Genomic DNA, 57,671 nt, shown 5'->3' on the forward strand with positions numbered 1-57,671 from the left:
CATTAGTGACCTCGACTGGATTCAAACCAGTAACCTCTTGAGCCGTAATCAAGTGCGCTATTCAGTTGCGCCACGAGGCCTTTTTTGTGGGTGCAAATATACTATTTTTATTAAATTAGAGCCAAACAATTTATTTCAAATTTATAAAATCATTACTTTTGAATATGACAAATAAATTATTGCAACAAAAATTTAACCAAATCCTAGATGATGATCTCTTAAAAGAAATCTTTGAGTCAGGTATTTATAAGGAATTTAAAAAAGATGATATTATTATAGACATCAACCAACCTTTAAATTATATTCCGCTGTTATTAAGCGGAACCATTAAAATTTTAAGAGAAGATAATCATGGAAATGATTTGTTACTTTATTTTTTAGAAGCCGGAGACACGTGCGCTATGTCCCTAACTTGCTGCCTAAAAACATCAAAAAGTAATATTAGAGCGGTGGCTGAAAGCGATTCAAGCTTAGTCCTGATTCCTGTAAGTAAAATTCATTATTGGTTTCAAAATAATGATAGTTGGAGGAATTTTATTTTAGATGCTTATCAAATACGTTTTAATGAAATGCTTGAAACTATAGATACGTTAGCGTTTATGAAAATGGATCAGCGTGTTTATAAATATTTAATTGATAAAGTAAAACTATCTGCATCTACCAATTTAGATATTAAACATAATGATGTAGCTGAAGATTTAAACACTTCAAGAGTTGTGATTTCTAGAATTTTGAAACAACTTGAGAACGAAAAGAAAATCAAATTAAGCAGAAACAAGATTGAGGTCATAGATTTTTAAACATCACTATTTTCTAAAAACAAATCATTAACATGGAATACATTTTAAATCCTTGGCCATGGTATATCTCAGGCCCTTTAATCACATTAGTGATGGCTTTGTTGCTATATTTTGGAAAAACGTTCGGCATGTCATCAAACCTTCAAACCATGTGTTCTATAGTTGGAGCTGGAAAATTTATTGATTTTTTCAAATTCAACTGGAAAGAAAGTATTTGGAATTTAGTTGTTGTTTTAGGTGCTATTATTGGCGGTTTTATAGCAAAATATGTTCTTTCAAACAATACACCTACAAATCTAAACCCAAAAACTATTAAAGAACTAAACCAATTAGGTTTTAATAACGCTGGAAAAAGTCTTGTACCCAATGAAATTTTTAGTTTTGAAGCGATGACTAGTACTCACGGACTCATTATTTTAATTGTTGGTGGTTTACTTGTAGGATTTGGAACCCGTTATGCTGGCGGTTGCACCTCTGGTCATGCTATTTTAGGTCTTAGTAGTTTACAAAAACCATCACTTATTGCCGTAATTGGTTTCTTTGTTGGAGGATTAATTATGGTTAATCTTATTTTACCTTACATCTTATAGATTATGAAGTTTTTAAAGTTTTTATTGGTTGGTATATTTTTTGGAATTGTACTTGTTAAATCCGAAGCTATCTCTTGGTATCGCATCTACGAAATGTTTCGTTTTCAATCGTTTCACATGTATGGTATTATAGGAACCGCCGTCATATCTGGAATCTTGTTCTTACAAATTTCAAAAAAACGTCATATTAAAAGTGTTTTAGGTTCAGAAATTTTTGTTCCAAAAAAAGAAAATGGATTATTTAGATATATAATAGGTGGTACTGTTTTTGGATTAGGCTGGGGTCTTATTGGTGCTTGCCCAGGCCCTATGTATGTTTTAGTAGGTACCGGTATTTTTAGTATGCTTATCGTCATTGCATCAGCGATGATAGGCACTCTTATTTATGGTGCTATTAAGGATAAACTTCCTAATTAATATGGAATTCACCGAAGTTTTTGGATATATTGGTGCTTTAATTGTCGGTTTAGTTTTAGGACTTCTCGGTGGTGGTGGTTCTATACTAACGGTTCCCTTACTGGTGTACGGTTTAGGTTATAATCCTATTATTGCAACGGCTTATTCCCTATTTGTTGTTGGGTCTTCTTCATTAGTTGGTACTATTCAAAAATATAAAAGTGGGCTCGCCGATATAAAAATTGGATTGTCATTTTCGTTTCCTTCATTTTTAGCTGTTTATCTTTCACGAAGATATTTGGTACCTGGATTACCCGATGTGTTTTTCAATATTGGAAATTACACGTTAACAAAAGATGTCGCTATTATGACATTTTTTGCCATCGTTATGCTATTTGCATCCTTATCGATGATTCAAGATAAAAAAGAAGAACAGTTAGCTTCTATTAAGCAGCCTTATTATAAAACCTTTATACAAGGCTTAGCTATTGGAACTATTACTGGTATTATAGGAGCAGGTGGTGGATTTTTGTACGTGCCTGCTTTAGTCCTCTGGGCTAATTTACCAATGAAAAAGGCAGTAGGAACGTCTTTAATTATTGTAACTTTAAACTCATTGATTGGCTTTACAGGTGATATGCAAACGATAAAAATTGATTGGTTATTTTTGTTATCGTTTTCTTTTTTTACTATTATCGGTATTTTGTTAGGCGTATTCCTTTCAAAATTTATTAGCGGTAAAAAACTTAAAAAAGGGTTTGGATGGGCTACATTACTCATGGCCTTTTACATTATTTATAAAGAATTTAAAAACTAAATGTGATATTTATCACATAGAAATTAAGAAGGTTTAATATTTTTGTATTGATAAAAAATTACTAAATGAAAATAGAACAAATATATACAGGATGTTTAGCTCAAGGAGCTTATTACATTGAATCTGATGGAGAAGTTGCTATCATAGATCCCTTAAGAGAAACACAACAATATGTAGACAAGGCCAACAGTGAAAACTCAAAAATTAAATATATTTTTGAAACTCATTTTCACGCTGATTTTGTTTCTGGGCACGTAGATTTAGCAAAAAAAACAGGTGCTACCATAGTATTTGGCCCAAGTGCTAAAACAAGTTATGATGCCTATATAGCTAAAGATAATGAGATATTTAAACTTGGTAATATTACCATTAAAGTGCTTCATACACCCGGACACACCTTAGAATCTTCTACATTTTTGTTAATTGATGAAAACGGAAAAGACCATGCTATTTTTTCTGGAGACACCTTATTTTTAGGAGACGTAGGAAGACCTGATCTCGCTATAAAATCAGACTTAACAAAGGAAGACCTTGCTGCAATGCTTTATGATTCTTTAAGGAAAAAAATAATGCCTCTAGCAGATAATGTTATAGTATATCCTGCTCATGGTGCAGGATCTGCATGTGGCAAAAACTTAAGTAAAGAAACTGTTGGTGTGCTTGGAGAGCAAAAGAAAACTAATTATGCTCTTAGAAATGATATGACAAAAGAGGAATTTGTTAAGGAAGTTCTTGAAGGTATTCCACCACCACCACAATATTTTGCTAAAAACGCTATGATGAATAAATCTGGTTACGACTCGTTTGAAAATGTATTAAAAAAAGGAAACACTCCTTTAGATGTTGATGAATTTGAGGCCCTTGCTAATCATGAAGGCGCTTTAGTACTTGATGTTAGACATCAAGATGACTTTGTAAAAGAGCATATTCCTAATTCAATTTTTATTGGGATAGAAGGTGCATTTGCACCATGGGTTGGATCGCTAATAACAGATTTAAAACAACCTATTCTTTTAGTAACCCCAAAAGGTAAAGAAAAAGAAACCGTAACACGATTATCTCGAGTAGGATATGATAACACTTTAGGCTATTTAAAAGGAGGTTTTGCTAGTTGGAAGGCTTCTGGTAAAGATATTGATGTTTTAGATTCTGTTTCTGCTGAAAATTTTGTTCACAAAACAAATATGCAAGATTTGAATATTCTAGATGTTAGAAAGTCGGGCGAACATCAATCTATGTATCTGAATCTTAAAGGCGTAGAGAATTTTCCTTTGGATTTTATTAATGAAAATTTACACATTATCGATAAAAATAAAACCTATTTTATTCATTGTGCTGGTGGCTACCGCTCAGTTATTGCTGCATCAATTTTAAAAGCACGCGGATTCTATAATTTAGTAAATATTGAAGGTGGTTTTGATGAGTTAAAAAAGACAGGCGTACAAATGTCTGATTTTGTATGTCCTACAACTATAAAATAAATTAAACTATATATTATGAAAAAAAACATGGGAAGTGCAGACAAAGGTATACGCATTGTTATTGCTCTAGCAATAGCCGCTTTATACTTCTTTAATGTTATTGAAGGAACTTTAGCTTATGTCTTAATGGCCTTAGGACTCGTTTTCCTATTAACAAGTTTAATTAGTTTTTGTCCGCTTTATTCACCTTTTGGAATTAACACTTGTAAAAAGAAATAGTCTTTAAAGCTTTTTAGTTTTAAACAATTTCAGCGCTTAAACCTGCTTCAAGTAGCAAGGTGCAACGAGGTTTCAAATCCTTGTAAGGGCCAGTCTTTACCGTACATTTTCCATTATAGTGTACTATTAAAGAACATTGCTCTGCTTGTTCAGGTGTGTGATCACAGGCAAACATTAGTGTTTCAATAACATGATGGAATGTATTAACATCATCATTATGTAAAACGATTTCTTTTTGAGAAACCAATTTTTCGTCAACAAGACTCTTTTCTGATGTTCTTTCTTTAGGACTCATAACGTAGATTTTTTTACTAATTTAAAAATTTTAACGAAACCCAATTGTTTCTTTCCAATTTTTCTTCAAATTTTAACAAATGTTTTGCACATTCTGTTTGAATCATAGGTATATCCTCTTTGTAAAAACCACTTAAAAACAACATGCCCTTTTTATTTAAGCTCGATGTATAGATTTTTATATCTTGTAATAATATATTGCGATTAATATTTGCAATAATAATATCGTAGGTCTTACCAGCTAAAACACTCGCATCACCTTCTATCACAGTGATTTGTTCACAATTATTACGCACTACGTTTTCTAAACTGTTAAGGTAACACCAATTATCATAATCTACAGCATCAACAGGTTTGGCCCCTTTCATCTCTGCCAGAATTGCCAAAACACCAGTGCCACAACCCATATCTAAAACTGATTTATCAGTGAAATCATTTTTTAAAATATGCTGAATCATCATGTGTGTGGTTTCATGGTGGCCAGTACCAAAGCTCATTTTTGGTTCTATAATAATATCATATTGCGTATCGAACTTTTCGTGAAAAGGCGCACGAACAGCACAAACATCATCAACTACAATAGGATTAAAATTTTTTTCCCATTCTTCATTCCAATTGGTTTGCTCAATGTCTTCAAAGGTATATGTGATTTCAAATTCATGGGATTCTAGAATTTGAATATCGTTTAAAATATCGGTATTCCATTCGTCTTTTTGAATGTATGCTGTAACCCCATCTTCTGTTTCTACGAAACTTTCAAAACCTGCATAACCCAGTTCTGCTATTAAAATTTCTACCCCTGGCTGAAGTGGTATTACTCTAAATTGATAACCTATATAGATTAAATTAGACATGATAATTTATGGTATATAATTATTTTTCACGAAAATACCCCAGCGTTAGCGATTGAAACGGCATCCTTTTTTGAGGTACGAGAAAAAGATATAGGTAAAAGCGCGACCCACACCAAAAAGTGTGGGTAACGCCTAAATTATTATTAAAACTTAAAACGCATTCACTATTGCAAAAAAGTCTGTTGCATTAAGTGCTGCACCTCCTATTAAACCACCATCTACATCTGGTTTTGAGAAAATTTCTTGCGCATTACTTGGTTTACAGCTACCACCGTAAAGGATAGAGACATTGTTAGCAATTTCATAACCATAACGATCAGCGAGTGTTTTTCTGATGAAGGCATGCATGTCTTGAGCTTGCTCTGGACTTGCAGTTTCACCAGTCCCTATTGCCCAAACTGGCTCGTATGCCAACACAATGTTTTTAAAATCCCATGCTTTTAAATGAAATAAAGCATTTTTTATTTGGCTTGCTACCACAGCTTCATGATTTCCTGATTTTCTATCAGCTAATACTTCACCAAAACAGAATATAATGCGCATTTTGTTTGCTAAGGCCGCATCTACTTTTTTAGCAAGACTCTCATCTGTTTCATTAAAATATTCACGACGCTCGCTATGTCCTAAAATAACGGTATTAACACCAACGCTTTTTAACATGCTTGCACTAATTTCACCAGTATAGGCCCCATTCTCAGCAAAATGCATGTTTTGCGCAATTACTTCTATATCCGTTTCTCTTAAGGCTTCATATGCTTTATAAAGATTCGTAAAGGTTGGTGCGATCATCACCTCTGCATTCGATGTTTTTTTTGCTTTCTTTAATTCAGTAATTAATGATTCTGTTTGAGATAAATCATTATTCATTTTCCAGTTTCCTGCTACAATTTGTTTTCTCATTATAATACGTCTTTAATTTTTGTATCGTCTGCTTTCACAGCCTTATATAGTTTAATATTTCCTTCTTTATCTACTACCATATATCTTGGTATCCAATCTAATCTCACAAAATCACCAAAAGGCCCTTTCCATCCCGATTGCATGAAATAGTGCTCACCTACAATATTATATTTTTTAATGCCTTTTTTCCAAGCTTCTTGAGTTTTATCTAAAGATAAAAAAACATACGTAACTTCTTCGTGTTGTTTTTGTAAGACTTTTACTTTTGGCATACCGCCTAAACAATCTTTACACCAAGATGCCCAAATATCAATGACTAAAGTTGAACCTTTATGAGTTTCTAAAATATTTTTAAAGGTGATTTCTTGGCCTTCTAAGGTTATAAACGTATCGTTTAATGCTTCGTCTGAAAATGTAGCTGGCTCTTGTGCATCACAGCTAAAGAATACCAAACAAACTAAAACTAAGTAATTAATTTTATTCATGTTTTTGATTTTAACGTTTTGAAATCGTTTTTTCAAAATGCAAATTTACTCTTATTTTACTTTTAAGGCTAACCATAGAAGAATTATATCGGGAAAACAATTGATATTTATGGAGCATATAATTAATTCTGAAAGAACCTATATTTAATATAAAAATAAGGTCCTTATAATTTCAAATCATCAATATCATTCCAATGCACCTTTTGCATAACGGTCCCCCTGTTTAATTCTAAAATCCCGGGATTTGAGCGCACTACAGTTTTAAGTGCTTTTTCATCACATAAATAAAAATCAAAGTTTAGTTTATAGGTGTCTATAATTTTTTTCTTTGTATCATCTCCAGAAGCGGTCAAGCCAATAACAGTATACCCATTTTCCATAGCTTTGTCGGAAAACGCCTTTAATTTTGCAGCGCCTTCAGTCTCTATGGTTTCTAGGCTGTAAGACACAATCATAATAAGTTTGTCTTCAACTAAAAACTGGTCTGTTAAATCGCCCTCATTGGATTCTATAGAAAAATCAACGACAGGTGGCTGATAACCTTCATCAATCACTTTCGTATCAACAGAAACAAAATCACCTTCTATAGATGGGTAAGCTCCATTATTTGAAATTACTTTTTCTTCTCCATTAACATTAAACTTCCAAAAATATTCAATAACTGGTTTGGGAGCATCCTCTGGTATTTGCATACCTTCCTTAATATTAGCACCAATTTTATATGCTCTAAAATCTTTTACTGGTAAATGCATTAACACATGGTACCCAAGCCAAAAACTTAAAATAAAGCTTAATAAGGCTAAAATAGTCGTAGTTAAATTATTGAAAAGCGGTTTGATATGCTTAACACCAATAAATAAAACAAGTATAAAAACTAAAAGAACTATGTCTTTAGTAAAACTTTGCCATGGGGTTAATTTTAAAGCATCACCAAAACAACCACAGTCTTTAACTTTATCAAAATACGCCGAATAGAAGGTCAAAAATGTAAAGAAAACTATCATTCCTAATAAATTCCATACCGTGAATTTTGGTTTATAACCTATTAATAAGAAAACACCTAAAACCACTTCGTAAACCACTACCAGAACAGAAATCATTAAGGCGTAGGGTTCTAAAAACGTCATATTAAGTACATCTACACTAAAATATTCTTGTAATTTATATGAGAACCCAAGGGGATCATTCAGTTTTATTAATCCAGAAATAATAAATAAAATACCAACAAATAGTCTTGAAATGTGTACTAAAAACTTCATGTTTTATAATTAATTTCCCTTTGGGGAGGTGTTATTTTTCATTTAAATGAATAAGGGCAAAAATGGCATAATTAATCATATCTTGATAATTCGCATCGATGCCTTCGCTAACTAATGTTTTTCCCTGATTATCTTCAATTTGCTTCACTCGTAAAAGCTTTTGAAGAATTAAATCGGTTAACGAACTCACTCTCATATCACGCCATGCCTCGCCATAGTCGTGGTTTTTATCTTCCATAAGCTGTTTTGTAATCGCTACTTTTTCCTCATATAGCTTGGTAGCCTCTGCCGTTGTTAAATCTGGTTGTTCTGCGATACCTTTATCCAATTGAATTAAGGCCATAATACAATAATTAATAATACCTATAAACTCACTTATTTCGCCTTCATCTACTTTCCTAACCTCATTTTGCTGCAAACCTCTTATACGTTGCGCTTTTATAAAAATTTGATCTGTTAGTGATGGTAATCGCAATATTCTCCATGCACTTCCATAGTCTTTCATTTTTTTTATAAATAAGCTTTTACAGGTGTTTACAACAGTATCGTATTGTTTAGAAGTATCTTGCATTGATTACTTGGAATTTTGTGTAAATTTCGCTTAAATAGTTTAAAGTTCAAAGTTAAAGACTCAAAGTTTTAGAGATCAAAATTTCAGATTAAAATTTCAAACAATTTTTATTTAATTAAGTTAACTTTGAGGTTTCATATTTTAAAAAAACGATTGCTTCTAAATGACAATTAATTGCAAAGGAGAACTCATTGATGTGTCATCACCAAAAGTCATGGGAATTTTAAACGTCACCCCAGACTCATTTTTTGATGGTGGTAAATACAACCAAGAAAGAGCCATATTAACGCATATTGAACGCATGTTACTTGACGGAGCTACATTTATTGATGTGGGTGCCTACAGCTCTAAACCCAACGCCGAATTTGTAAGTGAAGGTGAAGAACTAAACCGTATATTACCTATTGTTTCTTCAATTTTAAAAGAGTTTCCGGATGCCGTGTTATCTATTGATACGTTTAGAAGTAATGTGGCGAAGCAATGTATTGAAATTGGTGCTGCTTTAATTAATGATATTTCTGCAGGAAAGTTAGATGACAACATGTTACAAACGGTGTCAGATTTAAATGTTCCTTATATTATGATGCATATGAGAGGAACACCTCAAACCATGCAACAGCAAACCAATTACAACCATCTAACAAAAGATATTTTATTTTATTTTTCTGAACGTATTACAGCCGCAAGACAATTAGGAATCATAGATTTAATTATTGATCCAGGTTTTGGTTTTGCAAAAACGATAGAACAAAATTATGAGTTATTAAACCAATTAGAGCTTTTTAAGATACTGGAATTACCATTACTTGTTGGTGTTTCGAGAAAATCTATGATTTACAAAAGCTTAGAAACTTCAGCCAAAGAAGCGCTCAACGGAACAACGGTTTTAAATACAATAGCTTTACAAAAAGGCACATCAATATTACGTGTTCATGATGTAAAGGAAGCCGTAGAATGTATTAAACTGGTTCAATCTTTAAACCCTAAATAATTTAATGAAACTATTTTTTTATTGCCTTATTATTTGTCTTGTTATTTCTTGTGGAAAAGATAAAATTATTGAGCTACCAGAAATTGAAGATTCAAAAATTTCAGAAATAAATGATGTGTCCGCTGCCTATTTATTCTATGATGAAACTTTTCCTGATGGTATTGAACTTAACAGAAAAAACTTAATAAGCACGACCAATTGGCTGGTAAATGTAGACAAACGTTTAACCTTAGGGCAAGCTATTCCAAAAATTATTTACTTGCAGGGCAAAAAGCGAAATGCAGAAATGCATAAGAATGAGAATGCTAAAAATTTTTATTCTTGTAATAATACGAGCATAAAAAATTTAGGTTTTATAGAATTTACAGATGTTGTTTACCATGAAGATGATTCACAAAGTTATTTAAACAAAAACAATGCAAAAGCCTATCAAATAATAAACATAAAAGTACATTCTCTTGATTCTACATTTGTTTCTTTTATTTCAAATGACACCTCATTTACGCATTCAACAAATCAAAAGGATCTTTTAAAACATTTAGAAACTAATCTTGTTGAGAAAGGACGGACTATCCTAGTTTCTGAACTAGATAAAAGTTTAACCTTTCAAGACTATATTACTTACAAATCCCTTCTATCAAAATTAGATTTAAAGAATGTCACAATAGCCAAGGATGAATTTGTATTTAATTAGCTATATTTTATTAAATTTACCAAAACCCATATACTTTGGATATTTTTAAAGACCTTTTAAAATTTACTGTTGTTGATGTCATAGACGTTATTCTGGTAGCACTTCTACTCTATTATATCTATAAGTTGGTTAAAGGCACTGTTGCTATTAATATTTTTATTGGAATCATTATTATTTATCTGGCTTGGAGATTAACCGATTTCCTAAACATGGAATTGTTAACCGGAATTTTTGGCGGATTTATGAAAGTGGGGATTATTGCTTTAATCGTAGTATTTCAACCAGAAATCAGGAAGTTTTTATTGATGGTTGGTTCGACTAATTTTAGCAGAAGGCGAAATTTTTTAAAGCATATTACCTTTTTAAAGACTGAAACCGGAGACGAAACCAATGTAGATACGATTGTTTCTGCCTGTAATAAATTAGCATCAACAAAAACAGGTGTTTTAATTGTACTTGAACGCAATAACAATTTAGATTTCCTGATGTCTACTGGCGATGAAATGAATATTAAGGTCACACAACCTATTTTAGAAAGTATCTTTTTTAAGAATAGCCCACTTCATGATGGTGCTGTTATCATAAAAAATAATATCGTTAAGGCTACTCGTGTTATTTTACCCGTTAATCATGAAAAAACGATTCCGCAACGCTTTGGTTTAAGACATAGAGCCGCAATGGGTATTACAGAAAAAACAGATGCCTTAGCACTTGTTGTTAGTGAGGAAACTGGACATATTTCCTATTTTGTTGATGGTGAATTTATTGTTTTTAAAGATACTGAAGAACTTAAAGAGCTTATTAAAAAAGATTTGATTTAGTACTAAAACAAAAAGAACGTTAACCAACCTCCTCTTCTTGTAAAAACTGAACCTCGTACAGATTTTTGTAATACCCCTTTTTCTTTTTAAGTAACTCTTGATGAGTTCCTTCTTCAACTATATGACCCGAATCCATCACAATAATTTTATCGGCTTTTTTTACCGTTGCTAAACGGTGTGCTATAATAATAGATGTTCTCCCTGTTGTGATTTTATCAGTTGCTGTTTGGATGAGTTGCTCTGAATACGAATCTACAGAAGATGTTGCTTCATCTAGTACTAATATACTAGGATTGGTGACATAGGCTCTCAAAAACGAAATCAACTGACGCTGACCCGAAGACAACATCACGCCTCGCTCTTTCACATTATAATAATAGCCACCTGGAAGACTCGAAATAAACTCATGAATACCAATATCTTTTGCCGCTTGAATCACTTGGTCTTCTGTAACATCGGGATTATTAAGTGTTATATTACTCATGATAGTATCTGCAAATAAAAATACATCTTGCAAAACCACGGCTATTTGTTTTCTTAATGACGATAATGTTATCTTTTTAATATCGGTGTCGTCTACTTCTATATTACCTTCATTAATTTCGTAAAACCTGTTTAATAAATTAATAATAGTTGATTTGCCTGCTCCTGTTGCTCCTACAATAGCAACTGTTTCGCCAGAATTAACATCAAATGATATACCTTTTAAAACTTCTTCATCTTTTATATAACTAAAATAAACATCTTTAAAACGAATATTTCCCTGAAAAGAAGTGGCTTCAATGGTTCCGTTATCATCTATTTGAGAATTCGTTTCAAGTACTTTAAATACTCTGTTAGCAGCGACCATTCCCATTTGTAACGTATTAAAATTATCTGCAATCTGCCTTAAAGGCCTAAAAAGCATAGGGATAAACATGATAAAAGAAATTAAATCCCCTTCGGACGCGGTATCACTTAAAACCACATTTAAGCCTCCATACCATGCAATTAAACCAATGGTAATAGATGTTGACAGCTCTGCTATTGGAAAAAAAATGGAGTTATACCAAACCGTTTTTAGCCATCCTTTTTTATGACGGTCATTAATGGCTTTAAATTTTTTATATTCTGTATCCTCTCTCGTGAAGAGTTGTAAAATCTTCATCCCAGTGATACGCTCTTGTACAAATGAGTTTAAATTAGAGACTTCTGTACGAACTTCTTCAAAAGCTTTTTTCATATACTTTTGAAAAACTCTGGTAGCAACCAAAACTACTGGAAGCATAATAAATACAATAAGGCTCAACTTCCAATTCATGATTATCATGAATACAGATACCACCACCATTGTCAATAAATCTCTGAATATAGTAAACAATCCTTGTCCAAAAATATCGGCTATACGCTCCATATCTGTTACGGCTCTTGTAATTAGCACCCCAACTGAAGAATTATCATAATACTTCATTTTAAAACGCAGCAAGTGATTAAACAATTTTACTCTAACATCTTTCACTACATTTTGCCCTAACCAGCCTGCATAAAAAATAAAAAGTAATTGAAAAATCACTTCAAGCATTAGCATAACACCCATAATAACCACGTAAGGCAAGAACCCTTCTATCGTTTTAGTAGATATGTTATTATCAATTGCAAGTTGTAATATTTTTGGTCTTAACGCTCCAGAAACAGAAATCAACAAAACAGACATGAGCACCCCAAAAAAGACTAATTTATACGGTTTTATATACGTTAACAAACGTCTAAATAAACTAATATCAAAAACTTGTTCTTTAGTTTTACTCATTTATAAAATTATCTCTTCTGGGTATTCAACGTCTATTAAATATAATGCATGGGCAGGAACAGAGTAACCTGCTTCGCTCCTATCTTTAGATTTTATAATTTGATGCAAATCTGAAATTTCAATCTTTCCTATTCCAATATTAATCATAGTTCCAACAATGGCTCTAACCATATTTCGTAAAAAACGATCGGCTTTCACAACAAAATGAAGCTCATCATTTTCGACGTGCCATTCGGCTTTCATTATCTTACAATGATACGTTTTTACATCTGTATTACTTTTTGAAAAGCATTGAAAATCTTTATACTCAAATAAAATGTTCGCAGCATCATTCATTTTATCAATATCTAATGTCTTTGATAAAATATAAGCGCTTTCAAAATTAAACGCATTCTTTTTTAAAGCAATTCTATATCGATATGTTCTGCTTAAGGCATCGAAACGGGCATGACTTTCGGGTTTTACTTTAAACATATTGTGTATTGCAATATCTTTTGGTAAAAATGAATTAAGCTTAAATACAAGATCCTCTTCCTTAAAACTAACATCGGTATCAAAATGTGCATACATTTGTACTGCGTGGACACCAGTATCTGTTCTTCCCGCACCTACAATGGTAATTTCTTCCTTTAAAATAATTGTTAATGCCTTTTCAATAACTTCTTGCACAGATATTGCATTAGGCTGATTTTGCCATCCATGATAATCTTTACCGTTATAAGAAAGTTGAATAAAATACCTCAATCTATTTTGATACTTTTGTTTAAACAACAAAGATAAATAGATTTACGAGTTTAGATTTACCATTAACATTTTATAATGATAAAAATATTATTACTGTCCGATACTCATAGTTATATAGATGACGATATCTTAAAATATATAAAACAGGCAGATGAAGTATGGCATGCTGGTGATATTGGAGATATAACCGTAAGTGATGCCATTCGAAAAATAAAACCTTTCAAAGCTGTTTATGGTAATATCGATAACTCAACTATTAGATCTGAATTCCCTGAACATAACCGTTTTATGTGTGAAGATGTTGATGTTTGGATAACCCATATTGGGGGATACCCAAAAGCCTATGATATCCGTATAAGAGAAGACATTAGGTTAAATCCACCAAAACTGTTTATTAGTGGACATTCACATATTTTGAAAGTGATGCCAGACAAAAAATTAAATTTGCTTCATATGAATCCCGGAGCAGTTGGTAAACATGGATTTCATAAAGTAAGAACAATGCTTCGCTTTACCATTAATGGTAGTAATATTGAAAATTTAGAAGTGATTGAGTTTGAAAAACGTTATTAAAAGATTCACCCTTTTTGTTCTTTTTTTTAAAATCTGATATTTTAATTGCGTTGGGGATAGCAGTGCAAAGCACACAGTGAGGTACGAGCGAGGACTTGTAACGTATAGCCAGATCCTTGTGGTAACGCCCAAATAAAAAACTAAAAAACCCAAAGCTTTCACCTTGGGTTTTAACGCACTAATACTACTAAGATGTTAGGTTTATCGCAATCTATCTACAGATTTTACAAGATCTTCATCCTTTTTGATGGCCTTATTAGCTAATGCCAACAACACGATAGAAATTATAGGAAGAAGCATCCCAATACCTTTCTCAGAAACCGCCGTTTCTCCAGATATCCTTAGAGATTGATATACAAAAAATCCTAATAAAAAAAAGTTTAATATGATGTTAAGTCGTCCCAAAACAAATTGAAACTTCCTTTTTTTAAACATGAAAATTGAAATTAAAGATAGTAATGCCGAACTAATAAATAAACTCAGAGACAAAACTTCATTAAAAGCATATACATCAACTCCGTCTTTAGTTTCCCAAATAGGAACTATATAAATCAGCCCTGCAGAAACGCCTGCAGATAGTAAAAGGTATATAGTTTGTATACGTTGTAGCATTTTGATTTTAAAAACTAGACGGCAAAAATAATAGTTTCTTTTCTAAAATTCACTTAAAAAATTAAAATAAAGTTGTATTATTGCAGTAACATTATATAACAACCACAGGTGTAGGTTGTTATTTCTTCAGATAAAAAATCATTTTTTTTTCAGAACAACTCAAATTTATATTCATTTTATAATTTTCAAGTAAACATCAAATGTTTGAAATTTCACAATTAAACGAAAAGAAACTCTCTGAATTACAAGAGATTGCAAAAAAATTGAACGTTGCAAAATACCGTTCTTTAAAAAAATCAGATCTAGTTTACCAAATATTAGATCATCAAGCTACTAACCCAAAATCTGTTACTGAAGTCCTAAAACCAGAAGCTGCAACCACTTCTGAAAAACCCAGTGAAACCAGAGAAAAAAAACCTAGAGCTCGTATTCAAAAACCAGCAAAGAATACGCCAAATAAAATGGCTGAGCCTCCTGTTGAAAATGAAGTAGAGGCCAAAAAACCTACTCCAGCCGCTGAAAGTAAGCCAAAACTAAAATCGAGTCCAGATCCACAAAAAAATACGGCTAGCAATGAAACTAAAGCGAAGGAAAGTAGACCTAGAGAGAAACAAAAACCTCATCAAAAAAGAGAACATACGCCTCAACAAAAAAATCAAAATAAAAACAACGGGAACAAGGATAATAGAAATCGCTACAGGGAGCCAGATTACGAATTTGATGCCATTATTGAAAGTGAAGGTGTTTTAGATGTGATGCAAGATGGTTATGGTTTCTTAAGATCTTCAGATTACAATTACCTATCGTCTCCTGATGATATTTATGTGTCTCAATCACAAATTAGATTATTTGGTTTAAAGAAAGGCGATACGGTTCTTGGACACGTAAGACCTCCAAAAGAAGGTGAAAAATATTTTCCTTTAATAAAAGTAATCCAAATTAACGGTCAAAAACCAGAAGTCGTAAGAGATCGTGTTTCTTTTGAACATTTAACACCGTTATTTCCAAAAGAAAAATTCAATCTTGCTGAAAGACAAAGCACTATTTCTACTAGAATAATGGATTTATTCTCACCAATAGGAAAAGGGCAACGTGGCATGATAGTCTCTCAACCTAAGACAGGTAAAACGATGCTTCTAAAAGATGTTGCGAATGCTATTGCAGCCAATCATCCTGAAGTATATTTAATGATTCTATTAATTGACGAACGTCCTGAAGAAGTTACAGATATGCAGCGTAACGTAAGGGGTGAAGTTATTTCTTCAACTTTTGACAAGGAAGCTCATGAACATGTTAAAATAGCAGACATTGTGCTTGAAAAAGCCAAACGTTTAGTAGAATGTGGTCACGATGTGGTGATTCTTTTAGACTCCATTACACGTTTAGCTAGAGCTTATAATACGGTACAACCAGCTTCGGGTAAAATATTAAGTGGTGGTGTAGATGCTAATGCTTTACATAAACCAAAGCGCTTCTTTGGAGCTGCAAGAAATATAGAAAACGGAGGTTCCCTAACAATTATTGCTACGGCTTTAACTGAAACAGGTTCTAAAATGGATGAAGTTATCTTTGAAGAATTTAAAGGAACGGGTAACATGGAATTGCAATTAGATAGAAAAATATCTAACCGTAGAATTTTTCCTGCTATTGACCTTACCTCTTCAAGCACGCGTAGAGATGATCTATTGTTAGATGCGAACACGATTCAAAGAATGTGGGTAATGCGTAAATATTTAGCAGACATGAATCCTGTTGAAGCGATGGAATTTATTAATGATCGCTTTAAACAAACTAGAAATAATGAAGAGTTTTTAGTCTCAATGAATGGCTAATTTGTAAACTTTTTATCATATATTAAAAATGCTTTGAAAATTTTCAAAGCATTTTTTTTTCAAATATGTTTCATATTATAAAACAAAAAAGCCTCTCATCATGAGAGGCTTTAATATTATATAACTAGAATATATTAATACTATAAAGAAGCAACATGCTTCGCTAAACCGGACTTCAGGTTTGCTGCTTTATTAGCATGAATAATATTTTTCTTTGCCAATCTATCTAACATAGAAACAACAGTTGGAAACATGGTTTCAGCTTCTTTTTTATCTGTTAACTCTCGCAATTTTTTAACTGCATTACGAGTAGTTTTATGTTGATATTTGTTTACAACACGTTTAGCTTCGCTACTTCTAATTCTTTTTAACGCTGACTTGTGATTTGCCATTAGTTCTTTTTTTATTAAAATTGTAGCCCGTAGGGGAATCGAACCCCTCTTACCAGGATGAAAACCTGGCGTCCTAGCCGATAGACGAACGGGCCATTTGTTTATTACTAGGTAAATTTATTTTTTTATTTACAAACTTACACCGTTTTCAAATAACTCTCAATGTTTCCATTGCGGATGCAAAAATACAACTATTTTTAAATGTCACAATAGTTGGATAATATTTTTTTTAAAAAAAATAATTAATAGGCTTTTGCAAACAATACTCTACATTTTGAAGGTGCTCCTGAGAATACACAAACCCCTTCTTCTTCCTTGTTAATCAACGGAATACATCTAATAGTAGCTTTAGTAAGGTCTTTTATTTTAGCCTCAGTCTCATTTGTTCCATCCCAATGTGCAGAGATAAATCCGCCTTTAGTTTTTAAAACATCCTTAAATTCTTCAAAAGTTTCGACTTCGGTAATGTGAGAATCTCTATAATTTAGGGCTCTATCGAATAAACTTTCTTGAATATCTTTTAATAATTGCTCTATAACCGATGTTAAATCATTCAAAGGAACAATCTCTTTAGTTAGCGTATCCCGTCTGGCCAGTTCAACAGTTCCGTTTTCTAAATCTTTTGGACCAATAGCTATACGCAATGGAACGCCTTGTAATTCATGTTGAGCAAATTTTGCCCCAGGCCTATAAGTCGTTCTATTATCAAACTTTACAGTAATTCCTTTTGCTTTTAGATCTACTAAAATATCATTTGCTACTTTAGAAATGGCCTCTAACTGTTCTTCACTTTTATATATAGGCACAATCACGACTTGATTTGGCGCTAAATTTGGAGGTAATACCAATCCAAAATCATCGCTATGAGTCATAATTAAAGCACCCATTAGCCTCGTTGAAACGCCCCATGATGTGGCCCAAACATAATCTTGCTTCCCTTCTTTATTGGCGAATTTCACATCAAATGCTTTTGCAAAATTCTGACCAAGAAAATGTGAAGTTCCCGCCTGTAACGCTTTGCCATCTTGCATAAGTGCTTCAATACAAAAAGTCTCTTCTGCTCCAGCAAAACGTTCACTTTCGGACTTAAGGCCCTGAATAACTGGCATAGCCATAAAGTTCTCTGCAAAGGTGGCATACACATTATTCATAAGTTTGGCTTCATCAAGAGCTTCTTTTTTAGTTTCATGCGCTGTATGACCTTCTTGCCATAAAAACTCAGCTGTTCTCAAAAATAAACGTGTCCGCATTTCCCATCTTACAACATTAGCCCACTGATTTATTAAAATAGGCAAATCTCTATAAGATTGAATCCAGTTTCTATAAGTATTCCAAATGATGGCTTCACTGGTTGGCCTAACGATAAGTTCTTCTTCTAATTTAGCTTCAGGATCAACTCTTAATTTACCTGGTTTATCAGGATCGTTCTGAAGTCGGTAATGTGTTACAATAGCACATTCTTTAGCGAAACCTTCAGCATTTTTTTCCTCAGCTTCAAAAAGGCTTTTAGGCACAAACAATGGAAAATAGGCATTTTGATGCCCAGTTTCTTTGAACATCCTATCTAATTCTGCTTGCATTTTTTCCCAAATGGCATAACCATAAGGTTTTATAACCATACAACCTCTCACTGCAGAGTTCTCTGCTAAATCAGCTTTAACAACAAGTTCATTATACCATTTTGAATAATCTTCGGCTCTGGCAGTTAGTTTTTTGCTCATAATTATGTTTTGGCACAAAAGTTGTGACTATGTTAAATAAAAAAATAGTTCAGCAAAACTAACTATTTTTGTTATGTTCAACAATAAAATAACACAGATATGCAATTTAACAACTACTTAAAACGGAAAATACCATTTTTGGCAATTTTAACTTTACTATTTAGTTTAGCATCTTGCAGTTCTTATCAATATGTTGGTGCAGAAGATGACGGTATTTATGGAACAAACCCAAATTCTAGATATCAAGAAACTGTTGTTGAAGTTCAAAATAATTCTAATAGCAATAATTATTATAAAAATTACTTTAGAGAAAAATCTTTAGAGTATGATTATTTGACTAATGGAGAAGTTTTTACCGATATTGATGAATACCAAGGTGCTTATGTTGAAAATGATACAATAGACAATAATTATCAAGGATATTCTGGTTGGGGACAAACCAATAATAGTGTAACCATTAATTTTATCGACAACGGGTTTAACAACTGGGGTTGGAATGCTGGTTTTGGTTTAGGATGGAATAATTGGAGATGGAACAGATGGAATAATTGGGGCTGGAACAACTGGGGTTACAATACTTGGGGCTGGAACAATTGGGGTTGGAACAACTGGGGCTTTTACGATCCTTTTTGGGGTCCTGGATTTTATGGTGGTGGATTTTATGGAGGTTGGGCTTTTAATATTGGTTGGGGCTGGAACAATAGATTTTACGGAAATAATTTTTACGGACGCAGAAATGTATCTTACAGTGCTTCGAGAAGAGGAAGTATTGCTTCTAGCTATAATTCCAATTTAAACACGCGTTCAAGATCAAATAATACAACTTCAAGGTACAACAATACTTCAAGACGAAGTGATTCTAGATATACGAATTCAAACACCACGAGTAGGGTTAATGCTTCAGGACGAAGTGATACCAGATACACGAATTCAAATACCTCTAATAGGGTTAATAGTTCAGGAAATACGTATAATGTTAGAAGAAGATCGTCTGGTGTTTCGACACCAACGGCAAGCTCAACATCGCGTACACGATCGTCTTCAACGTATAGAAGAAGCTCTCAACCTAGTAGCAACTCCAGTTATAATAACTCTTCGAGCAGAAGTTCATCTTCTACACCATCTCGTAGTTATAATTCAGGTAGCAGCAGCAGAAGTTCTGGCAGCACTACAAGATCATCAAGTAGTAGTCGATCTAGTGGAAGCAGAAGCTCAGGGTCGTCAAGCAGAAGACGCGGATAATTTAAAAAATTAAAAAAACTAATATGAAAAAGTTAAGTTTACTATTCATAGGCATACTTTCTATGTCTTTTATGTACGGGCAAAATATCACTGATGCCCTAAGATATTCGCAAGAAGAAATACAAGGAACAGCTCGTTTTAGAGCCTTAAGTGGTGCTTTTGGAGCCCTTGGTGGCGATATGAGTTCAGTTAGTTTAAACCCTGCAGGTTCAGCGGTTTTCACTAGAAGCCATGCCTCCTTTACAGTTTCTAATTTAGACATACAAAACGATACACAATATTTTAATAATTTTAACAATTCTAATGAAACTAAATTTGATGTGAGTCAAGGCGGTGGTGTTTTTGTGTTTTCCAATAGTAACACCAATTCACCATGGCGAAAATTCACATTTAGCATCAACTATGATAAATTAAATAATTTTGATAATAATTGGGTTGCTTCAGGAACAAATACAAATAATAATTCTATTGATTTATACTTCTTAGGATATGCAGATGGCTTAAGACTTGATGAAATTTCAGCTTTGCCAGCTGAATCTTTGACAAATGCGTATGCTGAAATTGGTGAATTATACGGTTTTGGTAATCAGCAAGCGTTTCTCGGCTATGAATCTTTCATTTTAGAACCAGATGCAGATGATGATGCTAATACTACTTATTTTTCAAACCTTGCCGACGGTACTTTTAACCAAAACTACAGCTATTCATCAACCGGTTATAATGGAAAAATAACGTTTAATGCTGCTGTTCAATATGAAGATAATTTATACTTAGGTATTAATTTAAATTCGCATCTCATTAACTATGACCGAAATACATTTCTTTATGAAAATAACTCAAACACTGGTTCCATAATTAATTATATTCAGTTTGAAAATACTTTATCTACAACTGGTACTGGTTTTTCTTTTCAATTAGGAGGTATCTTAAAACTTAGTAATGAGTTTAGAGTAGGATTGACCTATGATTCTCCAACATGGCTCACCATTTCAGAAGAAACAACTCAATATTTATTTACAGATTCCGAGACTGATGGTCCCGCCACGGTGAATCCACAAATTATAAATATATATCCTGACTACAGGCTACAAACACCTGGAAAAATATCAGGAAGTCTTGCTTATGTTTTTGGCGAACAAGGGTTGTTTAGTTTTGATTATTCAAGAAAAGATTACGGATCTATAAAATTCAAACCTACATCTGACCCCTTTTTCTCAAGTCAAAACAATACTATAAGTAATGATTTAAAAGCAGCTTCAACGTATCGATTTGGGGGAGAATACAGACATAAACAATTTAGTTTTAGAGGTGGTTATCGTTTTGAAGAGAGCCCTTACAAAAATGAAACAACCGTTGGTGATTTAACGGGATATTCATTTGGGGTTGGTTTTAATTTTGGAAACACCAAACTAGATATCACTTACGACCAAGCACAAAGAACATCAGAAACTCAATTATATAACGTTGGACTTACTGATGCAGCCGTTATAGATTCTAAAAACTCAAATATTACACTTACACTAGGGTTTAATATTTAAAAATCTTAACACATACCTTTTTTAAAGCTTGAATATAAATTCAAGCTTTTCTTTTTTTATATAATTTACATATCAAAAGGCGTATAAACACGATAAAATTAATTGTTTGTTAATACAAAACATAAGAAAAGTGTTTTGCTTATCTTTGCAAACTAAAATCTTGATTTCAGTAGCAGATGAAAATTGAAAATAACATAGATGAATTTGACGCTTTAGGGAACGACCATATTGGAACTTCTTCGAATACACCCATGAGAAGTGATGCTTTTAAACTATCAAATGAAGAGAAAATAGACATTATAAAAGATGATGTACGCCATATCATGGAAACTTTAGGACTTGATTTAACTGATGATAGTTTAAACGGAACTCCTAATAGAGTTGCCAAAATGTTTGTTAAAGAAATTTTTAGCGGCTTAGATCCTAACAAAAAACCTAGCGCTTCAACCTTCGATAATAAATATAAATATGGCGAAATGCTTGTTGAAAAAAATATCACATTATATTCAACATGCGAACACCATTTTCTCCCTATTGTAGGAAAAGCGCATGTTGCCTATATTTCAAATGGAACGGTTGTAGGGCTTTCAAAAATGAATCGAATTGTAGATTATTTTGCAAAACGACCGCAAGTACAAGAGCGTTTAACTATTCAAATTGTTGAAGAACTTCAAAAAGTTCTAGGCACAAAAGATGTTGCTTGTGTTATTGACGCCAAGCACTTATGTGTTAATTCAAGAGGAATAAGAGATATTGAGAGTAGTACAGTAACCTCTGAATTTGGAGGGAAATTTAAAGACAAGTCTACCCGTAGAGAATTTCTTGATTATATTAAATTAGAGACAAAGTTTTAGTTAATAATACCAGCCCAAACATGCAACTTTACAAGCATCAACAAATAAAAATTTACAATTCCCTTTCCGGAAAAAAAGAAACATTCACTCCAATTAACCAAGGCTATGTAGGCATGTACGTTTGTGGCCCAACGGTATATAGTAATGTCCATTTAGGAAATGTGAGAACCTTCATGTCTTTTGACGTGATTTTTAGATATCTAAAACATATAGGATTTAAAGTTCGCTATGTTAGAAATATTACAGATGCTGGTCATTTAGAAAATGATGCCGATGTTGGCGAAGACCGCATTGCTAAAAAAGCACGTCTAGAAGAAATCGAACCTATGGAAGTAGTTCAGCGCTATACCGTAGATTTTCATAATATCTTAAATATTTTCAATTTTTTACCTCCAAGCATTGAACCTACAGCAACAGGGCATATCATTGAGCAAATTGAGCTAATAAAAACGATTATTAAGAATGGATTTGCTTATGAAATAAATGGTTCTGTGTATTTTGACGTTCATAAATTTAATGAAACCCATGATTACGGTATTTTAAGTAAGCGTAAACTAGAAGATTTAATTCACAATACTCGTGAGTTGGACGGTCAGTCGGATAAAAAGAACCCACAAGATTTTGCGCTATGGAAAAAAGCCGAACCGCAACACATTATGCGTTGGCCTTCGCCTTGGAGTGACGGCTTTCCTGGTTGGCATTTAGAGTGTACTGCAATGAGTACGAAATATCTTGGAGAACATTTTGATATTCATGGTGGTGGAATGGATTTAAAATTCCCGCATCACGAGTGTGAAATTGCACAAAATGAAGCTGCTATTGGCCAGACACCTGTAAATTATTGGATGCATGCGAATATGCTGATTATGAATGGGAAGAAAATGGCTAAATCTACAGGAAATTATATTTTGCCAGGTGAAATTTTTACTGGAAATAACCCCAATATTACGAAGTCCTTTACACCAAGTGTGGCTCGTTTTTTTATGTTACAAGCCCATTACAGAAGTATTTTAGACTTTACAAATGATGGGTTACTAGCTAGTGAAAAAGGATTTTACAGATTGATGGATGCTATTAATATATTAAACAGTTTAAAAGCCTCAGCGACATCAAGTATTGATATAAACAAATGGAAACAAAGTTGTTATGATGCCATGAATGATGATTTTAATACACCTGTTTTAATCGCTAATCTATTTGAAGGTGTAAAGTATATAAATCAAATTAAGGACGGTTCTACAACAATTTCAAGTAGTGATTTAACAATCTTAAAAGACACTATTAATGCTTTTACTTTTGATATTTTAGGCTTAGAAAATAGTTCAAAAAATGATTCAGGAACTGATAAATTGTCTGGAGCTGTTGACGTACTTATTAAATTAAGACAAGAAGCGAGAGCAAATAAGGATTTTGCGTTATCTGATAAGATTCGCAATGAATTAGCATCTGCCGGTATAGAACTAAAAGACGGTAAAGAAGGCACCACATTTTCAATTAATTAGCAACTTGTTAAGTTGTTGAAATAAAAACGACTCAACTAGTGCATTTAAAAATTTATTTTGAAAAAAATACTTATCGCTCCGTTTTTGTTTTTAATAAAAGTGTATCAGGTACTGATATCCCCACTAACACCTGCAACATGCAGATATAGCCCAACATGTTCACACTACGCTAAAGAGGCACTGCAAAAACATGGGTTCTTAAAAGGAGGTTGGCTAGCATTAAAACGTATTTTTAGTTGTCATCCCTGGGGCGGAAGTGGTTATGATCCGGTACCATAAACTAAATTAGCAAATTTTCTTATTAGGTATATTCTTTAAAATCTCTAAAACAAAGTTCCAATATTTTTGAGTTGATGAAATTTGGGCACGCTCATCTGGAGAGTGCGCGCCTTTTATATTAGGTCCAAAACTAATCATATCCATATCGGGATAATTCTGGCCAAGAATACCACATTCCAATCCTGCATGACAAGCAGCTACATGGGGTTTTATGCCGTTTAAATCTTCGTAAAGTTTAGATATCACTTTTAAAATGGGAGATTCCATATTTGGTGTCCAACCAGGATAATCACCAGATAATTCTACTTCACAACCAGTTAACTCAAAAGTAGCACGAAGTTTGTTTGCTAAATCTATTTTAGAACTTTCAACAGAAGAGCGTGTTAAACAAGCAATTTTAATATGTCCATCCTTTACCACTACTCTAGCGATATTATTCGATGTTTCTACCAAATCTGGAATATCTGCGCTCATCCTGTAAACGCCGTTGTGTGCCGCATATAAAGCTCTTGTAAATCCTTCCTGAACACCTAAATCCATAATCATTTTAGGAGTTTCAGATTTAAAAACTATAAACTCTAAATCTGGCTCCATGGTTTTTAATTCTGTCTTTATAGTATCTGCTTGTTGTTGTATTTCTAAAAGAAAAGCCTCCTCATGAATCGCATCAATAGCAACAATCGCTTTACTTTCTCTCGGAATGGCATTACGCAAACTTCCGCCATCAATTTCCGAAATTCGTAATCCAAAATTTTCAAAACCATCAAATAGCAAACGGTTCATTATTTTATTAGCATTCCCCAAACCTTCATGAATTTGCATTCCAGAATGACCTCCTTGCAATCCTTTTACGGAAATAGTAAACCCGATTTTAAATTCTGGTGTTTCTTCTTCAGTATAAGTTCTTGTCGCAGTGACATCAACACCTCCAGCACAACCAACACCGATTTCATCATCTTCTTCAGTATCTAGATTCAGCAAAATACCACCAGAAAGCAAACCGCCTTTTAAACCCTTAGCACCTGTCATACCTGTTTCTTCATCAATAGTAAACAAGGCTTCAATAGCAGGATGCACAATATCTGTACTTTCTAAAATAGCCATTATCGTAGCCACACCTAAACCATTATCGGCACCAAGTGTGGTTCCTTTGGCTTTCACCCAATCCCCATCAACAAACATCTCAATACCTTGAGCATCAAAATCAAAATCAGTTTCATTATTTTTCTGATGAACCATATCTAAATGTGATTGCATCACAACCGAAGTTTTTGATTCCATACCCTTGGTTGCTGGTTTTTTAATAATCACATTCCCTACTTCATCAACTAGCGTATCAAGACCAAGTTTTTCGCCAAAATCTTTTACAAAAGCAATAACGCGTTCTTCTTTTTTAGACCCTCGAGGTACCGCATTTAAGTCAGCAAATTTATTCCAAAGTTGTTTTGGTTCTAGTTGTCTTATTTCTGAATTCATCATGATTATCTTTAGTTTCACAAAGGTAACATATCTAATCAGTATTAATAAACATTTTCCTATTTTTGAAACATGCTGAAACACAAAAAAACGATTATAGCATTTTTAATAATTCCTCAATATATTTTGATAAAATGGCTATCAAATTATCCCGAATTTATTGAAACCTATTACAGTAATGGTTTGTATCCATATATATCTAAACTATTTAGGTTTATGTTGGGCTGGATTCCCTTTTCGTTTGGCGATTTAGTATACGGATTTGCTATTATTTATATAATACGATGGCTTTATAAAAATTTCACACGATTAAAAACGGATACAAAAAATTGGTTTTTAGATTTGTTTTCCGCCGCTTCAATACTCTATTTTGCATTTCATTTATTTTGGGGATTAAACTATTACAGATTACCACTATACAAAAGTCTTGGTTTAGAATCTAAATACACCACCGAAGCGCTTGTGGACGTTACTAAAAAACTTATTGCAAAATCTAATGCCATCCACTCGGAAATTATTAAGAATGATAGTTTACCTGTAAATATTCCTTACAGTAAAGGTGATATTTTAAAAATAGCACCCTTAGGATATGCGGCTTTAGAAAAAGAATTTCCCCATCTAGAATATCACCCAAAAAGCATTAAAAAATCATTATTTAGCTTACCCTTAACTTATATGGGCTTTAGTGGTTATTTAAACCCATTAACCAATGAATCACAGGTAGATTATTTAATTCCTATATATATTTTCCCTACAACGGCATCCCATGAAGTAGCACACCAATTAGGCTATGCTGCAGAAAATGAAGCCAATTTTATAGGGTGCTTGGCAGCTACAAATCATGATGATATTTACTTTAAATATTCGGGTTACACCTTTGCCCTTCGTTTTTGTTTAAATGAAATTTACAGACGTGATGAAACTTTATTTGATTCCATCTCAGAAACCGTTAATAAGGGTATTTTAAAAAACTATCAAGAAATGCGAACGTTTTGGGATAATTATGAGAATCCTGCTGAACCACTATTTAAAAAAACTTATAGTTCTTATTTAAAAGCCAACAAACAGGATAAAGGCATGAAAAGTTATAGTTATGTAGTGGCGCTATTTGTAAACTATTTTGAATTAAAAACGTTATAATAAATTAAAATAAAATCAATAAATGAATAACTAAGACATAAAGGTTTATATTTAAAAACTAATTTCAACCATTTTAATATGATAAAAAAATACTTGGTATTATTTACCATTTTTTGTACTTCTGCATTGAGTGCACAAGAATATTTTCCAAAAAATGATGGTGTAATGGCAAAAAACACCAATTATACCGCTATTACGAATGCAAAAATCTTTATAACTCCTACTCAGATAATTGAAAGTGGAACTTTACTTATAAAAGATAGTAAAATAGTGGCTTCTGGAACTTCTGTTATCATTCCTAAAAACTCGGTGGTTATTGATATTAAAGGAAAAAGCATCTACCCTTCCTTTATTGATCTGTATTCTGATTTTGGTATTGAAAAACCTAAACGTCCAACTTCGAGAGGCAGAACAGCTCAGTATGATGCTACCCGAACTGGTTACTACTGGAATGACCATGTGATGCCTGAAAACAGAGCCATAGATAAGTTTAATTATGACTCCAAAGCGGCAACTGAATTATTAAAAGCGGGTTTTGGAGTCGTTAATGCGCATATACAAGATGGTATTGTAAGAGGTAGTGGAACTCTTATAGCACTAAACAATGAAAGTGGCAACGAGTACAGAATTTTAGACCAACATTCTGGTCAATACTTATCGTTTAGTAAAAGTGTAACGTCTAGCCAATCCTACCCTTCTTCTCTAATGGGAAGTATGGCGTTATTAAGGCAAATGTATCTTGATGCAGACTGGTATGCAAAAGGATATGTTAAAACTAAAGATCTGTCTTTGGAGGCACTAAATAAAAACAAATCACTAGTTCAGTTTTTCGAGGCTGGTAATAGAGGAAATATTATGAGAGCTGATAAGGTTGGTGATGCCAATGGTATTCAATATGTTATGCTTGGTGGAGGCGATGAATATGAACGGATTAATGATATAAAAACAACGAATGCCAAACTTATACTACCAATCAATTTTCCTGATGCATATGATGTTGAAAATTCATTCTTGACATCAATTCTTTCTTTAAGCGATATGCGTGCATGGAACCAAAAACCTTCAAATCCTAAAATATTAGCGGAAAATAATATCACATTTACTTTTACTACACACGATTTAAAATCGCCAAAAGAATTCAAAACAAATCTTTTAAAAACTATAGAAGCAGGTTTATCAAAAGAAAAAGCCTTAGAAGCTTTAACTACAGTTCCGGCACAACTTATTGGAAAATCTGATTTAATTGGTTCGCTTAAAAATGGAAGCCTAGCTAATTTTTTAATTACATCAGGTGATATTTTTAATAAAAAAACAACCCTTTATGAAAACTGGGTTCAAGGTAACAAAACCATTATTGAAGACATGAATATTGTTGACATTAGCGGTGATTATGAGTTTGCTTTGCTTGGTGAAACTTATAAAATGACCATTAAAGGTGAATTAAGTAATCCAAAAATAGAAATGACCAGTCAAGAAAAGACTTTAGGTTCAAAAATAACTTATAATGAAGATTGGGTAAATATATCTATGACGACTATTGATTCTACAAGACAAGAATTTATTAGAATAGTTGCTAATGTTACTGACAAAAACCAATTAAATGGTAAAGCCATTCTTCCTAATGGGAATGAATTGCCTTTTTCTGCAACTTCAAAAAGTAAAGACAAAACAGAAGCAACTTCAAAGAAAAAAGAAGACCAGAACAAAGATAATTTTGTTCCAGTAACGTATCCTAATATGGCCTATGGTTTTACTAAGCTACCCAAAGCAGAAACCATGTTATTTAAAAATGTTACAGTATGGACTAATGAAAAGGAAGGTGTTTTAAAAGAAACAGATGTTTTAGTTAAAAATGGTAAAATTTCCGAAATAGGTCAAAATCTTTCAGATTCCGGTGCTACTATTATTGATGCCACAGGTAAACATTTAACCGCAGGTATTATTGACGAGCATTCACATATTGCAACATCATCAGTAAATGAAGGGGGACAAAATTCTTCAGCAGAAGTTAGCATTGAAGATGTGTTAGATGATTCTGATATTAACATCTACAGAAATCTCGCTGGTGGTGTAACTTCCATTCAAGTATTGCATGGTTCTGCTAACCCTATTGGCGGTCGTTCGGCAATTATCAAATTAAAATGGGGAGAATCGGCAGATAATCTCATATACAATAACTCACCAAAGTTTATAAAATTTGCATTGGGAGAAAACGTTAAACAAACACGTTCTCAAAGTAATATTCGCTTTCCACAATCAAGAATGGGTGTTGAACAAGTATATGTAGATTATTTCACCAGGGCTAAAGAATATGACGCCTTAAAGAAAAGTGGTAAACCTTTCAGGAAAGATATTGAATTAGATGTGCTTGTTGAAATTTTAAATAAAGAACGCTTTATTAGTTGTCATTCTTACGTTCAAAGTGAAATAAATATGCTTATGAAAGTAGCTGAAAAATTTAATTTTAATATCAACACCTTTACACACATTCTAGAAGGATACAAAGTTGCCGATAAAATGGCTGAGCATGGTGTTGGTGGATCAACATTTAGTGATTGGTGGGCCTATAAATTCGAAGTTAATGATGCCATTCCTTATAATGCATCCATTATGCATAATGCCGGTATAGTTGTCGCCATAAATAGTGATAATGCAGAAATGGCTAGAAGACTGAATCAAGAAGCAGCAAAATCTATTAAATACGGCGGCATGAGTGAAGAAGAGGCATGGAAGTTTGTAACCCTAAACCCTGCAAAATTGTTGCATATTGATAATCGTGTAGGTAGTATCAAAGTTGGTAAAGATGCTGATCTTGTTTTGTGGTCAGATAACCCGCTTTCCATTTATGCTAAAGCAGAAAAAACAATTATTGAAGGAGTTACTTATTTTGATTTAAAACGTGATGAAATGATGCGTTCTAACATTCAAAAAGAAAAAAACGAACTCATTAATATGATGTTACATGCCAAAAATAAAGGTTTAAAAACCCAGACCGTAAAAAAGAAAGAAAAAGAACTATTACATTGTGATTCAATGGATAACGAAATATAAAACTTATTAAGATGAGAAAAATAATATCATATATTATAATGTTGTGTTCTTTAATAATAACGGCGCAACAAACACCAGCCCCCAAACAATCCCAAGACATCGCTATTGTTGGAGCAAAGGCGCATATTGGTGATGGCACTATTATAGAAAACAGTATCATCATCTTAAAAGATGGAAATATTTCAACCCTTGTAGATGAAAAGGTTGTGAAAATTGACTTAACCGGGGTTAAAGTAATAAACGCTAATGGTAAACATGTTTATCCTGGTTTTATTATACCAAATTCAACGTTAGGTCTCGTTGAAATTGATGCTGTTAAAGCCTCTATTGATCAAACTGAAATAGGTTTAATGAATCCGCACATAAGAAGTTTAATTGCTTATAATGCCGAATCTAAAATTGTAGAATCTGGGAGACCCAATGGAATACTTTTAGGTCAAATTACGCCAAGAGGTGGACGTATTTCAGGAACCTCTTCCGTAGTACAATTTGATGCTTGGAACTGGGAAGATGCTGCTGTAAAAGTTGATGACGGTATTCATATAAATTGGCCAAGTAGTTTTGTAAGAGGCCGCAGATTGTTAGGTGATCAAGCTAGAATAATAGCAAATGATAAATATGCAGAACAAGTTACTGAACTTGATAATTACATCAAAAACAGCAAAGCTTATCTTAAAGGTGAGAAATCTAAGATTAATCTGCCTTTTGAAGGAATGAGTGGTCTTTTTAATGGTTCAAAAAAACTATATATTCATGTTGATGATGAAAAAGGCATTATCGATGCTGTCAATTTTTTAAAAAGAAATAGTCTAAAAAATATAGTAGTTGTTGGTGGACATCACGCTTATAAAGTTGCTGATTTATTAAAAGAAAATAATGTTTCCGTTTTATTAGAACATGTACAATCTCTTCCATCATTAGAAGATGAGGATTATGATTTACCATATAAAGCAGCTAAACTATTAGTTGATAAAGGAGTCTTAGTCGCTTTACAGACTAACTACATTGATACAGAACGTATAAACGCGCGTAATTTACCCTTTTATGCTGGCACTTGTGCTGCTTATGGTTTAGATAAAGAACAAGCCCTGCAATTAATTACCCTTAATCCTGCAAAAATATTAGGAATTGATGATAGATACGGATCTTTAGAAACAGGTAAAAGCGCTACCCTTTTTATTTCTGAAGGAGATGCTTTAGATATGCGTACCAATATTTTAACACATGCTTTTATTGATGGTAGAGAAATAAGTCTTGAGACACATCAAACGGAGCTTTGGAAACGATATTCAGAAAAATATAAAAATCAATAACCCTAAAAAAGCGAGCTAAATAGCTCGCTTTTTTATTTAAAACTAGTATTTAAAATCGCTATTTTTGTGGCCTTATGAGTAAACAAATTACCAGCATACAAAATCCATTCATAAAGCAACTGGTTCAGTTAAAAGACAAGTCGCGCGAGCGTAAGAAAACTGGTCTTTTTTTAATTGAAGGTGAACGTGAAATCTCCTTGGCGGTAAAAGGAAATTATGAGTTTGAAAAAGTTTTATTTCATCCCGAATTAATACCTGAGGTGCACATCAATAAATTAATAGATCAACACATTGAACTCATAGAAATATCAAAAACAGTATACGAAAAACTAGCACACAGAAATACTACTGAAGGTATTCTAGCTGTTGCAAAAAATAAAATACATTCAATCTCTAATTTAAAATTAAGTACTAAAAACCCATTAATTTTAGTAGCTGAAGCCCCTGAAAAACCAGGAAACATCGGAGCACTTTTAAGAACTGCTGATGCTGCAAATATTGATGCGGTTATTATCGCTAATCCGAAAACCGATTTGTATAACCCTAACATTATACGCTCTAGTGTTGGCTGTATATTTACCAATCAGGTTGCCACTGGAAGCACCAAGGAAATCATTGAATTTTTAAAAACTCATAACATCAATATCTATTGTGCTGCGTTGCACGCATCAGTTAATTATCAAACACAAGATTTCACTAAACCAACTGCTGTTATTGTTGGCACAGAAGCCACTGGATTAAGTGATGAATGGATAAATAATGCAACTCAAAATATCATGATTCCCATGCAAGGAGAAATAGATTCTCTGAATGTTTCGGTTGCGGCAGGAATTCTTATTTTTGAAGCAAAAAGACAACGAGATTTTCAATAACTCGTAATTACGAGAGAGGGACGACCGAAATATATTTTTTTAAATTAAAACGAACATTAAACTAATTACTACGACTTTTAAAAAAGTCGCGCAAAGACGAAAGATATCAAACATGACAGCAAATACCCTTTTTTATATTATCATAACCATTATCATCATCAATTTTATTGTTGATAAAATTTTAGATGCTTTAAACGCAAAACATTTTAATGATGCACTTCCTAAAGAATTAAAAGATGTTTATGATGAAACAGACTATAAAAAATCACAACACTATAAAGGCACAAAATATAAATTCGGACTTATAACCTCCACATTTTCGTTGCTATTAACATTAGGGTTTTTATTTTTTGATGGTTTTGAATTTGTAGACACTATTGCCAGAGGCTTCTCTGAAAACCCAATCCTTATTGCTTTAATTTTCTTTGGTATTATTATGATTGGCAGTGATATTATTAACACGCCATTCTCGTATTACAGCACCTTCGTGATAGAAGAAAAATTTGGGTTTAATAAAACAACTATTAAAACATTCATTCTTGACAAAATAAAAGGTTGGTTCATGATGGCTTTTATAGGCGGTGGTATTCTTGCACTTATCATTTGGTTCTACCAATCTACGGGTAACTATTTTTGGTTATATGCCTGGGGATTAGTCGCTGTATTTACTTTGTTTATGAATATGTTTTACTCGAAACTAATCGTGCCTCTATTTAACAAACAAACACCTTTAGAAGCTGGAAGCTTACGTGATAAAATTTCAGAATATGCCAAAACTGTTGGTTTTAAACTTGATAAAATTTTTGTAATTGATGGCTCAAAACGAAGTACTAAAGCCAATGCTTACTTTTCTGGTTTTGGCAGCGAAAAACGTGTGACGCTCTACGATACACTAATTAACGATTTAGACGAAGAAGAAATTGTTGCTGTTTTAGCACATGAAGTTGGTCATTATAAAAAAAAACATATTATTTTTAATTTGATAAGTTCTATTTTACTCACAGGTTTAACGCTTTATATTTTGTCATTATTTATTTCAAACCCGTTATTATCCAATGCCTTAGGCGTTGAAATATCCAGTTTTCATATTGGGTTAATAGCCTTTGGATTACTCTACTCACCTATTTCTGAAATCACAGGTTTAATTATGAATCTGTTTTCAAGAAAGTTTGAATATCAAGCCGATGACTATGCAAAGAACACCTATAAAGCTGAACCTTTAATTACATCGTTAAAGAAACTATCTAAAAATAGTTTGAGTAATTTAACACCACATCCCGCATATGTGTTTATGCACTATTCGCATCCGACATTGTTGGAACGTATCGTTAATTTAAGGAAGTAAGTTTCCCTTAATTCATCATTACTATTAATAAAATATGGATAACAAAGTAATCTCATGTATTAAAACGTCAAAAAATTAATTTTCTAAATTTTTTCTCCTTTAATAAAAACCGTTTCAATTTGATGATTTCCGAAAGCGTAAGGAATAAATCCGTATGAATTAATAGGTTTAGTTAGAATTAAATTAGCTTGCTTCCCTTTGGTAATGGAACCTACTTCGTCTTCTAATCCCATCGCGTAGGCACCGTTTATTGTGGCAGCATTAATAGCTTCTTCTGGTGTCATTTTCATTTTTACACAGGCGGCAGACACTACAAAATTCATATTTCCTGAAGGCGATGATCCTGGATTATAATCAGTCGCCAATGCCAAAGGTAAACCTGCATCAATGAGTTGTCTTGCTGGTGTATACGGAATTCCTAAAAAAAACGAACAACCCGGCAAGGCCACGGGCATAGTTTGCGTATTTTTAAGTGATTCTATGTCGCTTTCGCTTATTTCTTCCAGATGGTCAACCGATAGCGCATGATATTTCACGCCAGCTTGAACACCACCTATAGATGTGAATTGATTCACGTGTATTTTAGGAACCAAACCGTAGTCTTTTCCTGTTTGTAAAATACGTGCAGTGTCTTCAACTGAAAAATAACCTGTTTCACAAAAAACATCTACATAGTCTGCTAAATGGTCTTTGGCTACTAAAGGCATCATGTCATTTATCAGTAATTCTAAATAACCTGCCTTGTTGTTTTTATATTCGTTTGGAACAGCATGCGCACCTAAAAATGTCGCCTTAATTGGAATCGAGTAATTCTCTTTTAAACGCTTAATAACACGAAGCATTTTTAATTCGGATTCTACCGTTAATCCGTATCCCGATTTAATTTCTATAGCACCTGTTCCTAGCGAGATGACTTCCTCTAAACGTACTTTACTCCGTTGATACAAATCGTCTTCGGAAGTTTCTTGCAGTTTCTTAGCTGAATTTAAAATGCCGCCGCCTTTATTGGCGATTTCTTGATACGTTAATCCTTTTATTTTATCTACAAACTCGTTTTCTCTGTTTCCGGCGTACACAATATGCGTATGCGAATCACACCAAGTAGGCAACATCGATCTTCCACCTGCATCAATAATTTCTGAAAAACGATGGTTCGGACAATGATCCATTGTCCCAAAATCGGTAATCAATCCATTATCAACCACTAAAAAAGCATTTTTAATAGATGGAAGTATATTCATGTCTTTTCCAGACACAAAAGCAATGGGCTCTGTTCTAACCTGGATTAACTCCTTTATATTTTTAAATAGTGTTGCCATCAAAATAATTTCTTTAAAATGTCGTCTTCAACAAGATTAGGTAAAGTTACTTTTAAATTCGGAGTTCGTTCCATTTCACGTTTTATAGCGAATAAGGCTTTATCATTTCTAGCCCAACTTCTGCGAGCTATACCGTTATTCACATCAAAAAACAACATGCTTTTTAATCGTTCTTCCGCTTTTATAGTGCCATCTAGCAACATACCGAAACCACCATTAATCACTTCGCCCCAACCAACGCCGCCACCATTATGAATAGACACCCAAGTGGCGCCCCTAAAACTATCGCCTATAACATTATGTATAGCCATGTCTGCCGTGAATTTGCTGCCATCATAAATATTAGATGTTTCTCGGTAAGGAGAATCGGTACCGCTTACATCATGATGATCGCGTCCTAAAACTATGGGACCGATTTTGCCTTCTGCCACCGCATTGTTAAACGCTTCGGCTATTTTAGAACGCCCTTCGGCATCAGCATACAAAATACGCGCTTGTGAACCAACCACCATGTTGTTCTTTTTAGCATCTTTTATCCAAGTGATATTATCCTGCATTTGCAATTTTATTTCTTCAGGAGACTGTTCCATAATTTCCTGCAAAACGGTCGCTGCAATGGAATCCGTGACATCTAAATCTTCTGCCTTTCCAGACGTGCATACCCAACGGAATGGTCCGAAACCATAATCAAAACACATAGGTCCTAATATATCTTGTACATAAGATGGATACTTAAAATCGATATTGTTATCTGCCATCACATCGGCCCCAGCACGTGAAGCTTCTAACAAAAAGGCATTGCCATAATCGAAGAAATAGGTTCCCTTAGCAGTATGCCTATTAATAGCTGCGGCATGTCTTCGTAAGGATTCTTGAACTTTTTCTTTAAAAAAATTTGGCTCTTCACGAATTAAACGATTAGATTCTTCATAAGATATCCCAATAGGATAATAACCTCCTGTCCAAGGAATATGCAGGGATGTTTGATCGGAACCCACATGAATAAAAATATCTTCTTCATCGAAACGCTCCCAAATTTCCACCACATTTCCTATATAGGCTATCGAAACAACTTCATCAAATGCTTTAGCTTGTTTGACTCTTACAATTAAGTCATCCATTGAATTAATTAACACATCGACCCAACCCTGTTCGTGTCGTTTTGTAGCTGCTTTTACATTAACTTCAGCACAAATAGTAATACAACCGGCTATATTGCCGGCTTTTGGTTGTGCGCCACTCATACCTCCTAATCCGGAAGTTAAAAATATTTTACCTTTTGAGTTTTCTTCTTTTGGTAAAATTTTACGAAACGCATTCATCACGGTAATTGTGGTTCCGTGAACAATGCCTTGCGGACCAATATACATAAACGAACCTGCCGTCATTTGTCCGTACTGGGTGACTCCAAGTGCATTAAATTTTTCCCAGTCGTCTGGTTTTGAATAATTAGGAACCATCATACCATTAGTTACAATCACTCTAGGTGCATTTTTAGATGATGGAAATAAGCCCATCGGGTGACCAGAATACATATGCAAGGTTTGTTCCTCTGTCATATGTGCCAAATACTGCATGGTTAATACATACTGTGCCCAATTTTGAAAAACAGAGCCATTACCTCCATAGGTTATAAGCTCTTCTGGATGCTGAGCCACAGCTGGATTCAGGTTGTTTTGAATCATCAGCATGATAGCTGCAGCTTGAGCACATTTTGCAGGATATTCTGAAATAGGTCTAGCATACAAATCATAGTAAGGCTTGAAACGGTACATATAAATCCTACCAAAAGCCTTTAATTCTTCTGAAAATTCTTGAGCAAGTTCTTGATGCCATTCTTTAGGAAAATATCGCAACGCATTTCTAATAGCCAATTCTTTTTCTTCTATTGATAAAATGTCTTTTCGCTTTGGCGCTCTGTTTACTCCAGCCTCTAAAACACGCTTAAGTGGTAATTTTGTTGGAATTCCTTGTAATATATGTTCTTTAAATGTCATCATGAGATTCAATTATTTTACTAAAAAAACTTGATTTTTAACCATTGAGATTAACGCATTAATATCTTCTTTAAGAATACGATCCTCTTCTAATTTGGCTACCTTGCTTCTAATCAGTTTAAAGTTTGTTTCAATAATTTGTGAAAAAGTGTTTGGCCTTCTAAACTCCATAGCTTGTGCTGCGTACATGATTTCAATCGCTAATATTTTTTGAAGATTTCCAAGTATTTGGTTGAATTTACGACCAGAAATACTTCCCATAGACACATGATCTTCTTGTCCTAAAGAGGTGGGAATACTATCTGCTGATGGTGGGAAACACAAGGATTTATTTTCTGTTACCAAAGCTGCTGTTGTGTATTGCGGAATCATGAATCCGGAATTTAAGCCACCACTAGCTGTTAATAAACGTGGTAATCCAAATTTACCTTCAATAAGTAAATAACAACGTCTGTCAGAAATGTTGCCTAATTCTGAAGCTGCAATCGAACAATAATCTAAAGCCATAGCAAGCGGTTGCCCATGAAAATTTCCTCCGGAAATAGCTTCTGTTTCACTTAACACTATGGGATTGTCGGTAACTGAATTCAATTCAATTTCTGTCAATTCATTTAAATGATAATAGGCATTTCTTGAAGCGCCATGCACCTGCGGAATACAACGCATGGAATACGGATCCTGAACACGGGCGCAGTTTTCATGAGACTTAATATTTTTAGAATTTTTAAACAGCATACGCATACGCTCGGCAACTTCTAAATTCCCTTTAAACGGACGAATACTGTGCAATAATTCTTTAAAAGGTGACTCACTACCTTGATACCCTTCTAAACTCATCGCGCCTGCTACATCGGCTAAATCTAACAAATAAGCCATTTTATGTAACCCTGTTATGGCATGAGCTAATATAAATTGAGTTCCATTTATCAATGCCAAACCTTCTTTAGCTTGTAACTCTATCGGTTTTAAATGATGTTTTTTTAAAATTTCTTGTGCAGGAACAAAATCATTATCTACCCAAAATTCACCCTCTCCAATTAGTGGCAAAAATAGATGCGACAATGGCGCTAAATCTCCCGAAGCCCCAACAGATCCTTGCTCTGGGACAACGGGCAACAAATCATGCTCTATAAAATAAACAATACGCTCTATAACCTCTAATCGAATGCCTGAAAATCCCCGACTTAAGGCGTGCACCTTACAAATCATCATTATTTTTGACAACTCTCTATCAATAGGCCCACCTACTCCAACTGCATGAGTAATTAATAAATTTCTTTGGAGTTTGCTGGTTTGTTCTGGTGAAATTTTAACATCACATAAAGGACCAAACCCCGTATTAATACCATATATAGCCTTGCTTGAAGCCGCCATGACTTCTACCTTTTTTCTGCAATCATGTATTTTTGATATGGCATAATCAGATAAAGAAGCGTTTAATGTGCCTTTAGCAATAGCCATGACTTTATCTACCGTCAGTTTGTCAATTCCGTATACGAACATTTTTATATAATAAGTTTAGTATTTAATCTAAATATTACAAAATTATCGATATTTTTGATACCTAATAAGACTAATTTACAAAACTATTAATAACCATGAGTTATCAAATAGAATTGAGGCATATCAGATATTTTTTAGCAGTTGCAGAGCTTTTGCACTTTAGAAAAGCTGCCGAAAAACTTTTTATATCGCAACCAGGACTTAGTAGACAAATTAAAGAAATGGAAGACAATATAGGTATTAAGTTGTTTGATAGACATAATAGACAAGTTAAATTAACGCATACCGGATTATATTTAAAAGAGGAGTTATCAAAAAACTTAAAAAGTTTAGACGCTATATTGCATCATGCTAAATTACTTGAAGATGGCAAGGACGGTAAACTTAACTTTGGTTATGTGGGTTCAGCCATGCAAAAAATTATTCCAGAATTATTATTAAAATTCACAGAAGACCACCCCAATATTTTGTTTAGTTTAAAAGAAATGGATAACGGTAAACAAATTGAAGGATTGCTGTCTCAACATATAGATATTGGATTTGTAAGACTTGAAAGAATCCCAAGAGGTTTAGAAAGCCATCCTGTTTTAAAAGAGCCTTTTTGCTTGGTGTTGCCAAAACATCATACCATTGATGCTTCAAACTTTAAAAATCTATCACAATTTAAAGAAGAACATTTTATCTTATTTGATCCAGAATACAGCGCATCCTATTATAAAAAAGTCATGGAGATTTTTGATGCTAGTGGTTTTAGTCCTATCGTCTCACACAATACGATACACGCTGGTTCTATTTATAAATTAGTAGAGAATAATTTTGGTGTTTCTATTGTTCCACAGTCCCTAATAAACGAAAATAATTCAAAAACAAAATTTATTGAACTCCATAAAATTAAACAAAGAACTACCCTGTCGGCCATTTGGAATAAAGATAATAGAAACCCTATTTTAAAAAATATATTATCACTTATTCGCAAGGAAAATATAATATAGTTTGAATGACAAATAAAAGACTATCTTTGCCGCTTGAAATCCGATAACGGATTTAAATTCCTCAGAGTGAGGATGTGTTGCAAGAAGTTTAGGTTTAAGTATGTCGATTCCCTTCTTATGTAACACTACGTAACATAATCGAATACTTATAGAAAGAATGAACACATTCCAAGATTTAGGTCTTAATGAAGACTTATTACAAGCCATTACAGATTTAGGCTTTACTACACCAAGTGAAGTACAGGACAAAGCCATCCCTATTTTATTAAATAATGAAACCGATTTGGTAGCCTTAGCACAAACAGGAACAGGTAAAACAGCTGCTTTTGGCTTCCCAATGCTTCAAAAAATTGATATTAACAGCAGAACTACTCAAGGCTTAATTTTATCTCCTACACGAGAACTATGCTTGCAGATTACCAACGAAATGAAACTATATGGTAAATATTGTAAGGGGCTTAACGTCGTTGCTGTTTACGGTGGTTCAAGCATTACAGATCAGGCTAGAGATATTAAAAAAGGGGCTCAGATTATTGTGGCAACACCCGGTCGTATAAAAGATATGATTAGCAGACGTTTAGTTGATATTTCTAAAATTGAATATGCCGTTTTAGATGAAGCTGACGAAATGCTAAATATGGGGTTTTATGAAGATATTACCGATATTCTATCAAATACGCCCGAAGATAAATGTACCTGGTTATTTAGTGCCACGATGCCTAAAGAGGTATCGGTGATTGCGAAAAAATTCATGGATAATCCGCATGAAATTACGGTAGGTAATAAAAATGAAAGTACCAGTCAAGTGTCTCATGAATATTATTTAGTAAACGCAAGAGACCGATACAATGCTTTAAAACGTTTAGCCGATGCTAATCCTGATATATTTTCAGTAGTATTTTGTAGAACAAAACGTGATACCCAAAAAGTAGCCGAACAACTTATTGAAGATGGTTATAATGCTGGTGCATTACACGGAGATTTAAGTCAGAACCAACGCGATTTGGTTATGGGTTCATTTAGAAAAAAACAAATTCAAATGTTAGTAGCAACTGATGTTGCTGCACGTGGAATTGATGTTGACGATATTACCCACGTTATAAACTACCAATTGCCGGACGAACCTGAAATTTATACGCATCGATCTGGAAGAACGGGACGTGCAGGTAAAACGGGAATCTCAATGGTTATTGTTTCTAAAAGTGAGGTACGTAAAATAAAAAGCATCGAGCGCATCATTAAAAAAGAATTCGTTAAAAAAGAAATTCCTAACGGAATGGAAATTTGCGAAGTTCAATTAATGTCGCTTGCCAATAAAATTCATAATACTGAGATAAATCATGAAATTGATAAATATCTTACTAATATTAATGAGATGTTTAAAGATGCTTCAAAAGATGAACTTATTAAAAAATTCTTTTCAGTAGAGTTTACTCGTTTCTATAATTACTATCAAAAATCTAAAAACTTAAATATTTCTGAAAGTTCAAGTGACCGAGATAGCGATGGTGGACGTGATTACAGAGGCGGAAAATCTGATTCTACACGTTATTTTATTAATGTAGGTAGTAAAGATGGTTTTGATTGGATGAAGTTAAAAGACTTCTTAAAAGAACAGTTAGAACTTGGCAGAGATGATGTTTTTAAAGTTGAAACTAAAGAAAGTTTCTCCTTTTTCAATACTGAAAACGAATTAAAAGAAAAAGTTTTAGCCTATTTTACAGACTTTAAACATGAAGGCCGTTTTGTAAATGTTGAAGTTTCTGAAAACCGAGGTGGTGGAAAACGCGGTGGCAGAAGAAATGATGACAGAAAAAGTGGTGACAGACGTTCTAAACCAAGAAGTGATAGAAGAAGTTCAGGCACAGATTCTGAAAACCGAAGTAGCAGAAGACGCTCTGAAGGAACATCAAAACCAAGACGTTCTGGTGACTCAGATTCTAAATCATCAAAAATTAGCTTTGATAGACCGCGACGTTCAAGGCGATAAAATTTAAACCTCTTTGCTTATATCAAAGAGGTTTGTTAATTTTAAGTCAAAAATATTGCAATGGTATAAAACTTGGTATATTGTTTACTATTTTTATACCTAATTAAAAATTTTAATGAAAAAGTATCTCATCCTATTTACGTGTGTTTTAACAACAGCATACTGTTTTGCCCAGGAAAGCACAACCGTAAAAGGAGTCGTTATAAATAGTGCTGATGACAAACCTCTAGAGAGTGTTAATATCGTTAACTTAAATCAAGTTATAGGAACATCAACCAATGCAAATGGTGAATTTGAAATCAATGCCAAACCTAATGATACCTTACATTTTTCATATTTAGGATTTAAATCAATTAAAGTAAGAGTCACCAATGATTGGATTAAATTTGGCAGCTCTAAAATAGCGTTAACAGAACTTGCTTTAGCACTTGAAGAAGTGGTTATAAACCAGTTAAAGCTTACTGGCTATTTAGAAGTTGATATTAAACAAGTTCCTGTAAACAACAATTATCGTTACAGTATTTCCGGTTTACCAAGTACAGGCTATGAAGCTAGTTCTCCATCAGCTATAACCAAAGTAATAGGCGCTATATTTAACCCGGCAGATTTTTTAAACAGAATGTTTGGAAAAAAACCTAATGAGTTAAGAAAACTCAAAAAAATGAAACAAGATGATGAAATTAGAAACATTCTTGCTTCTAGGTTTGACAGAGAAATGCTAACTGCTTTACTACAAGTAGACCGTGTAGATTTAGATGAAATTGTGAGTCAATGCAACTATTCAAAAGGATTTATCCAAACAGCAAATGATTTACAGATTTTAGATGCTATTAGTGAATGTTACGAAGAATATAAGTTATTAAGCAGAGGAAGAACAAATAGATTATAAATAAAGTTTAAAAGGTTTTTACGCCTTTTCTAATATCATTTTTAAGTTGTTTAACCCTTCTTCAAAATCCTCTACAACCGCTTTTTCGATATTATAAAATAACATAAAAACATTAACGGGAAATTTATTTTCACCATAGAAACCACAAGTCACTTTTGTTTGCATTTTACCTAAATCTTCAATGATTGTGCAGGAATTTGAAATAGATTTCCAAGGTTTATAAAATCGTAAAGCAACCTCTATCCTTTTATTTTCAATAATATTAGTTATTTCTTGTTCACCAATACCAACATCACTATTCCCCTCCCATCTTGCTATAAAACCAACCTCTCCATCTATTCCAAAATATTCTTGCTTCATATCAGAATCTTTTTTCTTCCAAGGTGACCAATGATCTTGATTTTTTATAAACTTTAAATATTTAAAAACCCCTGTATGTGGTTTATGAATAATAATACTTCTTTTGATCTCATAGCTCTTTGGTGCCAAAAAATAAATAATAACGAATGCAGCAACAATGAGCAAAGAGATTATAAAAAAAATCATGAATTGGTTCTTTTTAGTTAGAAACTAAAATAAAAAAAATAACAATTTAAAACTAATTCAAAAGTTCGTTTAATTGATTATTTTTATGAGTGATAGTTTCTTGGAAAGATGTCATATAAAAATCCTTAAATGAAGCATATAGTTGTACTTACAGGCGCAGGAATGAGCGCAGAAAGTGGTCTTAAAACATTTAGAGATTCGGATGGTTTGTGGGAGGGACATGATGTTAGTGAAGTTGCCACTCCAGAAGGTTTTAATAAAAACCCTGAGCTAGTTTTAGAATTTTACAATCAAAGGAGAAGACAATTATTAGAGGTTACACCCAATTCTGGTCATATTGATTTGGCTCAACTTGAAACTGATTTTAAAGTATCGATCATTACGCAAAACGTTGATGATTTACATGAGCGTGCTGGAAGCAACGACATTATTCATTTACATGGTGAATTGTTAAAAGTGAGAAGCACGTTTGATGAAGTAGATATTAAACCTTGGAAAACCGATTTGGTTTTGGGAGACACCTGCAAAAGAGGCTATCAATTACGCCCACATATTGTATGGTTTGGCGAAGCCGTTCCTATGATTGAAAAAGCTATTGATGTTTGTATGACTGCCGATATTTTAGTAATAATTGGAACATCGATGCAAGTGTATCCTGCAGCTAGTTTGATTCATTATACACCTGAAAATATACCAACTTATTTTATCGATCCAAAGCCAGCCGTAGAATCCAAGCAAAACCTAAGTATTATTTCTGAAAGTGCTACAAAAGGCGTTAAAAAATTTATTGAACTTGTTAAAACATTATGAGGCATTTTTAAATCCTTTTGGAAATGGCCTATAGTTATAATAGTGCAACACTTCTTCAATTGCTAATTTTAAAGCCTCGTTAATTGGCAGAATGGCATTACCGAGACGAAAATCAATCTGATTAAGATTCATATAATAATCTGAAAAAATGGGCACAGATAAACCTTTATCGATAGCTTCTTCTGCACTTTTAAAACCTTCACTTTGTCCTTCTTTAATAATTTTACAGGTGGCGAGTCTTAGTTTTCCATATTTATCTCTGCTTGCTGCATATCCAAAAAGCCTGCAAATAAGGCCACGATATTTATAATTACCACAACTTCCACTATGACTATCCAATAAAGAAAGTGGCTGATATAAATAGCACGTAGAACTAGAGTACTCTTTTAATTCCATAAGTGTCTTTTGACCTAACCCGTTTAAAAAAAGATAAAAAGCCCAAGGCAGAAATTCCAATGGAGAGGCTTCAATATCAGGTTTTGTACAACATCTTCCGCAGTCAGCTATACAATGCAAATTAGTTTGAGATTGAAATTGAGAAATCTCACAATCGAGTCGATCAAACAAATGTTCAATACGTCTCACTTTAGATTCAATGGACATTAGTATCTAAAGCAGAGAATAAAAAAAAGTGTATTCATACAGCATGAAATTTTAGTAAAAGTAATCTATTTAAACACATGTTTCATATTAGAGTCATTATTTTACGAATGCCCTATCAACGTTTAAATTAATGAATCTTAAAAGTCGATTTCATTATTAAAAATTCAATAAAACGGTATTCGATTACTATTATCTGTTTTAATTACGTATATATTAAATTAAATTCTTCAAATAGCATCGTTATCTCTTTTTAATCATTTAATTTTAATTCCGACGAAAGAATAGGTTTATTTATCTTAAATTTTTGAAATTTATGTTGTTACGTGTTGGTTGTGAATTAACGTTTGATATTGAAGTACCAACCCCATTTATTTTAATGTTGCGCCCTCGTAGTGGTGCTCAACAATGGGTAGAGCGCGATGAATATAAAATTATTCCAAACGTTCCTATTTTTGAATATGCAGATGATTATGGAAACCTTTGCCAAAGGCTTGTAGCGCCGCCAGGACTCTTTTCATTGCATACTACAGCCGACGTAAAAACTGATGACTATGTGAATGTAAATCACGGAGCACCATTTATAGAAATACAACATTTACCAAACACTGTTTTAAGTTACTTATTACCCAGTAGATATTGTGAATCAGATCGCTTTAATGATATGGCAAACAGTATTACAACCAACCAGTTATCAGGTTATAACCAAGTCGCTGCTATTGAAACATGGCTTCGGGACACCATACGTTTTATTCCAGGAAGTAGCGATTTTCCTATTTCTGCGATAGAGGTTAATAATAAACAAATGGGAGTTTGCAGAGATTTAGCCCACTTGGGCATTGCATTATGTAGGAGTTTAAGCATTCCAGCACGTTTGGTTGTTGGGTATTTATACAATTTAAACCCCATGGATATGCATGCTTGGTTTGAAGCTTATGTTGGTGGAAGCTGGTATACCTTTGATGCTACTCAAACAGGACCAAAAGGAGGCTATGTTGCTATTGGCTATGGACATGATGCAGCCGATGTCGCTGTTTTTAACCAATTTGGTCCTGCGGTTCATCCTATAAATCAAATAGTGAGTGTGAAACGGATAGAGGAATAATATTTTTGAAATATTATTTTTTTGGGAATACTTTAAGTTTACTGCATTGATTGTTTTAATTATCTGTGTTGTGAGCTAAACGAAATTAGGTGATTTTTTATCTAAACTAAAATCGATAAATTTTACTTCTTTAAATCTATCTGTTTTAAATTTTCAATACGGTTTCTCACTAAGAAATCATCAATTGTTTCAAAATGTTCTATAACGCGATGGTCTTTAAACTCAAATACTTTTTGAGATAATCCTTGAAGGAAATCACGATCATGCGATACCAAAATCAAAGTCCCATCGAAGGCTTTTAGAGCTTCTTTCAACACATCTTTCGACTTTAAATCTAAATGGTTTGTAGGTTCATCAAGAATTAATAAATTAACAGGTTCCAAAAGCAGTTTTACCATCGCTAATCGTGTTTTTTCTCCACCAGACAGTATACTTACTTTTTTATCGATGTCATCACCTTTAAACATAAAACCGCCTAAAATCGATTTTATTTGAGTTCGAATGTCGCCTTCGGCTACCTCATCGACCGTTTGAAAAATAGTCAAGCTTTCATCTAATAATGATACTTGATTTTGAGCAAAATAACCAACTTTAACATTATGCCCTAAACTACATTTTCCTTCAAAATCGATTTCTCCCATAATCGCTTTTATCATGGTTGATTTTCCTTCGCCATTTCTTCCAACAAACGATACTTTTTCTCCTCTAGAAATAGACATATTAGCATTTTTAAACACCACATGTTCTTCGTAAGATTTTGATAAATCTTTAACCGTTACCGGATAATCACCTGCACGTGGTGCTGGAGGAAAGCGTAACTTTAAAGCCGACGTATCAATCTCATCTATTTCAATAATCTGTATTTTTTCGAGCATACGTTCTCTGGAATTTACTTGATTAGTTTTAGAATACGTTCCCTTAAAACGTTCAATAAACGCCATATTATCTGTAATGTATTTTTGCTGCTCATTATAGGCTTTCACTTGATGGATTCTCCTGTCTTCACGCAATTGTAAGTAATGCGAATAATTCGCTTTATAGTCATAAATACGTCCCATAGTGACTTCTATGGTTCTGTTGGTAATGTTATCAATAAACGCTTTATCATGTGAAATAACCATAACAGCATTCGCCTTATTAATTAAAAAATCTTCTAACCAGATAACAGATTCTATGTCGATGTGGTTGGTCGGCTCATCTAATAAAATTAAATCGGGTTTTTGTAATAAGATTTTCCCTAGTTCGATTCGCATTCTATAACCACCGCTAAATTCACTCGTCAATCTCGTAAAATCATCGCGTTTAAAACCTAAACCAATTAACGCTTTTTCAACTTCAGCATCGTAATTAATATCTTCGAGCGCATAATATTTTTCGCCTAAATCTGAAACTTTAGTAATTATGTTCATGTAGTCGTCAGACTCATAATCGGTTCTGGTTTCCAGTTCCTTATTAAGTCGGTCCATTTCATCACGCATTTTAAAAATATGCGTAAAGGCTTTAGAGGCTTCTTCAAAAACGGTACAACTATCTTCTGTTAGTAAATGTTGTGGTAAATACGCGATAACAGCATCTATAGGAAAACGAACATGACCTCTAGAAGCTTTTTGTTTACCGGCAATAATTTTCATCATAGTCGATTTTCCAGCACCATTTTTACCCATTAATGCTATTTTATCGTTTTCATTTATAGTATAAGACACATCACTAAATAAGAAACTACCACCAAATTCTACTGTTAAAGACTCAACTGAAATCATTGTATTTTTTTAAGGCGCAAAGCTATAAAAAAGCGCGTGGTAAAAAGAAATAATCTATTTATAAAAACAGTTCTCACAGATTACATTAAAAAGAGTATATTCGCGCCTTGTAAAAAAATGACCCTATGAAGCGCATCAGTGAATACAAGAAACTTTTTAATGTTGAAAAAGACATTAATCTGAAAGAACTAAAAACGGCCTACAGAAATTTGGTAAAGGAATGGCATCCTGACAAATTTCAACAAGGTGATGCGTTAGCTATTGAAGCAGAACTTAAAAGCCGACAAATTATTGATGGGTATCATTTTTTAGTAAGCATTGCTCCAGAAACAAAGGCTGCAAATTTAGACGCTTTTAATGAGACGATTAATAGCCCAATTATCGATTGGCAACATAAAGGTATGCTTTTAGAAGTAACCTTTTTAGATAGTAATACCTACGAATTTTTTGGTGTGAATAGAGCCTTGTATATTAAACTTTGTCAATCTGATAAACTAAATCGCTTTGCAAAACGTAATATTTTCAATACGTACACGTATAGAAAAATTAAAAAGAGCGAAGTTGAAGCTTAATTAGTTTTTGAGTTCTTAGCCTCTATCCATTTACTCATATATTTTGTGCTCTGCGTAGTTTGATGTTGAAGCATTTGCCCTGTAAAATTATCTAACCTATGAACATATAGGCCATTTTGTATAGAAGTTAATTTATACATAAAATCTGAAACGAAAAGATGTTTATCAAAACGTGCATTCATCACTATAAAACCATTTTTTTGTTTTCCATTCCAGAAAATTTTATCAGTATAAAGCTCAATGGCTTTATTGGCAAATTCCTGAGCATCATCTGCTATAAACCCATTAGGCTCAAAACTACCAAACATACCTTCGGCCGCAATGGAAGTCATAACACAAGGGGTGCCATTTATCATGGCATCAATAAGCTTTCCTTTTAATCCTGCCCCGAATCGCAAAGGGACTAAACACACTTTTGCTTTTTGCATAACAAGATTAACATCATCAATATACCCTTTGATTATAAAACCTTCTTTTTCGCTATGAAGTTGATTCACCTTTTCAGATACATAAGCACCATAAATATGTATCTGAATTTTTGGAAGTTTTTTTCTAATTAATGGCCATATCGTATTTTTTAAAAATAGAATAGCGTCATAATTTGGAGCGTGAAGAAAATTACCAATTGAAACAAAGTGTTCTCTTTCTTTAATCTTGGGTAGTCTTTTTTTAATTTCTAGAGAAACTGGTTCTGTTAAAAAAGGTAAATAGTATAATAAGTGGTCACTTACTTTAAACTGATGTCTCAAAATTCCTATTTCTTCTTCTGAAATAATAAGACTCAAATCACATCTATAAATACTAGCAATTTCACGTTTTGAAATATCATTAAACAAATAGGACTTATCGAACACGGATCCGTCTTTAAGAGCATTTCCTCTTCCTTTTCTTAAACAATGTAAATCTTCAGTATCTAAAATTTTTAATGCATTTGGACATTTTTCTGTAACTCTCCATCCAAATTGTTCTTCCACCATAAAACGGTCAAATACGACAATATCAGGGTTTAACTGACTTACAAATTCATCAAAACTAGGATTATTCAATTCGATAGCAACTTGGTCAATATTTAGACGACTTAGATCAAAGGCATTATCTCTTTTTGCACAAGCACTCGCAAAGGTGATTTTATAATCAAATGACTGAAAAATTTCTATTAATTGCATCATTCGGCTTCCGGCAGCCGAACTTTTAGGTTCAGGCCAAACAAAACCAATAATTAATACATTTTTAATCATAGAAATTTTTGAAACTTATAATCACAAAGTTGATGGGTTTATTCAGGTTTGGGTTCTAAACTATAGATCATTCTAACTTGTTTTGCCCAATCTACTATAGCTTTAATCTGGTCGTCGGAAAGCTTAGCCTCTTGATGCACTAAAATATAGGATTCTAAAGGCATTTCTTTTTCTTCTACCATTTCAATTAACTCCTCCATTTTATTATCCTTTCGTTTGGTAGAATTCCCAACCCAATTTGAAAAATTAAAATGTTTCTTTCCATCATTCACATGTTCTGCTAACCAATAATTTACTGGCGTTATTTTGTTATACCAAGGATATCTTGTAACATCACTATGACAATCATAACAACTCTCTTTTAAAATAGCTTTAACAGTCTCTGGAGGATTAGTTTCATCTAAAAATGGTTGAACAGAAGCCAAATCGCCTTGGTTTTTTTCTGGACCAAAAAATTGAGCAATTACAAATAAGACTAATAAGATTAAAAGGATTTTTTTTACTATTTTCATTTTGGGTAATCTTAAAGGTCTAATTTACGGAATTATTTAATGACATTAGAAGAATTATATGGGGAGTTAAGCTTTGTTAATGCTACGCGTGAGAACAGACTAAAAAATGCCAAAATAGTATTGAATGATATGAGTTTATTACCAAAGCTCTTCTCAATTTTATTTATGACAGACGATAAAGTTTCTTGTAAAGCAGCCTGGGTTTTTGAATATGTTTGTGCTGAAAACATCTATGTAATCATACCTTATTTAGAAGAATTTACTAGCAATATTAAGGAAGTCCATTTAGACTCAGCTGTTAGACCGATTGCCAAAATTTGTGAGTTTATAGCTAAAGCTTATGATTCAAAAGGACATAACCCCTTTAAAACTATGCTTTCAGCAAAACATAAAGAACGTATTATAGAATGTTGTTTTGATTGGATGATTAATGATGAAAAGGTTGCTGTAAAAGCTTATTCCATGAATACCTTATTTCTATTAGGCAAAGATTCTCGATGGGTTCACCAAGAACTTGTTCAAATATTAGAGCGTGATTACCAACAACAAAGTGCAGGATTTCAAGCTAGAGCGAGGCATGTTTTAAAAAAAATAAAAGTAAAAATATAAAAGACTCGAATTTATAGCTTCATCACCTTTTGTAACTGTTCTTCTGAAATAATTAATAATTTATTTTTAACGATTCTCGAAGTTAATATTTTCCAATTATTATCTTGTTCAAAAATTTCTTTAAGAATAGAATGCGCCTTTTCAAAATCTTTATTATTTAATAAATTAATAGCGTACCAGAATTTCATTTCTAAATTATCTGGAAATAAATTCTGAGCTTTTAAGTATAAATTTTCAGCCTTTTTAGTATCCCCAGCTTCCATGGCTAAATCTCCATTATTCATGAAATTATATGCTTTATGTACTTTTACCAATCGCTCTAATTCTTGAATAGGATCCGGATTATCTTCCACTCTTAAATCCATCACAATATCTTCCCAAGAATTTCCTGTTGCCTCACCTTTAACAATTAAAATAGCTGCCGATTGACTTCCTCTAATATCACCTTTCTCATTTTGCGCCGCTTTTAACCCCGCTATAATCCGATCGCTAAAATCGCCCTTATAAGTTTCAAAAGCAGTCGCCATAGCGTCCCAAACAGTATTATTTAGCATCATATTTGCTTGCACTGAAAAGTTTTTACCTTGTGTATGTCCTGCGGCTTCTATACAAGAACTACCCGTGTGCGTTGCGACCTCTCCTTTAGTGTTTAAAAAAGCTACTTGCCGAAACATTTCACCACTATCATTAGCTAATAAAGCATCTAACGCCTGTTGTGGAGATAAACCTTGCTCCATCAAAACCAACCCTTTTTGTCCATAACTTGGATTTACAAATGATTGGGTTGCCACTACACCTACTCCAGCCTTCCCATAAGTAACAACACTGCCTACACTAAACCAATGTGATTGCACGGCTACACCAATATTACCAGTAACGGAGTCTCTTGCAACGATAGAATAGGTATGTGCCAATGGTTCAGAAGTTTTGTAGACTTGAGAAAATGATAATTGAAAAAATAATACTATTAAAAGGGCTTGAAAAAATCTCATAGTTAAATATTTATTGACTAATATAAGTATTTCGAATAACAAATTAACGATTGAAAAAATCATAAATAGTAATTCGGTAATCGACATACAAATACTTATCTTTGGCAATTCTTAAAAAACATAAGGTCAAATGTCACTATCAGAACTTAATGCCATCTCCCCGATTGATGGAAGATACAGAAGTAAAGTAAAGGAGTTAGCCCCCTATTTTTCTGAAGAAGCACTTATTAAATATCGTGTTTTAGTTGAAATTGAATATTTCATTGCGCTATGTAAAATTCCGTTACCTCAACTATCAACCGTATCAAAAGATGTTTTCAAAAATTTAAGAGCTATTTATCAAGATTTTACTTCTGATGATGCTTTGGCTATTAAAAAAATTGAGAGTATAACCAATCATGACGTTAAAGCTGTTGAATACTTTATTAAAGAACAATTTGATGCATTAGGTTTGTCTCAGTATAAAGAATTTATTCATTTTGGATTAACGTCTCAAGATATTAATAATACAGCAATTCCCTTAAGTATTAAAGAAGCTGTTGAGACGATTTATATCTCAGAATACAATATTATTTATAATAAATTAAAAGAATTGGCTATAGATTGGGCAAACGTTTCTATGCTGGCAAGAACACATGGCCAACCGGCTTCTCCAACCCGTTTGGGTAAAGAAATTGAGGTTTTTGTGATTCGCCTTGAACAACAATTTTCTTCATTAAAAAACATACCCAATGCTGCTAAATTTGGTGGAGCGACTGGTAATTATAATGCGCATCACGTTGCGTACCCAAACATTGACTGGAAAGCTTTTGGTACTAAATTTTTGAACGAAACATTAGGGTTACACCATTCATACCCAACAACTCAGATAGAGCATTATGATCATATGGCAGCTTTATTTGATAATTTAAAACGTATCAATACCATTTTAATAGATTTGAATCGTGATATATGGACCTATGTCTCTATGGAATACTTTAAACAACTTATAAAAGCTGGTGAAGTAGGAAGTTCTGCGATGCCACATAAAGTAAACCCCATTGATTTTGAAAATAGTGAAGGAAATTTAGGAATAGCGAATGCAATTTTTGAGCATTTATCTGGAAAACTTCCTGTTTCGAGATTACAACGTGACTTAACTGATAGTACTGTTTTACGGAATATTGGCGTGCCTTTTGGACATACTTTGATTGGTTTTAAATCTACATTAAAAGGACTAAGTAAATTATTGCTTAATGAGGCTAAGTTTGCTGAAGATTTAGAACAAAACTGGGCAGTTGTTGCAGAAGCTATTCAAACCATTTTAAGACGAGAAGGATATCCAAATCCTTATGAAGCCTTAAAAGGTTTAACCAGAACCAATGAAAAAATAAATCAATCATCAATTTCTAATTTTATTAGCACTTTAGATGTAAGTGATACAATAAAAGAAGAATTAAATCGTATAACACCTAGTAATTATACAGGTATTTAATTTATGCTGACCGACAAACAATCTTTAATACTGTGTGGATTATTAGGCCTTGGAATTTTTGTATGTGGTATTCTTGAGATACTTGATAACTTTATAACTAAAACAATTCTTACCATCATCTTTTTAGTCATTGTTACTAATTTAATAGTTTCAAATTCTAGAAAAAAGGAAGAAAAAGAATAGAATTTATTGAATAAAAAACGGCTTGCAATTTTGCAAGCCATTTTTTATTATTTAAAATATAGTCTATTCTTTAAAGAAACCCATAATTCCATCTAGTTGAGATTCATCAAAATTAGAATTTTTCATAGCATCTGCTAGGGTCATCATTTTCTCTGGACTCATATTATCTCCTAAAATACGGACTATTCCAAAACCCATCTCTTTTGAACTTGCAAATACTATAAATTCATCAGATTCATCACCATCGCCTAAATACTTAACTATAATTTTAGCACTTTTATCATTAAACTCAATTAAGTCACTATACTTTTTGTTTTTAAGAATAGTTTTAACTTTTTCTAATTCTGTATTAAATTCAGCTAAGTTAGAATCATCATATTTATAGGCTAACAAATTCAATCGTTTCACAGAGCTATAAGCTTCCTTTTGTTCTTCTGTCAATTTTGTTTCATCTAATTTAATTATTGAAACTGGTAAATCTACAGAAGTAAAATTTGTAGATTCTTGATTATCTACATAGTATCGTTGTAAACTAACTCCATTATTACAGCTCACTAAAAGTAGAGCTGTAATAAGGGTTAATAATATATATTTAATTGCTATTTGCATGTTTTTTTGATTGATTAGTTCCAATTAATTATATCTTCTTTTTTTCTAAGTGTTGACCACCAGGAATATTCATTTTCTCAGTAAGCTTAGAAATTTCATTTAAGTTGATATCTCCTGTTAAAGACATTACTACTGTTTCTATTTTTCTTTGTTCTCCATTAATTTCAACACTTTGTCCTTTCATAGCTTTATCAATGCCATTTACGTAAATTAAAAGTTCTTTAACATGATCAGAATCCTTTCCTTCTTTTACATAAAATTTCACTTCAGAACCGTCATCTCTTACTTCCATTAATTCTTCTAAAGAACTTGAGCGAGATTTCACCCATGTAGAAATGTCTGCTGAAATAGTCTTGTTATCTGTCACAAGGGTTTTAAAACTTGTTATACTGTTTACCATATCCATAAATGCCTTTGCTTCTGGATCTTCTACATTAATACCCATTTTTGCTATCATTTGAAACATTTTAGGCTTAATAGATACATAAGTTACATCTGAATTATCACTATACTTCTCAAAAACATTTTGAGCTGATGATATAGCTGGCATTAACATAATTGCCATTACGATTACTAATAATTTATTTTTCATGGTTTTAGATTTTATTTTATTTAAAGTTTTCATTGTTATTATTGATTTACTGGTTTAAAAATTAAATTTTTTGAATTCTCAAATTCGTTAAGGTACCCTAATGTTGAAGTTCCTTTGTTCATTTCATTTAAGTAACTTATTGTAGAAGTTCCTTTATTAAATTTATTTGATATCATGGCTAACGATTTTACAACTTCGTTATATGCCAGTTCTGGGTCATCATAAGTTCCTAAATCATTCTGATTGTATGACTTAAAATAAAACCCAATCATAAGAACTGCTACTGCTGCGACCGATATCCATTTATAGTTAAATACTCTTTTAGTTTTTAATGGAACGTCTTTAGTAAATTGTTCTTTCTGATTTCCCAAAAAATACGCAAACATAGGTTTATATATTTCTAAATGTGGCGCTACAGTTTCTTGCGAAAAATAGTTTTTTAACTGTTGCTCTTCTTTTAGAGTTGTTTCTCCGTTCTCGTACTTTTCAAGTAACTTTTCTATATTAGTTAATACCATAACTGTGTGTATTAGTTAATTTCTCTCTTATTGTTTTTCTTGCTCTAGATAAGGCTACTCTAACTGCTGTATTATTCATATCCAGCATTTCACATATCTCATCTAATTCATACTGTTCTATATCTCTTAATTGAATTACCATTTTTTGTTGTTCTGGCAAATCTTCAATTATTCTTCCTACCCAATCTAAACTATCTTGAGCCTCTACTTGTTTTTGCAAAGACGTATTATTGTCTTGATAGTTACTGTGTACTATTTTTAAATTTTGCGCTTGCTTAGATTTTAATTTGTCTAAACAAAAATTTTTTGTCATTGTCATAGAAAAAGCCTCTACATTTTTATAAGCTTCAAACTTCGACTTATTATTCCAAAGCTTTATAAGAACTTCTTGAGTAGCATCTTCGGCTTCTTCTGTTGATACCAGCAATCGTTTTGCTAAACGAAACACTTTATCTTTAAAAGGCATGACAATATCTAAAAATTCTGTCTGCGTCATTTTACTTCTACTTTGGTTGTGGTTAGTTTAAAAAGCTCTATTAGGGCGTTTGATATTACGACGAACCATAATCGAATTTGTTACATTTTTTTTTAAATAATAAAATAATGTAAGTAAATTTAGAGTTTTAAAGACTAAAGGTTATAAAAAAATTGCAATGAAAAATTTAAAAGCCCTATACATTGTATTGGTGGCGTCCATTCTTCTTACAAGTTGTTTTGAAGATAATGATGACAATACAATTTCTACCCGAGACATCAATGATTTTGTTTGGAAAGGAATGAATTCTTGGTACAATTGGCAATCTCTTGTTTCAGATTTATCAGATTCAAAAGATGATATATCTTCGGAATACGCTTCTTATTTAAATCAATTTAATGATCCAGAGGATTTATTTAATAGCTTAAAATATCAAACAAATATTGTGGATAGGTTTTCTTGGTTTATTGAAGATTATATAATACAAGAGCAAGCGTTTCAAGGTATATCATTATCATTTGGTATGCGTTTTGATGCCGTTAAAATAAATGATATGGGAGATATCATTATTTATGTTAGGTATGTTGCAGATGATTCCCCAGCCAGTATTGCCAATATAAAAAGAGGAGATATTATTTATGCTCTAGACGGAATTCAATTAAATACTACAAATTTTAGCGAAGTCTCTAATAAATTATATAATCAAACCACAACATTTTCATTTGCTACTGAAAATAATGGTTTACTAACACCTGTAGAAGACAAAACTATTATAGCTAGCGTTGTTTCTGAAAACCCCGTGTATTTAACTAAAACATTTAATGATGTTGATGGTAAAAAAGTTGGTTATTTAGTTTACAATGGTTTTAGGTCCTCGTATAATGATGAGTTAAATGACGCCTTTTCAACTTTTAAAAATGAAAATATTGATGAACTCATACTCGATTTAAGATTAAATGGAGGTGGATCTGTTGCTACATCGTCATATTTAGCTAGCATGATTTATGCGGACGCCGGAGAAGAAAAATTTGCAGATTTAGAATTTAATTCTAAACACGCCAATGAAAATGGTTCTTATAATTTTAGTAATACTTTAGATGTTTATAATTCAGAAAGCCAAAAAACAGGAGAAGAACCCATTAATAGATTAACTTCTCTCAATAGATTGTATGTGCTAATTTCTGGCAATACTGCTTCTGCTAGTGAAATGGTTATCAATGGTCTTAAGCCATTTATTCCAGTAAAACTAATTGGAACCACAACCTATGGTAAAAACGTCGGTTCTATTACCTTATATGATTCACCAACTTCTGATTATACAGATAGAACATCGGCTAACCCTAGCCACTCTAATGCCATGCAACCCATCGTGTTTCAAATATTTAATAAAAATAGAGAAAGTGATTATACACAAGGTTTCATTCCAGATATCGAAGTATTAGAATATGAATTTTGGAATAACACACTTCCTTTTGGTGATGAAAATGAGGCCGTATTAAAAGCGGCTCTTGATAATATTAGCGGTATTACTACAAAAACGGGAGCTATAAAAAAAGCAAGTAACTTAAAACATTTAGATCTTAAACCATTTAATAAGTTTGAAAAGGAGATGTATCTTGAAAGTGATTTTTCTCTAAATTAATCTAGACCTTTAAAATAGAAAGAGGCTGTCTAATTTATAATAGACAGCCTCTTTTCGTAATCTAAAGTGACTGTTTTATAAATTTATATTTAGCCCCACATTAATATTTCTTCCTTTGGTTGTATAACCAATAACCTCTGTATAATCTTCATTAAAAAGATTCGTTATTCCAGCAAAAAATTTGAGTTTATTACTAATTAGCTTCTGACTAAAATACAAGTCTATTAATGAGAATGATTGTAATTCAACGTTTTGATAGTTTGAAAAATCGGTATCCATTCTACTACTGGTAAACTGATAATTTATTGATGCATAATTGTTTTTAGAAATATTATAGCCTAATCCAGCATTCGCTTTATGTTTTGGTAAACGCAACCGCGTACCATCTTTTAATTCTGTAAACGTATAATTCGCAGTAAAAACAAGATTGTCGATTAAATTAGCTTTTACTTCTGTTTCAAAACCATGAACGTTTGCATTGGTTGCTGCATTTTCATAACCATTGGCAGCATAAACAATCGTTTTATCTTCGTTCCTATTAAAATAAAGCGCGTTCATTCTAAATCCTTTTTTATTAGAAAATTCTAACCCGCCTTCCATGGTAGCATTCTCTTCTGGATCTAAATCTGAATTAGCCCCATAAAAACCAAATAACTGTGACAAATTAGGCGCAATAAACGAGGTAGCATAAGATCCAAAAACTTTAATATTTCCAGAACTAGCAGGAATATTATAAGACGGATTTAAACTATACACTACATGTGACCCGTATTCACTATGGTTATTTAAACGAGCTCCTGCATTTAAATTCAAACCAAAATCAGATACATAAACTGCGTTAATATATGGGTCTATATTATTATAACTTTCTTCTACGGCAAATAAACTTTTATACTTACTGTAGTTCACACCTACGATGGTGTAAAAGGTTTTATTAAAGACATATTTATTAAAAGCATCAACAACAAAATTTTCAGCTTCGTAATTCGCGCTAAAATCTGAAAAAATCGCTCTATCAATTTTAGTATACGCCGCATTTACTTGAAAACTACCGTTAGCATATGTAAACTTTGGAGACACTCCTACTCTAGTTTGCTCGCTAAAAAATGTATCATCGGTATCGGTAAGAACATAAGACGGTGCTGGACTTCCATCAATATCAGATTTTAGCCTATCATAGCTGGCAAAAGTAGTAATAGTAAAAGCTTCATTGATATCATAGCCAAGTTTTATATTGGTATTAAATCTTGAAAAAGGATCTTTTTCCGGGTTATCAGTTTTTGCGGCCGACAATCCA

The 57,671-nt window shown here is 32.9% G+C and carries 57 protein-coding genes and 2 tRNA genes (1 of these 59 running past the window's edge); 31 read left to right on the forward strand and 28 right to left on the reverse strand.

The features are described from left to right. Nucleotides 1–6: 6 nt before the first annotated feature. Nucleotides 7–80, reverse strand: a tRNA-Arg gene (locus AC15TD_RS03190). Between the two features lie 84 nt (nt 81–164). Between AC15TD_RS03190 and AC15TD_RS03195 the strand changes: the two genes are divergently transcribed. From AC15TD_RS03195 to AC15TD_RS03220, 6 genes are all read left to right on the forward strand, one after another. Continuing rightward, nucleotides 165–800, forward strand: a complete 636-nt coding sequence (locus AC15TD_RS03195; protein WP_484450694.1) for a Crp/Fnr family transcriptional regulator — start codon at nt 165–167, stop codon at nt 798–800. Nucleotides 801–832: 32 nt separating this feature from the next. Continuing rightward, nucleotides 833–1,390, forward strand: a complete 558-nt coding sequence (locus AC15TD_RS03200; protein WP_484450695.1) for a YeeE/YedE family protein — start codon at nt 833–835, stop codon at nt 1,388–1,390. A gap of 3 nt (nt 1,391–1,393) precedes the next feature. After that, nucleotides 1,394–1,807 (forward strand): DUF6691 family protein, encoded by a 414-nt coding sequence (locus AC15TD_RS03205; RefSeq protein WP_484450696.1) that lies wholly within the window; start codon nt 1,394–1,396, stop codon nt 1,805–1,807. Nucleotide 1,808: 1 nt separating this feature from the next. Then, nucleotides 1,809–2,603, forward strand: coding sequence for a sulfite exporter TauE/SafE family protein (locus AC15TD_RS03210; RefSeq protein ID WP_484450697.1), 795 nt, complete (start codon nt 1,809–1,811; stop codon nt 2,601–2,603). 65 nt (nt 2,604–2,668) lie between these two features. Further along, nucleotides 2,669–4,084, forward strand: a complete 1,416-nt coding sequence (locus AC15TD_RS03215) for an MBL fold metallo-hydrolase (protein WP_484450698.1) — start codon at nt 2,669–2,671, stop codon at nt 4,082–4,084. A gap of 15 nt (nt 4,085–4,099) precedes the next feature. Then, the gene (locus AC15TD_RS03220) at nt 4,100–4,303 is read left to right on the forward strand and encodes a YgaP family membrane protein (RefSeq protein WP_484450699.1); all 204 of its coding nucleotides are present in this window, start codon (nt 4,100–4,102) and stop codon (nt 4,301–4,303) included. Between the two features lie 19 nt (nt 4,304–4,322). On the opposite strand, the gene AC15TD_RS03225 is transcribed toward AC15TD_RS03220, so the two are convergent. From AC15TD_RS03225 to AC15TD_RS03250, 6 genes are all read right to left on the reverse strand, one after another. Then, a complete protein-coding gene (locus AC15TD_RS03225; protein ID WP_484450700.1) occupies nt 4,323–4,598 on the reverse strand; it encodes an ATP-dependent Clp protease adaptor ClpS in 276 nt (91 codons plus the stop codon). 16 nt (nt 4,599–4,614) lie between these two features. Continuing rightward, complete coding sequence (gene prmA, locus AC15TD_RS03230) at nt 4,615–5,451, reverse strand: 50S ribosomal protein L11 methyltransferase (protein WP_484450701.1); 837 nt, start codon at nt 5,449–5,451, stop codon at nt 4,615–4,617. Nucleotides 5,452–5,601: 150 nt separating this feature from the next. After that, entirely contained in the window at nt 5,602–6,351 is a 750-nt protein-coding gene (tpiA, locus tag AC15TD_RS03235; protein WP_484450702.1) for a triose-phosphate isomerase, read from the reverse strand. Next, nucleotides 6,351–6,836, reverse strand: coding sequence for a TlpA family protein disulfide reductase (locus AC15TD_RS03240; RefSeq protein WP_484450703.1), 486 nt, complete (start codon nt 6,834–6,836; stop codon nt 6,351–6,353). Before AC15TD_RS03240 ends, tpiA begins: the two co-directional genes overlap by 1 nt. Before the next feature lie 164 nt (nt 6,837–7,000). Then, entirely contained in the window at nt 7,001–8,095 is a 1,095-nt protein-coding gene (locus AC15TD_RS03245) for a BT_3928 family protein (protein WP_484450704.1), read from the reverse strand. A gap of 31 nt (nt 8,096–8,126) precedes the next feature. After that, nucleotides 8,127–8,666 carry a DUF1599 domain-containing protein gene (locus tag AC15TD_RS03250; protein ID WP_484450705.1) on the reverse strand — a complete coding sequence of 180 codons (540 nt, stop codon included), beginning with the start codon at nt 8,664–8,666 and terminating at the stop codon, nt 8,127–8,129. Nucleotides 8,667–8,829: 163 nt separating this feature from the next. Here AC15TD_RS03250 and folP point away from each other — a divergent pair, with 163 nt between their 5' ends. The 3 genes from folP to cdaA are packed head-to-tail and all read left to right on the forward strand — an operon-like array spanning nt 8,830 to nt 11,172. Continuing rightward, the gene (folP, locus tag AC15TD_RS03255) at nt 8,830–9,657 is read left to right on the forward strand and encodes a dihydropteroate synthase (RefSeq protein WP_484450706.1); all 828 of its coding nucleotides are present in this window, start codon (nt 8,830–8,832) and stop codon (nt 9,655–9,657) included. 4 nt (nt 9,658–9,661) lie between these two features. After that, entirely contained in the window at nt 9,662–10,351 is a 690-nt protein-coding gene (locus tag AC15TD_RS03260) for a hypothetical protein (RefSeq protein ID WP_484450707.1), read from the forward strand. Nucleotides 10,352–10,386: 35 nt separating this feature from the next. Next, complete coding sequence (gene cdaA / locus AC15TD_RS03265; protein ID WP_484450708.1) at nt 10,387–11,172, forward strand: diadenylate cyclase CdaA; 786 nt, start codon at nt 10,387–10,389, stop codon at nt 11,170–11,172. Nucleotides 11,173–11,191: 19 nt separating this feature from the next. Here cdaA and AC15TD_RS03270 read toward each other — a convergent pair whose 3' ends face one another. Then, nucleotides 11,192–12,961 (reverse strand): ABC transporter ATP-binding protein, encoded by a 1,770-nt coding sequence (locus AC15TD_RS03270; protein ID WP_484450709.1) that lies wholly within the window; start codon nt 12,959–12,961, stop codon nt 11,192–11,194. Beyond that, nucleotides 12,962–13,705 (reverse strand): tRNA pseudouridine(38-40) synthase TruA, encoded by a 744-nt coding sequence (truA, locus tag AC15TD_RS03275; protein WP_484450710.1) that lies wholly within the window; start codon nt 13,703–13,705, stop codon nt 12,962–12,964. A 75-nt stretch (nt 13,706–13,780) separates the two neighbouring features. Between truA and AC15TD_RS03280 the strand changes: the two genes are divergently transcribed. Beyond that, nucleotides 13,781–14,278, forward strand: coding sequence for a metallophosphoesterase family protein (locus tag AC15TD_RS03280; protein WP_484450711.1), 498 nt, complete (start codon nt 13,781–13,783; stop codon nt 14,276–14,278). 201 nt (nt 14,279–14,479) lie between these two features. Here AC15TD_RS03280 and AC15TD_RS03285 read toward each other — a convergent pair whose 3' ends face one another. Next, the gene (locus AC15TD_RS03285; RefSeq protein WP_484450712.1) at nt 14,480–14,890 is read right to left on the reverse strand and encodes a DUF4293 domain-containing protein; all 411 of its coding nucleotides are present in this window, start codon (nt 14,888–14,890) and stop codon (nt 14,480–14,482) included. Between the two features lie 200 nt (nt 14,891–15,090). On the opposite strand from AC15TD_RS03285, the gene rho reads away from it, so the two are divergent. Then, complete coding sequence (rho, locus tag AC15TD_RS03290; protein ID WP_484450713.1) at nt 15,091–16,722, forward strand: transcription termination factor Rho; 1,632 nt, start codon at nt 15,091–15,093, stop codon at nt 16,720–16,722. 140 nt (nt 16,723–16,862) lie between these two features. Here the strand turns inward: rho and rpsT are convergent, their stop codons facing one another. The 3 genes from rpsT to proS form a co-directional block, all read right to left on the reverse strand. After that, the gene (gene rpsT, locus AC15TD_RS03295) at nt 16,863–17,114 is read right to left on the reverse strand and encodes a 30S ribosomal protein S20 (protein ID WP_484450714.1); all 252 of its coding nucleotides are present in this window, start codon (nt 17,112–17,114) and stop codon (nt 16,863–16,865) included. Nucleotides 17,115–17,137: 23 nt separating this feature from the next. Beyond that, nucleotides 17,138–17,209: transfer RNA gene (locus AC15TD_RS03300), tRNA-Glu, on the reverse strand. 147 nt (nt 17,210–17,356) lie between these two features. Further along, nucleotides 17,357–18,835 carry a proline--tRNA ligase gene (proS, locus tag AC15TD_RS03305; RefSeq protein WP_484450715.1) on the reverse strand — a complete coding sequence of 493 codons (1,479 nt, stop codon included), beginning with the start codon at nt 18,833–18,835 and terminating at the stop codon, nt 17,357–17,359. 99 nt (nt 18,836–18,934) lie between these two features. Between proS and AC15TD_RS03310 the strand changes: the two genes are divergently transcribed. The 5 genes from AC15TD_RS03310 (at nt 18,935) to yidD (ending at nt 24,250) form a co-directional block, all read left to right on the forward strand. Continuing rightward, on the forward strand, nt 18,935–20,077 hold the full coding sequence (locus tag AC15TD_RS03310; RefSeq protein ID WP_484450716.1) for a hypothetical protein: 1,143 nt from the start codon (nt 18,935–18,937) through the stop codon (nt 20,075–20,077). A 23-nt stretch (nt 20,078–20,100) separates the two neighbouring features. Next, complete coding sequence (locus AC15TD_RS03315; RefSeq protein ID WP_484450717.1) at nt 20,101–21,615, forward strand: OmpP1/FadL family transporter; 1,515 nt, start codon at nt 20,101–20,103, stop codon at nt 21,613–21,615. 176 nt (nt 21,616–21,791) lie between these two features. Beyond that, entirely contained in the window at nt 21,792–22,469 is a 678-nt protein-coding gene (gene folE / locus AC15TD_RS03320) for a GTP cyclohydrolase I FolE (protein WP_484450718.1), read from the forward strand. A gap of 20 nt (nt 22,470–22,489) precedes the next feature. Further along, nucleotides 22,490–23,971 carry a cysteine--tRNA ligase gene (gene cysS, locus AC15TD_RS03325; protein WP_484450719.1) on the forward strand — a complete coding sequence of 494 codons (1,482 nt, stop codon included), beginning with the start codon at nt 22,490–22,492 and terminating at the stop codon, nt 23,969–23,971. A 54-nt stretch (nt 23,972–24,025) separates the two neighbouring features. Further along, on the forward strand, nt 24,026–24,250 hold the full coding sequence (yidD, locus tag AC15TD_RS03330; protein ID WP_484450776.1) for a membrane protein insertion efficiency factor YidD: 225 nt from the start codon (nt 24,026–24,028) through the stop codon (nt 24,248–24,250). A 6-nt stretch (nt 24,251–24,256) separates the two neighbouring features. Here the strand turns inward: yidD and AC15TD_RS03335 are convergent, their stop codons facing one another. Next, nucleotides 24,257–25,726: an aminoacyl-histidine dipeptidase gene (locus AC15TD_RS03335; RefSeq protein WP_484450777.1), complete on the reverse strand. Its 1,470-nt coding sequence runs from the start codon at nt 25,724–25,726 to the stop codon at nt 24,257–24,259. 72 nt (nt 25,727–25,798) lie between these two features. Here AC15TD_RS03335 and AC15TD_RS03340 point away from each other — a divergent pair, with 72 nt between their 5' ends. From AC15TD_RS03340 to AC15TD_RS03360, 5 genes are all read left to right on the forward strand, one after another. Beyond that, the gene (locus AC15TD_RS03340) at nt 25,799–26,866 is read left to right on the forward strand and encodes a DUF3810 domain-containing protein (RefSeq protein ID WP_484450720.1); all 1,068 of its coding nucleotides are present in this window, start codon (nt 25,799–25,801) and stop codon (nt 26,864–26,866) included. Between the two features lie 78 nt (nt 26,867–26,944). Next, nucleotides 26,945–29,917 (forward strand): amidohydrolase family protein, encoded by a 2,973-nt coding sequence (locus tag AC15TD_RS03345; RefSeq protein WP_484450721.1) that lies wholly within the window; start codon nt 26,945–26,947, stop codon nt 29,915–29,917. Nucleotides 29,918–29,928: 11 nt separating this feature from the next. Continuing rightward, nucleotides 29,929–31,230, forward strand: a complete 1,302-nt coding sequence (locus AC15TD_RS03350) for an amidohydrolase family protein (protein WP_484450722.1) — start codon at nt 29,929–29,931, stop codon at nt 31,228–31,230. Between the two features lie 74 nt (nt 31,231–31,304). Next, nucleotides 31,305–32,102, forward strand: coding sequence for a TrmH family RNA methyltransferase (locus tag AC15TD_RS03355; RefSeq protein WP_484450723.1), 798 nt, complete (start codon nt 31,305–31,307; stop codon nt 32,100–32,102). 112 nt (nt 32,103–32,214) lie between these two features. Beyond that, nucleotides 32,215–33,447 (forward strand): M48 family metallopeptidase, encoded by a 1,233-nt coding sequence (locus AC15TD_RS03360; protein ID WP_484450724.1) that lies wholly within the window; start codon nt 32,215–32,217, stop codon nt 33,445–33,447. 83 nt (nt 33,448–33,530) lie between these two features. On the opposite strand, the gene hutI is transcribed toward AC15TD_RS03360, so the two are convergent. Genes hutI through hutH form a run of 3 tightly spaced genes read right to left on the reverse strand, consistent with a single transcriptional unit; the run spans nt 33,531 to nt 38,266 of the window. After that, nucleotides 33,531–34,766: an imidazolonepropionase gene (gene hutI, locus AC15TD_RS03365; RefSeq protein WP_484450725.1), complete on the reverse strand. Its 1,236-nt coding sequence runs from the start codon at nt 34,764–34,766 to the stop codon at nt 33,531–33,533. Then, nucleotides 34,766–36,763: a urocanate hydratase gene (locus AC15TD_RS03370; RefSeq protein WP_484450778.1), complete on the reverse strand. Its 1,998-nt coding sequence runs from the start codon at nt 36,761–36,763 to the stop codon at nt 34,766–34,768. Before AC15TD_RS03370 ends, hutI begins: the two co-directional genes overlap by 1 nt. Nucleotides 36,764–36,775: 12 nt before the next feature. After that, nucleotides 36,776–38,266: a histidine ammonia-lyase gene (gene hutH, locus AC15TD_RS03375; RefSeq protein WP_484450726.1), complete on the reverse strand. Its 1,491-nt coding sequence runs from the start codon at nt 38,264–38,266 to the stop codon at nt 36,776–36,778. Between the two features lie 95 nt (nt 38,267–38,361). Between hutH and AC15TD_RS03380 the strand changes: the two genes are divergently transcribed. From AC15TD_RS03380 to AC15TD_RS03390, 3 genes are all read left to right on the forward strand, one after another. Further along, the gene (locus AC15TD_RS03380; RefSeq protein WP_484450727.1) at nt 38,362–39,258 is read left to right on the forward strand and encodes a LysR family transcriptional regulator; all 897 of its coding nucleotides are present in this window, start codon (nt 38,362–38,364) and stop codon (nt 39,256–39,258) included. 157 nt (nt 39,259–39,415) lie between these two features. Further along, on the forward strand, nt 39,416–41,248 hold the full coding sequence (locus AC15TD_RS03385) for a DEAD/DEAH box helicase (RefSeq protein ID WP_484450728.1): 1,833 nt from the start codon (nt 39,416–39,418) through the stop codon (nt 41,246–41,248). Nucleotides 41,249–41,363: 115 nt separating this feature from the next. Continuing rightward, a complete protein-coding gene (locus AC15TD_RS03390; protein WP_484450729.1) occupies nt 41,364–42,137 on the forward strand; it encodes a carboxypeptidase-like regulatory domain-containing protein in 774 nt (257 codons plus the stop codon). An 18-nt stretch (nt 42,138–42,155) separates the two neighbouring features. Here the strand turns inward: AC15TD_RS03390 and AC15TD_RS03395 are convergent, their stop codons facing one another. After that, the gene (locus AC15TD_RS03395) at nt 42,156–42,683 is read right to left on the reverse strand and encodes an SRPBCC family protein (RefSeq protein ID WP_484450730.1); all 528 of its coding nucleotides are present in this window, start codon (nt 42,681–42,683) and stop codon (nt 42,156–42,158) included. 129 nt (nt 42,684–42,812) lie between these two features. Between AC15TD_RS03395 and AC15TD_RS03400 the strand changes: the two genes are divergently transcribed. After that, nucleotides 42,813–43,493 carry an SIR2 family NAD-dependent protein deacylase gene (locus AC15TD_RS03400; RefSeq protein ID WP_484450731.1) on the forward strand — a complete coding sequence of 227 codons (681 nt, stop codon included), beginning with the start codon at nt 42,813–42,815 and terminating at the stop codon, nt 43,491–43,493. On the opposite strand, the gene AC15TD_RS03405 is transcribed toward AC15TD_RS03400, so the two are convergent. Beyond that, entirely contained in the window at nt 43,488–44,096 is a 609-nt protein-coding gene (locus tag AC15TD_RS03405) for a YkgJ family cysteine cluster protein (protein WP_484450732.1), read from the reverse strand. The genes AC15TD_RS03400 and AC15TD_RS03405 overlap by 6 nt on opposite strands. Before the next feature lie 313 nt (nt 44,097–44,409). Here AC15TD_RS03405 and AC15TD_RS03410 point away from each other — a divergent pair, with 313 nt between their 5' ends. After that, nucleotides 44,410–45,198: a transglutaminase-like domain-containing protein gene (locus tag AC15TD_RS03410; RefSeq protein WP_484450733.1), complete on the forward strand. Its 789-nt coding sequence runs from the start codon at nt 44,410–44,412 to the stop codon at nt 45,196–45,198. Nucleotides 45,199–45,320: 122 nt separating this feature from the next. On the opposite strand, the gene AC15TD_RS03415 is transcribed toward AC15TD_RS03410, so the two are convergent. Continuing rightward, nucleotides 45,321–46,958, reverse strand: a complete 1,638-nt coding sequence (locus AC15TD_RS03415) for an ABC-F family ATP-binding cassette domain-containing protein (protein WP_484450734.1) — start codon at nt 46,956–46,958, stop codon at nt 45,321–45,323. 125 nt (nt 46,959–47,083) lie between these two features. On the opposite strand from AC15TD_RS03415, the gene AC15TD_RS03420 reads away from it, so the two are divergent. Further along, on the forward strand, nt 47,084–47,530 hold the full coding sequence (locus AC15TD_RS03420) for a KTSC domain-containing protein (protein WP_484450735.1): 447 nt from the start codon (nt 47,084–47,086) through the stop codon (nt 47,528–47,530). On the opposite strand, the gene AC15TD_RS03425 is transcribed toward AC15TD_RS03420, so the two are convergent. Next, on the reverse strand, nt 47,527–48,768 hold the full coding sequence (locus AC15TD_RS03425) for a glycosyltransferase (RefSeq protein ID WP_484450736.1): 1,242 nt from the start codon (nt 48,766–48,768) through the stop codon (nt 47,527–47,529). The two genes, AC15TD_RS03420 and AC15TD_RS03425, sit on opposite strands and share 4 nt — an antisense overlap. Nucleotides 48,769–48,806: 38 nt before the next feature. Then, on the reverse strand, nt 48,807–49,280 hold the full coding sequence (locus AC15TD_RS03430) for a heme-binding domain-containing protein (protein ID WP_484450737.1): 474 nt from the start codon (nt 49,278–49,280) through the stop codon (nt 48,807–48,809). 39 nt (nt 49,281–49,319) lie between these two features. On the opposite strand from AC15TD_RS03430, the gene AC15TD_RS03435 reads away from it, so the two are divergent. Further along, nucleotides 49,320–49,889: an adenylosuccinate lyase gene (locus tag AC15TD_RS03435; protein WP_484450738.1), complete on the forward strand. Its 570-nt coding sequence runs from the start codon at nt 49,320–49,322 to the stop codon at nt 49,887–49,889. Between the two features lie 11 nt (nt 49,890–49,900). Here AC15TD_RS03435 and AC15TD_RS03440 read toward each other — a convergent pair whose 3' ends face one another. After that, on the reverse strand, nt 49,901–50,881 hold the full coding sequence (locus AC15TD_RS03440) for a DUF1028 domain-containing protein (protein WP_484450739.1): 981 nt from the start codon (nt 50,879–50,881) through the stop codon (nt 49,901–49,903). A gap of 130 nt (nt 50,882–51,011) precedes the next feature. On the opposite strand from AC15TD_RS03440, the gene purB reads away from it, so the two are divergent. Beyond that, a complete protein-coding gene (gene purB / locus AC15TD_RS03445; RefSeq protein ID WP_484450740.1) occupies nt 51,012–52,355 on the forward strand; it encodes an adenylosuccinate lyase in 1,344 nt (447 codons plus the stop codon). A 3-nt stretch (nt 52,356–52,358) separates the two neighbouring features. After that, the gene (locus AC15TD_RS03450; protein WP_484450741.1) at nt 52,359–52,538 is read left to right on the forward strand and encodes a hypothetical protein; all 180 of its coding nucleotides are present in this window, start codon (nt 52,359–52,361) and stop codon (nt 52,536–52,538) included. A gap of 63 nt (nt 52,539–52,601) precedes the next feature. Here AC15TD_RS03450 and AC15TD_RS03455 read toward each other — a convergent pair whose 3' ends face one another. From AC15TD_RS03455 to AC15TD_RS03470, 4 genes are all read right to left on the reverse strand, one after another. Then, a complete protein-coding gene (locus AC15TD_RS03455) occupies nt 52,602–53,147 on the reverse strand; it encodes a DUF4252 domain-containing protein (RefSeq protein WP_484450742.1) in 546 nt (181 codons plus the stop codon). A gap of 28 nt (nt 53,148–53,175) precedes the next feature. Next, complete coding sequence (locus AC15TD_RS03460; protein WP_484450743.1) at nt 53,176–53,712, reverse strand: DUF4252 domain-containing protein; 537 nt, start codon at nt 53,710–53,712, stop codon at nt 53,176–53,178. Between the two features lie 65 nt (nt 53,713–53,777). Beyond that, a complete protein-coding gene (locus AC15TD_RS03465) occupies nt 53,778–54,257 on the reverse strand; it encodes a hypothetical protein (protein ID WP_484450744.1) in 480 nt (159 codons plus the stop codon). After that, entirely contained in the window at nt 54,244–54,753 is a 510-nt protein-coding gene (locus tag AC15TD_RS03470) for an RNA polymerase sigma factor (protein WP_484450745.1), read from the reverse strand. The genes AC15TD_RS03465 and AC15TD_RS03470 overlap by 14 nt, the downstream gene beginning before the upstream one ends. Nucleotides 54,754–54,910: 157 nt before the next feature. Between AC15TD_RS03470 and AC15TD_RS03475 the strand changes: the two genes are divergently transcribed. Continuing rightward, complete coding sequence (locus AC15TD_RS03475; RefSeq protein WP_484450746.1) at nt 54,911–56,374, forward strand: S41 family peptidase; 1,464 nt, start codon at nt 54,911–54,913, stop codon at nt 56,372–56,374. Nucleotides 56,375–56,449: 75 nt separating this feature from the next. Here the strand turns inward: AC15TD_RS03475 and AC15TD_RS03480 are convergent, their stop codons facing one another. After that, nucleotides 56,450–57,671, reverse strand: the 3' portion of a protein-coding gene (locus AC15TD_RS03480; RefSeq protein WP_484450747.1) for a TonB-dependent receptor plug domain-containing protein. The gene runs 653 nt beyond the window's last position; the window shows 1,222 of its 1,875 coding nt (coding positions 654–1,875); the start codon falls outside the window, past its right edge — the gene reads right to left on this strand; its stop codon occupies nt 56,450–56,452.

Source organism: Yeosuana sp. (assembly GCF_057126245.1).

What these genes read in the sequence shown, in the direction of transcription:
- AC15TD_RS03195 (WP_484450694.1), top strand. Translation starts at nt 165, where the DNA reads ATGACAAATAAATTATTGCAACAAAAATTTAACCAAATCCTAGATGAT.
- AC15TD_RS03200 (WP_484450695.1), top strand. Translation starts at nt 833, where the DNA reads ATGGAATACATTTTAAATCCTTGGCCATGGTATATCTCAGGCCCTTTA.
- AC15TD_RS03205 (WP_484450696.1), top strand. Translation starts at nt 1,394, where the DNA reads ATGAAGTTTTTAAAGTTTTTATTGGTTGGTATATTTTTTGGAATTGTA.
- AC15TD_RS03210 (WP_484450697.1), top strand. Translation starts at nt 1,809, where the DNA reads ATGGAATTCACCGAAGTTTTTGGATATATTGGTGCTTTAATTGTCGGT.
- AC15TD_RS03215 (WP_484450698.1), top strand. Translation starts at nt 2,669, where the DNA reads ATGAAAATAGAACAAATATATACAGGATGTTTAGCTCAAGGAGCTTAT.
- AC15TD_RS03220 (WP_484450699.1), top strand. Translation starts at nt 4,100, where the DNA reads ATGAAAAAAAACATGGGAAGTGCAGACAAAGGTATACGCATTGTTATT.
- AC15TD_RS03225 (WP_484450700.1), bottom strand. Translation starts at nt 4,598, where the DNA reads ATGAGTCCTAAAGAAAGAACATCAGAAAAGAGTCTTGTTGACGAAAAA.
- prmA (WP_484450701.1), bottom strand. Translation starts at nt 5,451, where the DNA reads ATGTCTAATTTAATCTATATAGGTTATCAATTTAGAGTAATACCACTT.
- tpiA (WP_484450702.1), bottom strand. Translation starts at nt 6,351, where the DNA reads ATGAGAAAACAAATTGTAGCAGGAAACTGGAAAATGAATAATGATTTA.
- AC15TD_RS03240 (WP_484450703.1), bottom strand. Translation starts at nt 6,836, where the DNA reads ATGAATAAAATTAATTACTTAGTTTTAGTTTGTTTGGTATTCTTTAGC.
- AC15TD_RS03245 (WP_484450704.1), bottom strand. Translation starts at nt 8,095, where the DNA reads ATGAAGTTTTTAGTACACATTTCAAGACTATTTGTTGGTATTTTATTT.
- AC15TD_RS03250 (WP_484450705.1), bottom strand. Translation starts at nt 8,666, where the DNA reads ATGCAAGATACTTCTAAACAATACGATACTGTTGTAAACACCTGTAAA.
- folP (WP_484450706.1), top strand. Translation starts at nt 8,830, where the DNA reads ATGACAATTAATTGCAAAGGAGAACTCATTGATGTGTCATCACCAAAA.
- AC15TD_RS03260 (WP_484450707.1), top strand. Translation starts at nt 9,662, where the DNA reads ATGAAACTATTTTTTTATTGCCTTATTATTTGTCTTGTTATTTCTTGT.
- AC15TD_RS03270 (WP_484450709.1), bottom strand. Translation starts at nt 12,961, where the DNA reads ATGAGTAAAACTAAAGAACAAGTTTTTGATATTAGTTTATTTAGACGT.
- AC15TD_RS03280 (WP_484450711.1), top strand. Translation starts at nt 13,781, where the DNA reads ATGATAAAAATATTATTACTGTCCGATACTCATAGTTATATAGATGAC.
- AC15TD_RS03285 (WP_484450712.1), bottom strand. Translation starts at nt 14,890, where the DNA reads ATGCTACAACGTATACAAACTATATACCTTTTACTATCTGCAGGCGTT.
- rho (WP_484450713.1), top strand. Translation starts at nt 15,091, where the DNA reads ATGTTTGAAATTTCACAATTAAACGAAAAGAAACTCTCTGAATTACAA.
- rpsT (WP_484450714.1), bottom strand. Translation starts at nt 17,114, where the DNA reads ATGGCAAATCACAAGTCAGCGTTAAAAAGAATTAGAAGTAGCGAAGCT.
- proS (WP_484450715.1), bottom strand. Translation starts at nt 18,835, where the DNA reads ATGAGCAAAAAACTAACTGCCAGAGCCGAAGATTATTCAAAATGGTAT.
- AC15TD_RS03310 (WP_484450716.1), top strand. Translation starts at nt 18,935, where the DNA reads ATGCAATTTAACAACTACTTAAAACGGAAAATACCATTTTTGGCAATT.
- AC15TD_RS03315 (WP_484450717.1), top strand. Translation starts at nt 20,101, where the DNA reads ATGAAAAAGTTAAGTTTACTATTCATAGGCATACTTTCTATGTCTTTT.
- folE (WP_484450718.1), top strand. Translation starts at nt 21,792, where the DNA reads ATGAAAATTGAAAATAACATAGATGAATTTGACGCTTTAGGGAACGAC.
- cysS (WP_484450719.1), top strand. Translation starts at nt 22,490, where the DNA reads ATGCAACTTTACAAGCATCAACAAATAAAAATTTACAATTCCCTTTCC.
- AC15TD_RS03335 (WP_484450777.1), bottom strand. Translation starts at nt 25,726, where the DNA reads ATGAATTCAGAAATAAGACAACTAGAACCAAAACAACTTTGGAATAAA.
- AC15TD_RS03340 (WP_484450720.1), top strand. Translation starts at nt 25,799, where the DNA reads ATGCTGAAACACAAAAAAACGATTATAGCATTTTTAATAATTCCTCAA.
- AC15TD_RS03345 (WP_484450721.1), top strand. Translation starts at nt 26,945, where the DNA reads ATGATAAAAAAATACTTGGTATTATTTACCATTTTTTGTACTTCTGCA.
- AC15TD_RS03350 (WP_484450722.1), top strand. Translation starts at nt 29,929, where the DNA reads ATGAGAAAAATAATATCATATATTATAATGTTGTGTTCTTTAATAATA.
- AC15TD_RS03355 (WP_484450723.1), top strand. Translation starts at nt 31,305, where the DNA reads ATGAGTAAACAAATTACCAGCATACAAAATCCATTCATAAAGCAACTG.
- AC15TD_RS03360 (WP_484450724.1), top strand. Translation starts at nt 32,215, where the DNA reads ATGACAGCAAATACCCTTTTTTATATTATCATAACCATTATCATCATC.
- hutI (WP_484450725.1), bottom strand. Translation starts at nt 34,766, where the DNA reads ATGGCAACACTATTTAAAAATATAAAGGAGTTAATCCAGGTTAGAACA.
- AC15TD_RS03370 (WP_484450778.1), bottom strand. Translation starts at nt 36,763, where the DNA reads ATGACATTTAAAGAACATATATTACAAGGAATTCCAACAAAATTACCA.
- hutH (WP_484450726.1), bottom strand. Translation starts at nt 38,266, where the DNA reads ATGTTCGTATACGGAATTGACAAACTGACGGTAGATAAAGTCATGGCT.
- AC15TD_RS03380 (WP_484450727.1), top strand. Translation starts at nt 38,362, where the DNA reads ATGAGTTATCAAATAGAATTGAGGCATATCAGATATTTTTTAGCAGTT.
- AC15TD_RS03385 (WP_484450728.1), top strand. Translation starts at nt 39,416, where the DNA reads ATGAACACATTCCAAGATTTAGGTCTTAATGAAGACTTATTACAAGCC.
- AC15TD_RS03390 (WP_484450729.1), top strand. Translation starts at nt 41,364, where the DNA reads ATGAAAAAGTATCTCATCCTATTTACGTGTGTTTTAACAACAGCATAC.
- AC15TD_RS03395 (WP_484450730.1), bottom strand. Translation starts at nt 42,683, where the DNA reads ATGATTTTTTTTATAATCTCTTTGCTCATTGTTGCTGCATTCGTTATT.
- AC15TD_RS03400 (WP_484450731.1), top strand. Translation starts at nt 42,813, where the DNA reads ATGAAGCATATAGTTGTACTTACAGGCGCAGGAATGAGCGCAGAAAGT.
- AC15TD_RS03405 (WP_484450732.1), bottom strand. Translation starts at nt 44,096, where the DNA reads ATGTCCATTGAATCTAAAGTGAGACGTATTGAACATTTGTTTGATCGA.
- AC15TD_RS03410 (WP_484450733.1), top strand. Translation starts at nt 44,410, where the DNA reads ATGTTGTTACGTGTTGGTTGTGAATTAACGTTTGATATTGAAGTACCA.
- AC15TD_RS03415 (WP_484450734.1), bottom strand. Translation starts at nt 46,958, where the DNA reads ATGATTTCAGTTGAGTCTTTAACAGTAGAATTTGGTGGTAGTTTCTTA.
- AC15TD_RS03420 (WP_484450735.1), top strand. Translation starts at nt 47,084, where the DNA reads ATGAAGCGCATCAGTGAATACAAGAAACTTTTTAATGTTGAAAAAGAC.
- AC15TD_RS03425 (WP_484450736.1), bottom strand. Translation starts at nt 48,768, where the DNA reads ATGATTAAAAATGTATTAATTATTGGTTTTGTTTGGCCTGAACCTAAA.
- AC15TD_RS03430 (WP_484450737.1), bottom strand. Translation starts at nt 49,280, where the DNA reads ATGAAAATAGTAAAAAAAATCCTTTTAATCTTATTAGTCTTATTTGTA.
- AC15TD_RS03435 (WP_484450738.1), top strand. Translation starts at nt 49,320, where the DNA reads ATGACATTAGAAGAATTATATGGGGAGTTAAGCTTTGTTAATGCTACG.
- AC15TD_RS03440 (WP_484450739.1), bottom strand. Translation starts at nt 50,881, where the DNA reads ATGAGATTTTTTCAAGCCCTTTTAATAGTATTATTTTTTCAATTATCA.
- purB (WP_484450740.1), top strand. Translation starts at nt 51,012, where the DNA reads ATGTCACTATCAGAACTTAATGCCATCTCCCCGATTGATGGAAGATAC.
- AC15TD_RS03450 (WP_484450741.1), top strand. Translation starts at nt 52,359, where the DNA reads ATGCTGACCGACAAACAATCTTTAATACTGTGTGGATTATTAGGCCTT.
- AC15TD_RS03455 (WP_484450742.1), bottom strand. Translation starts at nt 53,147, where the DNA reads ATGCAAATAGCAATTAAATATATATTATTAACCCTTATTACAGCTCTA.
- AC15TD_RS03460 (WP_484450743.1), bottom strand. Translation starts at nt 53,712, where the DNA reads ATGGCAATTATGTTAATGCCAGCTATATCATCAGCTCAAAATGTTTTT.
- AC15TD_RS03465 (WP_484450744.1), bottom strand. Translation starts at nt 54,257, where the DNA reads ATGGTATTAACTAATATAGAAAAGTTACTTGAAAAGTACGAGAACGGA.
- AC15TD_RS03470 (WP_484450745.1), bottom strand. Translation starts at nt 54,753, where the DNA reads ATGACGCAGACAGAATTTTTAGATATTGTCATGCCTTTTAAAGATAAA.
- AC15TD_RS03475 (WP_484450746.1), top strand. Translation starts at nt 54,911, where the DNA reads ATGAAAAATTTAAAAGCCCTATACATTGTATTGGTGGCGTCCATTCTT.